50 protein-coding genes (2 of these 50 cut by a window edge) are annotated in these 57,671 nt (G+C 70.5%); 16 read left to right on the top strand and 34 right to left on the bottom strand.

Going from position 1 to position 57,671, the window contains the following annotated elements; genetic code table 11:
• Window positions 1-848, top strand: partial view of a TIGR02680 family protein gene (locus V1457_RS15055; protein ID WP_338604646.1) — the 3' portion only. The gene continues 3,493 nt to the left of window position 1, outside the view; the window shows 848 of its 4,341 coding nt (coding positions 3,494-4,341); its start codon lies beyond the left edge, outside the window; the stop codon is at window positions 846-848.
• A 321-nt stretch (window positions 849-1,169) separates the two neighbouring features.
• The gene (locus V1457_RS15050) at window positions 1,170-2,459 is read left to right on the top strand and encodes a TIGR02679 family protein (RefSeq protein ID WP_307850118.1); all 1,290 of its coding nucleotides are present in this window, start codon (window positions 1,170-1,172) and stop codon (window positions 2,457-2,459) included.
• A 4-nt stretch (window positions 2,460-2,463) separates the two neighbouring features.
• Here the strand turns inward: V1457_RS15050 and V1457_RS15045 are convergent, their stop codons facing one another.
• Both V1457_RS15045 and V1457_RS15040 read right to left on the bottom strand, forming a co-directional pair.
• The gene (locus tag V1457_RS15045; protein ID WP_200071091.1) at window positions 2,464-5,022 is read right to left on the bottom strand and encodes a tetratricopeptide repeat protein; all 2,559 of its coding nucleotides are present in this window, start codon (window positions 5,020-5,022) and stop codon (window positions 2,464-2,466) included.
• Between the two features lie 184 nt (window positions 5,023-5,206).
• A complete protein-coding gene (locus tag V1457_RS15040; RefSeq protein ID WP_338604639.1) occupies window positions 5,207-6,676 on the bottom strand; it encodes an alpha/beta hydrolase in 1,470 nt (489 codons plus the stop codon).
• 211 nt (window positions 6,677-6,887) lie between these two features.
• Here V1457_RS15040 and V1457_RS15035 point away from each other — a divergent pair, with 211 nt between their 5' ends.
• Together V1457_RS15035 and V1457_RS15030 are read left to right on the top strand one after the other, a co-directional pair.
• Window positions 6,888-8,030, top strand: a complete 1,143-nt coding sequence (locus V1457_RS15035; protein ID WP_338604636.1) for a histidine kinase — start codon at window positions 6,888-6,890, stop codon at window positions 8,028-8,030.
• Window positions 8,027-8,629, top strand: coding sequence for a response regulator transcription factor (locus V1457_RS15030; RefSeq protein WP_338604633.1), 603 nt, complete (start codon window positions 8,027-8,029; stop codon window positions 8,627-8,629). The genes V1457_RS15035 and V1457_RS15030 overlap by 4 nt, the downstream gene beginning before the upstream one ends.
• A gap of 130 nt (window positions 8,630-8,759) precedes the next feature.
• Here V1457_RS15030 and V1457_RS15025 read toward each other — a convergent pair whose 3' ends face one another.
• Entirely contained in the window at window positions 8,760-10,016 is a 1,257-nt protein-coding gene (locus tag V1457_RS15025; protein ID WP_338604630.1) for a DegT/DnrJ/EryC1/StrS family aminotransferase, read from the bottom strand.
• Window positions 10,017-10,259: 243 nt separating this feature from the next.
• Between V1457_RS15025 and V1457_RS15020 the strand changes: the two genes are divergently transcribed.
• From V1457_RS15020 to V1457_RS15010, 3 genes are all read left to right on the top strand, one after another.
• Window positions 10,260-11,777 (top strand): peptide deformylase, encoded by a 1,518-nt coding sequence (locus V1457_RS15020; protein WP_338604627.1) that lies wholly within the window; start codon window positions 10,260-10,262, stop codon window positions 11,775-11,777.
• Window positions 11,778-11,952: 175 nt separating this feature from the next.
• Complete coding sequence (locus V1457_RS15015) at window positions 11,953-13,101, top strand: alpha/beta hydrolase (protein ID WP_338604623.1); 1,149 nt, start codon at window positions 11,953-11,955, stop codon at window positions 13,099-13,101.
• A 54-nt stretch (window positions 13,102-13,155) separates the two neighbouring features.
• Window positions 13,156-13,707, top strand: coding sequence for a VOC family protein (locus V1457_RS15010; RefSeq protein WP_338604620.1), 552 nt, complete (start codon window positions 13,156-13,158; stop codon window positions 13,705-13,707).
• A gap of 3 nt (window positions 13,708-13,710) precedes the next feature.
• Here V1457_RS15010 and V1457_RS15005 read toward each other — a convergent pair whose 3' ends face one another.
• From V1457_RS15005 to V1457_RS14965, 9 genes are all read right to left on the bottom strand, one after another.
• On the bottom strand, window positions 13,711-14,748 hold the full coding sequence (locus V1457_RS15005; protein ID WP_233627735.1) for a trans-acting enoyl reductase family protein: 1,038 nt from the start codon (window positions 14,746-14,748) through the stop codon (window positions 13,711-13,713).
• 147 nt (window positions 14,749-14,895) lie between these two features.
• Window positions 14,896-15,474, bottom strand: a complete 579-nt coding sequence (locus V1457_RS15000; RefSeq protein WP_307850115.1) for a TMEM165/GDT1 family protein — start codon at window positions 15,472-15,474, stop codon at window positions 14,896-14,898.
• 324 nt (window positions 15,475-15,798) lie between these two features.
• Window positions 15,799-16,263: a hypothetical protein gene (locus V1457_RS14995; protein ID WP_200071083.1), complete on the bottom strand. Its 465-nt coding sequence runs from the start codon at window positions 16,261-16,263 to the stop codon at window positions 15,799-15,801.
• A gap of 66 nt (window positions 16,264-16,329) precedes the next feature.
• Complete coding sequence (locus V1457_RS14990) at window positions 16,330-17,190, bottom strand: SAM-dependent methyltransferase (RefSeq protein WP_200071082.1); 861 nt, start codon at window positions 17,188-17,190, stop codon at window positions 16,330-16,332.
• A gap of 141 nt (window positions 17,191-17,331) precedes the next feature.
• Window positions 17,332-18,117 carry a putative hydro-lyase gene (locus V1457_RS14985; protein ID WP_295145013.1) on the bottom strand — a complete coding sequence of 262 codons (786 nt, stop codon included), beginning with the start codon at window positions 18,115-18,117 and terminating at the stop codon, window positions 17,332-17,334.
• Between the two features lie 13 nt (window positions 18,118-18,130).
• A complete protein-coding gene (locus V1457_RS14980; RefSeq protein ID WP_338604612.1) occupies window positions 18,131-18,985 on the bottom strand; it encodes a biotin-dependent carboxyltransferase family protein in 855 nt (284 codons plus the stop codon).
• Entirely contained in the window at window positions 18,982-19,590 is a 609-nt protein-coding gene (locus tag V1457_RS14975; RefSeq protein WP_338604609.1) for an allophanate hydrolase subunit 1, read from the bottom strand. The genes V1457_RS14980 and V1457_RS14975 overlap by 4 nt, the downstream gene beginning before the upstream one ends.
• A 4-nt stretch (window positions 19,591-19,594) precedes the next feature.
• Window positions 19,595-20,365: a LamB/YcsF family protein gene (locus tag V1457_RS14970; protein WP_200071079.1), complete on the bottom strand. Its 771-nt coding sequence runs from the start codon at window positions 20,363-20,365 to the stop codon at window positions 19,595-19,597.
• Window positions 20,366-20,391: 26 nt separating this feature from the next.
• Window positions 20,392-21,600, bottom strand: a complete 1,209-nt coding sequence (locus V1457_RS14965; protein ID WP_200071078.1) for an NRAMP family divalent metal transporter — start codon at window positions 21,598-21,600, stop codon at window positions 20,392-20,394.
• Window positions 21,601-21,918: 318 nt separating this feature from the next.
• Here V1457_RS14965 and V1457_RS14960 point away from each other — a divergent pair, with 318 nt between their 5' ends.
• Both V1457_RS14960 and V1457_RS14955 read left to right on the top strand, forming a co-directional pair.
• A complete protein-coding gene (locus V1457_RS14960) occupies window positions 21,919-22,635 on the top strand; it encodes a GntR family transcriptional regulator (RefSeq protein WP_295146124.1) in 717 nt (238 codons plus the stop codon).
• Window positions 22,636-22,704: 69 nt separating this feature from the next.
• Window positions 22,705-23,544 carry an SAM-dependent methyltransferase gene (locus V1457_RS14955; protein ID WP_200071076.1) on the top strand — a complete coding sequence of 280 codons (840 nt, stop codon included), beginning with the start codon at window positions 22,705-22,707 and terminating at the stop codon, window positions 23,542-23,544.
• An 11-nt stretch (window positions 23,545-23,555) separates the two neighbouring features.
• Here V1457_RS14955 and V1457_RS14950 read toward each other — a convergent pair whose 3' ends face one another.
• The 19 genes from V1457_RS14950 to V1457_RS14865 form a co-directional block, all read right to left on the bottom strand.
• Window positions 23,556-23,858, bottom strand: coding sequence for a hypothetical protein (locus tag V1457_RS14950; protein ID WP_338604601.1), 303 nt, complete (start codon window positions 23,856-23,858; stop codon window positions 23,556-23,558).
• A gap of 152 nt (window positions 23,859-24,010) precedes the next feature.
• Window positions 24,011-25,291, bottom strand: coding sequence for an amidohydrolase family protein (locus V1457_RS14945; RefSeq protein ID WP_338604598.1), 1,281 nt, complete (start codon window positions 25,289-25,291; stop codon window positions 24,011-24,013).
• 62 nt (window positions 25,292-25,353) lie between these two features.
• On the bottom strand, window positions 25,354-26,157 hold the full coding sequence (locus V1457_RS14940; RefSeq protein ID WP_200071073.1) for an ABC transporter permease: 804 nt from the start codon (window positions 26,155-26,157) through the stop codon (window positions 25,354-25,356).
• Window positions 26,154-27,107 carry an ABC transporter ATP-binding protein gene (locus V1457_RS14935; RefSeq protein ID WP_338604592.1) on the bottom strand — a complete coding sequence of 318 codons (954 nt, stop codon included), beginning with the start codon at window positions 27,105-27,107 and terminating at the stop codon, window positions 26,154-26,156. The genes V1457_RS14940 and V1457_RS14935 overlap by 4 nt, the downstream gene beginning before the upstream one ends.
• Window positions 27,108-27,213: 106 nt before the next feature.
• On the bottom strand, window positions 27,214-28,035 hold the full coding sequence (gene mshB, locus V1457_RS14930) for an N-acetyl-1-D-myo-inositol-2-amino-2-deoxy-alpha-D-glucopyranoside deacetylase (RefSeq protein ID WP_200071164.1): 822 nt from the start codon (window positions 28,033-28,035) through the stop codon (window positions 27,214-27,216).
• 70 nt (window positions 28,036-28,105) lie between these two features.
• On the bottom strand, window positions 28,106-30,319 hold the full coding sequence (locus tag V1457_RS14925) for a helicase (protein WP_338604589.1): 2,214 nt from the start codon (window positions 30,317-30,319) through the stop codon (window positions 28,106-28,108).
• 143 nt (window positions 30,320-30,462) lie between these two features.
• On the bottom strand, window positions 30,463-31,437 hold the full coding sequence (locus V1457_RS14920; protein WP_338604586.1) for a DUF3048 domain-containing protein: 975 nt from the start codon (window positions 31,435-31,437) through the stop codon (window positions 30,463-30,465).
• A gap of 146 nt (window positions 31,438-31,583) precedes the next feature.
• A complete protein-coding gene (locus V1457_RS14915; protein WP_338604583.1) occupies window positions 31,584-33,662 on the bottom strand; it encodes a xanthine dehydrogenase family protein molybdopterin-binding subunit in 2,079 nt (692 codons plus the stop codon).
• Window positions 33,659-34,639 (bottom strand): xanthine dehydrogenase family protein subunit M, encoded by a 981-nt coding sequence (locus V1457_RS14910; protein ID WP_338604580.1) that lies wholly within the window; start codon window positions 34,637-34,639, stop codon window positions 33,659-33,661. Before V1457_RS14910 ends, V1457_RS14915 begins: the two co-directional genes overlap by 4 nt.
• Window positions 34,636-35,133: a 2Fe-2S iron-sulfur cluster-binding protein gene (locus V1457_RS14905; RefSeq protein ID WP_200071068.1), complete on the bottom strand. Its 498-nt coding sequence runs from the start codon at window positions 35,131-35,133 to the stop codon at window positions 34,636-34,638. Before V1457_RS14905 ends, V1457_RS14910 begins: the two co-directional genes overlap by 4 nt.
• Before the next feature lie 365 nt (window positions 35,134-35,498).
• Window positions 35,499-37,724, bottom strand: coding sequence for an ADP-ribosylglycohydrolase family protein (locus tag V1457_RS14900; protein ID WP_338604577.1), 2,226 nt, complete (start codon window positions 37,722-37,724; stop codon window positions 35,499-35,501).
• A gap of 54 nt (window positions 37,725-37,778) precedes the next feature.
• The gene (locus tag V1457_RS14895; protein ID WP_338604574.1) at window positions 37,779-43,601 is read right to left on the bottom strand and encodes a toxin glutamine deamidase domain-containing protein; all 5,823 of its coding nucleotides are present in this window, start codon (window positions 43,599-43,601) and stop codon (window positions 37,779-37,781) included.
• 3 nt (window positions 43,602-43,604) lie between these two features.
• Window positions 43,605-43,928, bottom strand: a complete 324-nt coding sequence (locus V1457_RS14890) for a WXG100 family type VII secretion target (protein ID WP_295149197.1) — start codon at window positions 43,926-43,928, stop codon at window positions 43,605-43,607.
• Window positions 43,928-44,512, bottom strand: coding sequence for a YbaB/EbfC family nucleoid-associated protein (locus tag V1457_RS14885; protein ID WP_338604570.1), 585 nt, complete (start codon window positions 44,510-44,512; stop codon window positions 43,928-43,930). Before V1457_RS14885 ends, V1457_RS14890 begins: the two co-directional genes overlap by 1 nt.
• A 39-nt stretch (window positions 44,513-44,551) precedes the next feature.
• Entirely contained in the window at window positions 44,552-44,881 is a 330-nt protein-coding gene (locus tag V1457_RS14880; protein WP_374220948.1) for a WhiB family transcriptional regulator, read from the bottom strand.
• Window positions 44,882-45,083: 202 nt separating this feature from the next.
• A complete protein-coding gene (locus tag V1457_RS14875) occupies window positions 45,084-45,233 on the bottom strand; it encodes a DUF397 domain-containing protein (RefSeq protein WP_338604567.1) in 150 nt (49 codons plus the stop codon).
• Entirely contained in the window at window positions 45,230-45,463 is a 234-nt protein-coding gene (locus V1457_RS30615) for a Scr1 family TA system antitoxin-like transcriptional regulator (RefSeq protein ID WP_407074786.1), read from the bottom strand. The genes V1457_RS14875 and V1457_RS30615 overlap by 4 nt, the downstream gene beginning before the upstream one ends.
• A gap of 68 nt (window positions 45,464-45,531) precedes the next feature.
• Entirely contained in the window at window positions 45,532-47,151 is a 1,620-nt protein-coding gene (locus V1457_RS14870; RefSeq protein WP_200071062.1) for a cation acetate symporter, read from the bottom strand.
• Window positions 47,151-47,558, bottom strand: a complete 408-nt coding sequence (locus tag V1457_RS14865) for a DUF485 domain-containing protein (protein WP_200071061.1) — start codon at window positions 47,556-47,558, stop codon at window positions 47,151-47,153. Before V1457_RS14865 ends, V1457_RS14870 begins: the two co-directional genes overlap by 1 nt.
• A gap of 437 nt (window positions 47,559-47,995) precedes the next feature.
• On the opposite strand from V1457_RS14865, the gene V1457_RS14860 reads away from it, so the two are divergent.
• The 3 genes from V1457_RS14860 (at window position 47,996) to V1457_RS14850 (ending at window position 51,110) form a co-directional block, all read left to right on the top strand.
• Complete coding sequence (locus V1457_RS14860; protein ID WP_338604563.1) at window positions 47,996-49,513, top strand: OFA family MFS transporter; 1,518 nt, start codon at window positions 47,996-47,998, stop codon at window positions 49,511-49,513.
• A gap of 16 nt (window positions 49,514-49,529) precedes the next feature.
• Window positions 49,530-49,667: a hypothetical protein gene (locus tag V1457_RS14855; protein ID WP_295149185.1), complete on the top strand. Its 138-nt coding sequence runs from the start codon at window positions 49,530-49,532 to the stop codon at window positions 49,665-49,667.
• Window positions 49,668-49,808: 141 nt separating this feature from the next.
• Entirely contained in the window at window positions 49,809-51,110 is a 1,302-nt protein-coding gene (locus tag V1457_RS14850; protein WP_338604558.1) for an amidohydrolase, read from the top strand.
• Window positions 51,111-51,245: 135 nt separating this feature from the next.
• Here V1457_RS14850 and V1457_RS14845 read toward each other — a convergent pair whose 3' ends face one another.
• Window positions 51,246-52,121, bottom strand: a complete 876-nt coding sequence (locus V1457_RS14845) for an LLM class F420-dependent oxidoreductase (RefSeq protein WP_338604556.1) — start codon at window positions 52,119-52,121, stop codon at window positions 51,246-51,248.
• 131 nt (window positions 52,122-52,252) lie between these two features.
• On the opposite strand from V1457_RS14845, the gene V1457_RS14840 reads away from it, so the two are divergent.
• Window positions 52,253-53,002: a TetR/AcrR family transcriptional regulator gene (locus tag V1457_RS14840; RefSeq protein WP_233627644.1), complete on the top strand. Its 750-nt coding sequence runs from the start codon at window positions 52,253-52,255 to the stop codon at window positions 53,000-53,002.
• Between the two features lie 216 nt (window positions 53,003-53,218).
• Entirely contained in the window at window positions 53,219-53,479 is a 261-nt protein-coding gene (locus V1457_RS14835) for a hypothetical protein (RefSeq protein WP_200071056.1), read from the top strand.
• 232 nt (window positions 53,480-53,711) lie between these two features.
• Here the strand turns inward: V1457_RS14835 and V1457_RS14830 are convergent, their stop codons facing one another.
• Entirely contained in the window at window positions 53,712-54,530 is an 819-nt protein-coding gene (locus V1457_RS14830) for an SAM-dependent methyltransferase (RefSeq protein WP_338604551.1), read from the bottom strand.
• 386 nt (window positions 54,531-54,916) lie between these two features.
• On the opposite strand from V1457_RS14830, the gene V1457_RS14825 reads away from it, so the two are divergent.
• Window positions 54,917-56,233, top strand: a complete 1,317-nt coding sequence (locus V1457_RS14825) for a family 43 glycosylhydrolase (protein WP_200071054.1) — start codon at window positions 54,917-54,919, stop codon at window positions 56,231-56,233.
• Window positions 56,234-56,384: 151 nt separating this feature from the next.
• Here the strand turns inward: V1457_RS14825 and V1457_RS14820 are convergent, their stop codons facing one another.
• The gene (locus V1457_RS14820) at window positions 56,385-57,290 is read right to left on the bottom strand and encodes a LysR family transcriptional regulator (RefSeq protein WP_338604548.1); all 906 of its coding nucleotides are present in this window, start codon (window positions 57,288-57,290) and stop codon (window positions 56,385-56,387) included.
• A gap of 29 nt (window positions 57,291-57,319) precedes the next feature.
• On the opposite strand from V1457_RS14820, the gene V1457_RS14815 reads away from it, so the two are divergent.
• A protein-coding gene (locus V1457_RS14815) for a nitronate monooxygenase (RefSeq protein ID WP_338604545.1) crosses the window boundary here: on the top strand, window positions 57,320-57,671 show its beginning. Its footprint extends 728 nt past the window's final position; only the first 352 of its 1,080 coding nucleotides appear in the window; the start codon lies at window positions 57,320-57,322; the stop codon falls past the right edge of the window.

Here is a 57,671-nt window from a genome sequence, read left to right as displayed (position 1 = left end):
TGACCGGCGAGGAAGGTCCGCAGCCGGTGGCCGACGCCGCCCGCCGGGTCGCCGAGCGGCTCGCCGAGCAGCGCAGCTATCTGGGTGAGCGCTACCGCTCGATCTTCGCCGACTACCTGATCCGCGACCTCGCGGAGCGGCTGCGCGGGCAGATGCGGGTGGCCGAGAACCTGTGCAAGCGGATGAACGAGGTGCTCGACGGCGCCCGCTCCAGCCAAGGCGTGCACGTGCAGCTGGAGTGGGAACCGGCGCCGTCGCTGGGCGACGACATCAAGCAGGCCATCGAGCTGGTGCGCACCCCGTTCGCCAACCGCAGCGAGGAGCAGGACGCGCTGCTGCGGCGCGTGTTCACCGATCTGATCGAGGCCGAGCGGGACAGCGCCACCGGCGGCTACGCGGAGATCCTTGCGCGGGCGCTGGACTACCGCTCGTGGTTCGCGTTCACCGTGCGGGTGCGCGATGTCGGGCCGGAGGGCAAGCCCCGGGTGCGGCGGCTGCGACAGCTCTCCTCCGGCGAGACGCGGCTGATCTCCTACGTCACCCTGTTCGCCGCGGCGGCGGCGTTCTACGACGCGGTCAGCGTCGCCTCCGGTGATCGCGGGCCGCTGCGGCTGGTGCTGCTGGACGAGGCGTTCGAGCGGCTCGACGATCCGACGATCGCGCGGATGCTGGGCCTGCTGGTGGACCTGGACATGGACTGGTTGATCACCTGGCCCAGCGGGTGGGGCGTGTCGCCGAAGATCCCGAAGATGCACATCTACGACGTGCTGCGCCCCCGCAGCGGCCACGGCATCGCCTGCACGCACACCACGTGGGACGGCCGCGACATGGAGCGCGCCGAGACCTGACCCGGCGAACGAAGCGGACGTCCCCGCGGTATGCGGCGGCGCAGCTGCGGGATCTCCGGGCCGCTGCGGGGAAGGCGTGCCTTGTCACGGGTGCTCCGGACTCGGATGCGGCGGACTCGGATGCGCCGGACGTACGTCGTCCGCCGATACCCGCTCCACGCACGTGGGCCGCTGCCCGGTCCGGCCGAACTCGCGGAGCGCTTCCCGAGTGATCGAAACTTCGGCGCCGACTACGCTGGTGCGCTGCGCCGAGAACGGCGGCAGGCCGAGCAGCCCCCGCCGGTGGTGACTTGTACGAACTCGCGGCAGAGGTGGGAAGCAGTGGGCGACGACCCCGGATCGGACGAGGTGCGCGCGGACGTCCGCGCGGTGTGGGGCGGCGAGCAGCTGCGGGATTTCTGGGCGGCTGCGCGGGAAGCGCTGGAGTCACCGCGGAACCCGGACAGGTTCAGCGTCGCGCTGCCGGACGAGCAGACCCGGCAGGCGGTCAGCGAGGTCTACGGCCGGTCGCTGTACCTCGGCCACTCCCGCATCATGGTGTCCAAATTGGACAAGGTGCTGCGCGAGGACACCCGCTTCGGCCTCGGTTTGGCGCAGGTGCTGGAGATCCTGCACGAGCGGCCCGTCGAACCGCGCGAGTCGCCGACCGCGGCGCGCGCCGAGAAGCGGGACCGCACCACCGAAACCGCCCTCGCCGCGCTCGCCGAGCACGGCCTCGCCGAACGCGAGTGGGCGCAGCCGTGGGTGCAGTGGCTGCACCAGTACGGGCGGGTCGCCGAGGAAGAGCTCGACGTGGTGCTGCGGCACGCGGCCGGTGCGCTCTCCGCGATGGTGCTGGATCCGGCGGCCGGTGAACCGGAGTCGTTCACCTCGCGCGCCGACCTCGCGAGCCGCGTCGGTCGCGCGCACGAACTCGACAGCGGAACGACGCTGAGCCGCGTCGTGCTGCGCGCGGCGGCGCTCGCGCACGGCATCGATCCCCCGGCGAACGAACGCGACCGGCGGGCGTTGTGGGAGCGCTGCGGCGTCGCGCTCGACGAGGTTTCCGCCACGGTGCTGTGCTGGGCACTGCCGCTGACCGGTGACGACGAGTGGTCCCGGATGGTGCTGCGGCGCGGTGAGCTGGGTCTGCCGACGCATCTGACGCATCGGGATTTGGCCGCGGCGCCGGGGAATCTGGTCGCGCCGGGCACGGTCGTCGCCGTCTGCGAGAACCCGCGGGTGCTGGAAGCCGCCGCGCAGGAAGAGATCCGGCATCCGGTCGTGTGCGTGTCGGGGCAGCCGACGACGGTGGCGTTGTCGCTGCTCTCGCGGCTGCGCGCGGACGGGGCTGCGCTGCGCTACCACGGGGATTTCGACTGGGCGGGCGTCTCGATCGCCCGGCAGTTGTGGTCCGCGCACGAGGTGGGGCTGTGGCGGATGTCGGCGGCCGACTACCGGGAAGCAGTCAACCTCGCCGCGGCCGACCGCCTCGACCTGCCGCAGCTCGTCGGCTCCCCGGTCGAGACGCCGTGGGACCCGGACCTGGCCGAGCTGATGTCCACGGCCTCCCGCGCGGTCGAGGAGGAGATCGTCCTGTCCACCCTGCTGAACGACCTGCGCCCCGGCTGAACCGTCAGTCCTCGCCCCGCAGCCGGTCGATGTTGAGCCGGGTCGCGCGGGTGTGCGGATGATCCTCGCCCAGCACCTGGAGCATCTCGGGCAGCAGGCTCTCCAACTCGGCCAGCGCCTGCGCGGTGTCGCCTGCCTCCGCCTGCCAGAACGCGAAGTTGTGCCTGGCGGCCAGCGCATTGGGGGCACGTGGATCGAGCACCCGCTGCGTGTCGGGAACGAGATCGGCGAACAACTCGACCGCCCCGTGCGGGTCGCCCGCCTCGCCGCGCCGGATGGCGAGAGCCTGCCGGATGCTCAACGTCGTCGGGTGCAAACGTCCCAATGCCCGCAGCGCATCGGGCAACAGCCCTTCCATCTCCTCCAGCGCGCCCCGCGCATCGCCCGCGGCCGCGCGCTGCGTGGCCAGCTCGTCCCGGGTGGACAGCGTGTCCGGGTGATCGGGTCCCTGCACCCGCAGCCGGTCCTGCACCAGGATCTCCAGCTCCTCCACCGCGTGCTCGGGCTCGCCCGCGCGCGCTCGATAGGTGGCCAGCAACCCGCGGGTCTGCAAGGTGTTCGGGTGGTCCGGTCCGTGCACCTGCAACCGATCCTCGAGCAGCTCGCCGAATTCGGCTGCCGCCTGCTGGACATGCCCGGCCTCACCATGCCGCAGCGCCAGGCTGTGCCGGACGCTCAGCACCCCCGGATCCTGCTTCTCGCGGGTGCGCAGCATGTCGGCCAGCAACACCTCCATCGCGGTCACGGACCCCGCGATATCGCCGAGGGAGGCCTGATCGTTGGCCAGGCACACCCGCGCACTCAGCGTGTCATCGTGATCGGCACCGAGCACCCGGATCAGGACGGGCACCACGCTGTTCAACTCGGCCAGGCCACCGGCCACATCACCGCTTTCGGAACGCAGCCGGGCGAGGTTGACGCGGGCCTCCAACGCCGCAGGGCTGTCCGGCCCGAACGCCTGCGCACGGACGTCGGCCACCTGCTCCGTGTCGGCGACGGCGGCATCGAGGTCGCCCGCCACCCCGCGCCACCACGCGAGTTCCAGGCGAATGGTCAGCACTCCGTGCTGTTCCGGATCGGAGTAGCGCGCCGCGGTCTCGCGCATCCGCTGGAAGTGCTCGACCGCGGCGGTCACCGCTCCGCTGCGGCCCAGGCTCGCCCCGACCAGGAACAGCAAGGGGTGGCAGCAGCACTCGTAGAGATGACCCGGTGCATGCGGGTGCAGCGCTTCGGTGTTCGTGCGCAAGGTAGGGATCAGGTCCCCGGAACGTTCCCGCGGCCACGTCTCGTACAGCCCGTCCGCTGCGGAGTGCACCAGTGCACCGAGCTGGTCTGCTGTGAGCTGGTCCCGAGCCGCGCGCTGCACCAGTGCGTGCACCCGCACTCGCCGCGAGTTCGCGCCGCTGTCCTCGGTGATCAGGTTCAGCCGATGCAGGCACCGCAGCGCGCTGCGCACTGCGTGCTGATCCACGGCGTCACCGGTGACCCGCTCCAGGTACGCGCGGACCGCCGTGCTGGTGAACACTTCAGCGGGGATGCCTTGCGGGTCGAGCATCGCGGCGACTTCCAGCACCTTCGGCGCCAAGCCCACTGGTCGCAGCCGCCCCGCCAGCTCGACCGACAGCGCCAAGGTCGCGGTCACCGGATCGACCTGCTCGTCCGGCAGCGCCTCCTGCTCGGGAAGCACGTCGGCGAGCCTGCGGCTCCGATCGGCCAGCAGCGCCCGGTACTCGTGGCAATCCAGATCCTCATCGAGCAGGTAGGCGGCGGCCTGCGCCAGCGCCAGCGGGAGGTGGCCGAGGTCGGCGGCGAGCTCGGCGGCACCTTCGGCACCGGCGAAGTCGGCGGCGCCTTCGGCACCGGTGAGCTCGGCGGCGCTTTCAGCACCCTGCGGCCGGTTGGCCAGCCGAGCCGTCAGGTAGGCGAGCGACTGTTCCGCGGTGAACACGCCGATGTCGACCAGCTCGCGCCGATCGTGCACCAACGCGGCGTCGCGACGCCGCGTCGTGGCGAGCGTCCGGCCCTGCGGCCGGTCCGGCGGCCACAGACCGGTGGCGTCGCCGGGACTGCGCAGGTCGTCGAGCACCACCAGCCAACGCCACGAGGACGAGGCGAGTCCGGCCAGGAACCGTTCCGGCCCGCGCTCCGGGTTCCCGTCCGGGTCCCAGCCGAGTTCGGCGGCAGCGGCGGCGTAGGCCGAGGTGATCGCCTCTCGGGAGCTCGCCGCGACCCAGACCAGCAGCTCGATCTCGCCTTCGAACCACAAGTGTTCGGCCAGCTCGGCCGCGAGCTGCGTCTTGCCCACCCCGCCGAGGCCGGAGAGCACTCGTCCCGTTCCCGCGGGCACGAACTCGCCCGCGTCGACCGGCCGGCGCTGTTGAAAGCACCCCACGCGAGCAGGCACCGCGCCGATGCGGTGCGGCAGATTCGGCCGCGGACCGGCGTGCTGGTGGATGATCACGTCCCGGATACGGCTCGCCTTAACCACCGGGCCGTTGACTCCGCCACCGACCGAGTTCAGCACGACGTCTTCCGGCTCGTTCCGCGAATCCTCGCTCTCCACCCGCGTCCTCCCGCCGGTGCGTCCTGATCTCGGCATCCACTTCTACACCTGATGCGCGGGCCTATCGAATGCCGATGGTGTGCACGCCCCGCCCGACAGGCTCCGGTTCCGCGTGCGGACTCGCCGCCGAACGCGAACCCGGCCGACCGCGGATGGCGATCGGCCGGGTTTCGTCCGAGCTCGTTCAGCGGGATTCCGCCGCGCAGGAGGAATCCTGCTCGGGTCGCGCACCGGTGACCAGGAAGTCGTTCACCGCGTTGTTCGCGCACTGGTTGGCCCCGAACACGTAGACGCCGTGCCCGCCCTGATCGGCCGTCACCATCCGGGCGCGGTCGCCGAGCGCCGAGCGCAGCTCGCGGGCGCCGGCCAGCGGTGTTCCCGGGTCCCGCTCGTTCTGCACCATGAGGACGTTCGACGGGCCGCGGTCGGTGATCCGCACCTGGGGCTCTGCCGCCGGTTTCGACCAGTACGCGCACGCCGAGATGTTCGCGGCGGCCGCGCCGATCAGCGGGTACCGCTTCCGGTCGACCGCCACGTCCCGCTGGTAGCTCTGCACCGACCGCGGCCAATCCGACTCGCCGCAGACCACGGCGAACCGCGCGGCCATGACGTTGTCCGTCGCGGTCGGGACGCCACCCGGCAGCTTCGGGTCCTCGCCGTGATCGAGGGCGCGCCACCCCTGCGCCAACGTGCCCAGATCGTCGTTGTACAACAAGGTGAACGTCATGCCGCGGAAGATCGATCCGTCGTAGCCCGCGACAGGATTCCGGTCCAGCCGGTCGGCCAGCTCGTGGTACTTGGCGGTCACCTCGGCAGGAGTCGTGCCCAGCCCGTGCTCCGGGTGCGCGGCGGCGAACTCCGCGAAGTCCGGGAACCGGTCCTGCATGCCGCGGCCGAAGCCGCGCATCGCTTCGATGTCGTAGCCGCCCGGGCCGAGGTTGCTGTCCAGCACGAACCGGTCGCTGCGCTGCGGGAACATCGTCGTGTAGACCGCCCCCAGGTACGTCCCGTACGACGCGCCGAGGTAGGACACCTTGGACTCACCGAGCGCCGCGCGGACCCGGTCCATGTCCCGCGCGGTGTTCGCCGTGGTCATGTGCGGCAGCATCGATCCGGTCGCGGAATCCGCGCACTGCCTGGCTTCCGCCTTCGCGACCTCCGCCTGCCGCACGACGTCCGCCGGGCCGTTCGCGTACGGCAGGTTGCCGATCGCCAGCTGCTCCGGTGTCAGGTCGCAGGTCACCGGGTCGCTGTGCCCGACGCCGCGCGGGTCGATGCCGATCACGTCGTACTGCTCGCGCACGCCTTGCGGCAGCGGCGCCGGGAAAGCCGGGTTCGTCAGCAGCTGCGGGTAGTTCAGGCCCGCACCGCCGGGACCGCCCGGATTGGTCAGCAGCACGCCGCGTCGCTTGTCCGGGTTCTTGCTCGGCAGCCGCGAGATCGCGAGGTCGATCTTGCGGCCGTCCGGATCCGCGTAGTCCAGGGGCACTTGCACCGTCGTGCATTCCAGGTCCGGCGTCGGGATGCCGGTGTCCGGGCACGGCCCCCAGTTCAGCTCCTCCGGGGCCGCAGGCGCGGCGGACACCGCCGGGACCAGCACCGCGGTCGCCGCGGCGACGGCGGCGAAGGCCACCGGCAGCGCAAGTTTTCGCATCGGATTTCCTTTCCGCGGTGGGAGAACCACCGCCAGGTCGTCGATCCCGTCGTGCTGCCCGATTCCAGCGAGATCCGCGCCCGCGCAGTAGTGCGGCGGCGTCACCGATGCGCCGTGACGTTCCTGGCCACCGAGACCTGACGTGACGTCACTGGTGGGGACCCGGTGCGGCAGAGATGATCGGCAGGGAACCGCCCGACCTCGGAGGACCATGCCAACCGCGCTGCCGGTGGACCGCCGGACCTGGACCGGCCGTGCCGTGCAGGACCGGGTGCGCTCGCTGAACCTGTTCTCGACGCTCCCGCCGCTGATCGTCGTCGGCGTGTTCCTGGCGTTCACCGCACGCTCGTGGGGACACGTCGTCCTCCAGCTCGTGGGAATGGCGGCCGCGTTGGTGCTGGCCGAGCGCTGGACCGCGGACGATTCCCGCCGCGTCGCCCGGCCTTGCCTGGTCGTGACCGCGGCCACCTGGCTGGCCGGGGCGCTGACGGACAGCTCCGCCGCGGTCTACGGCATCTGCGTCGTGGTGTCGTTGCTGATCCCGCAGCTGCCCCGCCGCCGGCTCGCGACCCTTTCCGGGCTGTGCGTGTTCATCGCCGCGCTGGGCTCGACGAATCTGCTCGTGTTCGGCGACGACCCGGGCGGACGCGTCTTCCAGTACGTCGTGGTCCCGCTGCTCACCGTCCCGGTGGCGACCGTGTTCGCGTTGCTCAACCAGAAGTTCTCCGACCTGATCGTCGAGCGTGAGCAGTCCAGGCAGCGCGAGGCGGAGCTGGCGGTCATGCGGGAGCGGATGCGGTTCGCCAGCGACCTGCACGACATCCAGGGCCACACCCTGCACGTGGTCAAGCTGAAGGTCGCGCTCGCCGAGAAGCTGCTCGACCGCGATCCCGGCCGGGCACGCGAGGAACTGGGCGAGGTGCACGCCCTGGTCGGCGACACCATTGCGCAGACCAAGGAACTCGCCCACGCCCAGCGGCAGCTGAACCTGTCCGCGGAGCTGGAGAACGCGAAGAACCTCTTCGAGGCCGCGGGAATCTTCGTGCACATCGACCGCGAAGCCGACGCCGATCCGCACGCGGGGGAACTGCTCGGCCAGGTCCTGCGCGAGACGACGACCAACATCCTGCGCCACGCCCAAGCGCGCCAGGTGCGGATCACGCTGTCGGCCTCCGGGATCACCATCGTCAACGACGGCGCGCACGAGACCGGGCCGCCGGAACTGAGCGGGCTTTCCACGCTGCGCCAACGCCTCGCGGACAACGGCGGCGAGCTGGAGGTCTCCCGGCGGGACGGCCGGTTCCGGACCACGGCGACCTTCCCCGCCCGGCCTGCTCGGAAGGAGAACCGATGACCACGGTGGTGCTAGCCGACGACGAAGCCTTGCTGCGCAAAGCATTGGCGGCCCTGCTACCGCTGGAGGGCGAGATCACCGTGCTCGCGGAGGCCGAGGACGGCGAATCCGCGGTGGCCGCCGCGCTGCGGCACGAGCCGGACGTGCTGGTGATCGATCTGGAGATGCCGCGGGTGGACGGGCTCGGCGCCGTCGCCGAGATCCGCAGGGCGCGGCCGCAGCAGGTGGTCCTCATGCTCACCCGCCACGCCCGGCCCGGCGTGCTGCGCAAGGCGCTGAAGCTCGGCGTGCAGGGCTTCGTCAGCAAGTCGGCCGAACCCGCGCACATCACCTCGGTGATCAAGACGCTGCACGCGGGCAAGCGCTGGATCGACTCGGAGGTCTCCGCGCTCGCCGTCGTCGACGACTGCCCGCTCACCGACCGCGAGCTCGACGTCCTGCGCGCCACCCGCGACGGGTTCTCCGCCGCCGACACCGCCGCTCGGCTGCACCTCGCGGAGGGAACGGTCCGCAACTACCTCTCGAACGCGATGCAGAAAACCCAGACCCGCACCCGCCACGAAGCCGCCCGCTACGCCCGCGAACACGACTGGCTCTAGCCTCCCGCGCGCCGCTGGGCCGTCGACGAAGCGAACCGGCAGAGCGCGCGACTGTCCTCAGTGGATCCGAGCAGCAGGCATCTCAACAGCAGCGGGTGCCCGCTCGTGGCGGGCGGCTGGGCGATCGAGGCTAGTCCGGGCCGATCAGCGTGCGGTGGTGGGTGATCACCTTGCGGAACGCGCGGATGTAGCCGTCGGCCAGTTCCGGGTCGTTGTGCGGCACCTTCAGCGTGAGCGTGTTGCGATGCCTGCGCTCCGCCCGCGGATACTGCCCCGGCCGGTAGCGCGGCCAGCCCTCCGGGAGGTTCGGGAACAACCGGTTCGGCGCGTCGAACAGCGGGTGCTCGTTCAGCGGCCGCGGTGCCCGCGGATGGTCCACTTCCAAGCAGCCTTCCGCGCGCAACGCGGCGACCAGCGCGTCCACCGGCAATCCGCCCAGTTCCTCCGGCCGGTGCAGCAGCGGCACGGCGTACCAGGACGGCGCGTAGCGGCCGGGCACCTCGGGCACCGAGATCCCGGGCAGTTCGCGCAGCTCGGTGATCACGCGGGCGGCGATCTGCCTGCGGCCGCCGAGCCGCCGGTCCAGTTCGCCGAGCTGGCCGAGCGTCAGCGCCGCGGCCAGCGGATGCATCCGGTGCGCGAGGCCGGTGCCGGTGAGGGCGTACCTGCGCAGCGGGTGGTCGATCGGGATCTCGCTGCGGCAGCGGCTGCCGTCCTGGCCGTGCAACAGCACCCGGTAGTACAAATCATCATCATCGGTGAGCACGAAACCGCCCTCCCCACCGGAAAGCGGTTTCGACCCGCCCGTGCTGAACGCGGCGATGCTGCCGAACGTGCCGATCCGCTGGCCGCCGATCGCCGCACCGTGCGCGTGCGAACCGTCCTCCACGAGCGCGATGCCGTGCTGCCGGGCGAGGTCGGCGAGCGCTTCGATGCGCGCGGGCACGCCCCACATGTGCGTGGCGACGATGGCCTTGGTGAACGGAGTGATCGCCGCTCGCACCCGTTCCGGGTCGAGGTTGCCGAGCTCGTCGCAGTCGACCAGCACCGGTTTCGCCCGCAGGTGCAGCAGTGGCGTGGCGGTGGCGTGCGAGGTGTAGGCGGGCACGATCACCTCGTCACCGTCGGCGAGGCCGAGCGCCGCGTAGGCGGAGTGCAGCGCCGCGGTGCCGGACGAGGTGACGACCGCGTGGCGCACGCCGAAGAACTCCGCGAGTCTGATCTCCAGCTCGGCGACCACACCGGTGCGGCCAGGCAGCGACACCGCGTTGTAGAGCTGGGCGGTGACCGCGACGGCGGTGTTGATGTCGATCGGCGGCCACGGCACCTGCGGCGCCATGGTCCGCAGCACCGGAGGCCCACCGTGGATGGCCAGCGGGCTGCTCACGTGATCAGCCCCTTCCGCGCGGCGCCACCGGGACGCGTCCGATGAACACGCACTCGTTGTGCAAACAAAGACTTCGGTTGACATGGTCCGATCAGCTACCCGCCATCTGCGTGAAATTGCCGCCGACGTTCTGGAACCCGAGTTCGATCGAACCTCGGACCCCTGGTGTGCGCGTAGTCTGAGCAACTGCTCACGGTGCGTTCACGCACACGCACGCCCGGACGCGACGGCGATGGGGTCCTCATGACCGGCCAACCGAAAGCGGACTTCGACGCGGCGCAGCAGCAGGACGTGTTCGTGGCCGAATTCCGCAGGTGGCGGGATGTGCGGGGACTCTCGCGCTCGGCGCTGGCGCGGGAGATGGGCTACAGCCGGTCGTACGTGTCGAAGGTGGAGAGCGGCGGCGAGCACGCTTCCCGGGAGTTCGCCCAGGCCGCCGACGGCGCCCTGAACGCCGGTGGCTCGCTGCGCCGGGCCTGGCGGGAGCAGAACGCGGTTCCGGCGCCGCGCAAGCCGCCACCCGCTCCCCCGGCACCGGTGGAACCCGCCGGCGGTCTGGTGGTCGAGCACGATCACGCCGAACTGTTCTACGACAACGGTTCCTACCGCGCCACCATGCGGCGACTTCTGGTCAACAACGGTCAGCAGCCGATCACCCGCTACCTGATCCGGATCTCGGTGGACCGCTTTCCCGGCGATCCGGAGCGCTCCAACCAGCTCTACCGGGACAACCCGCTGACCTGGGAAGAAGTCGATCTTCAGGCGTGGTACGGGGACCAGCGCCAGGAACCGATGCGCTGGAGCGTGCAGCACGACCGGGACGCCTTCAAGGAGGTGTGGCTGCTGTTCGCCAACGACTCCGGCCGATTTCCGCTGTATCCCGGCGAAAGCGCGTGGATCGAGTACACCTACACGGTCAGCGACGACAAGTGGGGCCACTGGTTCCGGCGCGCGGTGCGACTGCCGACCCGGCGATTATCGGTGACCTTGGACTTCCCGACCGATCTGGACCCGGCGGTGTGGGGGCTGCACACCTCGATGACCGCGGAGTCCATGCCGTTCCAGACCGCGGTCGAGACCCGGTACGACGACGACCGCACGATCTACTCGTGGTCCACCGAAGATCCGCCAATGCACGCCCGCTACCGGCTGGAATGGCATTTCCGCAATCACGTGCGCGCGGCGCGCTCCGGGCCACCGAAACCGAGCGAGACGATGACCGCGCTGGGCATCGTGCAGGAAGGCGATCCGATGCTGCGCAGGCCCTCCCGGCCGTTCACGCTGCCCGCGGAGGCCGAGGACGCCCGCCGGGTGATCAACGAGCTGCACGCGGCGACGCAGCGGATCGCCAAGGCGCACACCTTCGGCAAAGGAATGGGGATCGCCGCGCCGCAGATCGGCATCGAGCGGGCCGCCGCGATCGTGCGCCCGCCCGGCAGCGACGACCTGATCACGCTGCTGAACCCGCGGATCATCGAGTCGAGCGAGCAGGGCGACGAGCAGTACGAGGGCTGCCTGAGCTTCTTCGACGTGCGCTGCCTGGTCCCGCGGCCGCTGGTGGTGCACGTGGAGCACCAGGACATCAGCGGCGAGCGGCGGATCACCATCTTCGAGCGCGGCATCGCGCGGCTGGTCGCGCACGAGGTGGACCACCTCTGCGGCGTGCTGTGCCTGGACCACCTGCTGCCGGAGGTGCACCCGATCCCGGTCGAGCAGTACCGCGGCAGCGGGGCGAACTGGCACTACCCGGCCGAGGGCTGAGCCACCCGCACGGAGGCACCGTGCGAGATCAACGCACGAATGCGCACGTACATTGGGGTTGCGTGCGCGGCTGATCCTTGGCCGGTGCGGCGCGGTGCGTCACCATCGGGCTCACCGCGGGCGGTTTTTCCCTGCGCACGCCGTATCCGCGGCCGAACCAGGGAGGCGAGGCGGCATGTTCACCTTTCCCGTGCAGGCGACGGAGCTGTTCGCCGAACGAGCCCGCCAGTTCCGCGCTTGGGGAGTCCCCGCGCACGTGGTCGCACGCGCGAGCGAGCGGATCGACGACGTGTGGGGCCGCGGACGCAGCGGCTGGGTCCCGGTGTGGGCCTCCGAGGCCAGGCACGCCGAGTCCGCGAAGGAGTGGGCGCGCGCCGCGGCGTGCTGGGGCGCGGCTCGTTTCCCCTGCCTGGCCACCTCGGATCGGCACGACGCCTACCAGCGGCAGTTGGAGTGCTTCCGGCACGCCTCGGCGTGCCTCCCGGTGACGTTCCGCCGCTACGCGGTGGAGGTGCCGTACCGTGGCGAGCCCACCAGCGTGGTCGCGCACGTGTACCGGCGCCCCCGCGCGGTCAGCGACCAGTTGCTGCTGCTGTGCGGCGGGGTGGACACCTGGAAGATCGAGCTGCATCGCATCGCGCTGGCGATCTCGCTGTGCACCGGGTTGACCGTGGCCGCGGTCGACATGCCGGGGACCGGTGAGTCGCGGGTAACGCTGGCCGCGGACTCGGATCTGGTGCTGGCCGGGGCTGCTCGGCGGCTCGCGGAACGCACCGGTTGCGTGCGAACGGCGATGCTCGGGTTGAGCTTCGGCGGGCACTGGGCCGCGAAGCTCGCACTGACCGGGCGGGTGGACGCGGCGATCGAGGTCGGCGGGCCGGTGGGCGCGAACGGTTCGGCGGTGGACGTGCTCGGGTTGCCCGGCGGGATGGCCGGGATCATCGGCAACGCGCTCGGGCTGGACCAGTTGCCGCACCGCGCCGAGTCGAACCGGTTCTCGCAGGAGTTCTCGCTGCGCAGGCAGGGCCTGCTGAGTTCGATCGGGCGCTGCCCGCTGCTGGCGATCAACGGCAGCAACGACCCCTACATCCCGTTGCGGGACACCACGGCGCTGGGCGACCGGCCGGAGGCGGTGGTGTGGCTGGTCGCCGATGCCGGGCATTGCGCTGCGGAACGGTTGCCGCGGGTGCTGCCCGCTGCGGTGGGCTGGCTGCTCGCGGAGCTCTCGCCGCGTTCGGTGCGCCGCCAGCTGGCCGCTCGCGCGCTGCGGAGCGCCCTCGGTGCTGCCGTGACCGGGCCGCGGCAGGTGGCCTCCGCGGCCTGACGACCGGCCTCTCCCGCAAGACAAGTTCAACAGCAGGGCTTAACCTCCGGGCTCATGACCGGCACCGGGTTCACCGTCGAGTTCGCCGCGCCCAAGCCGCAGCGGCTGGCGCACTGGTGGGCGCACGTGCTGCGGTGGACGGTCGGCCCGGACGACGTCGTGCGGCCCACCGGCCCCGGCGTCGAGCTGCGGTTCGCGGCCTCGGAGGCGGACAAGGCGGGCAAGAACGCCGTGCACCTGGAGCTGCGCAGCGAATCCTACGAGCACCAGCGCGACACGCTGCTGCGGTTGTTCAACGCCGGAGCGCGGTTCACCGATGAGGGCGAAGACGTCCCGTACCAGGAGATGACCGACCCGGCGGGCAACGAACTCCGCCTGCTCGAACCCAGGCAGTCCGATGTGGACACCGGGCCGGTGGCTTCGGTGGTGGTGGGTTCGTCCGACCCTTCGGCCGACTCCGCGCGGTGGGTCTCCGCCGGATTGCAGGTCGTCCGGCGCGACCCCGCCCTGATCGCACTGCACTCGACGGCGCGGACGGGCCCGTACCTGGAGTTCAAGCTCGGCGGTCCCACCACCGGAATGCTGCGGGTGCTGCCGGAACTCTGAAGATCAGGGTCCGATGACCCGGATTCCGTGCAGCCGGCGGACGAACTCGGCACCGAACGCGGTCGACGGGGTGTGCGCACCGGCCTCGACGCCGCCCGCGAGCAACCCGTCGACCGTGCGCAGCACCGAGTCCGCGGTGAAGTCGTAGGTGTCCGGCCCGATCAACGCGGCGGACGCGCTGCGCCCCTGCCCGTCGCGGGCCTCCGCGTAGACCTCCACCCAGCTCTTGCTGCGTTGCGCAGTGCCCGGTCCGCGCACCAGCGAACCGATCACGGCCTTGCCGATGCGTTGCGCCACCGGCTTGCCCAGCACGACCCGCCCGAACGCCGAGGCGCGCGGCCCGACCCGGTCCAGCCCCGGCAGGCGCGCGAACGTGGTGATGTCGCCGATCCCCGTGCTGCGGAAAGCGGTGCTCACGTCGCCCCACGGCAGCGAGGTCACCGTGCGGTGCCCGGACGGGAACGGGACTTCGCGGCGCCGCCAGCCCATCGGCACGGTCCGCAGCGAACCGCCCACCCGCGCCCGGCCGCCCATCGCCGCGCCTTCCAGCGCGCTCTTCATGGTGCCGCCGCTGATCCCGCCGCTGGCCTGGAACGCCAGGTCCAGCTCGGTCGCTGCGGGCAGCTCGGCGGCGACCAGCGCGGCCAGGCAATCGGTCGGCACCACGTCGAAACCGGAGCCCGGCAGCAGCACCACGCCCGCCCGCCGCGCCTCGTCGTGACGCGCGAACACCGACTCGAAGACATCGACCTCACCGGTGACGTCCAGGTAGTGCGTCCCGGTGCGCAGGCACCCGTCGACCATCGGCGCCGAGGTCGCCGAGAACGGTCCCGCGCAGTGCGCGACCACGTCGACGTCGCCGAGCGCCTCGGCCACGCCCGCGCCGTCGCGCAAGTCGAACACCCGGTGCGGCAGCCCCAGCGGGGTGGCCACCTTGGCGACCTTCTCGGCGTCCCGCCCGGCCAGCAGCGGCCGCTGCCCGCGCTCGATCGCGCGCTGCGCCACGAGCTGGCCCGTGTAGCCGGTAGCGCCGTAGATCATCCAGGTCACGCAGCCTCCTAGCACCGCTACTGCCCGACCAACGAACACGTCGCGCACCCGTAACGGGTTGCCTGGCTCACCCGCCGCGCTGCGCAGTTCCCGGCGGCGGCCGTCGCAGGCGAACTCACCGGCCGCGCAGCCGGACGGTCACGCCAGCGCGAGCGCGGATTCGACGATGAGCCAGCCGCCGAACAGCACGAACAGCGCCGCCGCGCCGTAGCGGATGACGCGGTCCGGCAGGTGCCTGCCCAGCAGCAGGCCGACGCCGATGGCCAGCGCGTCGGCCAGCACCATGCCGACCGTCGAGCCGATCCAGGTGCCGAGCCAGTCGTGCTGCGAGGCGAGGGTGACCGTGGCGAGCATCGTCTTGTCGCCGAGCTCGGCCAGCAGGAACGCCACGGTGACCGCGACGACCGCGGATCGGGCGGTGCGCGACGCGCGGCTCTTGTCCTGCTCGGTGAGGTGGTCGCCGCGCACCGTCCACGCCGCGAAGCCGAGGAAGGCGACACCGGCGACCAGGCCGATCCACTCGGTCGGCAGCAGTTCGCCCATGCCGAAGCCGAGCCCCACCGAGGCCAGGTGCACGATCGCGGTGGCCAGGCTGATGCCCACCAGCACCTGCCATGCGCGGAACCTGGTGGCGAAGGTCATGGCCATCAGCTGGGACTTGTCCCCGAGTTCGGCGACGAAGATCGCCGCGGAACTCACCGCGAGGCTCGTGAACACGTCGTACCCCTCTTGCTCGGCCGGACCGGAGGCGCGCAGCCTTCGACCCGGCGTGTACCGGATCGAAGGTCTCGCCCGCCCGCCCGAATTCGGCGAGGCTCCGTGCCCGGGCGCGTCTTCGCCGCCAGTGTGTCGACCACGGAATTGAGGGCTACTCCCCTTCTGCCCACAAGGTTACCGGCGCACGCGGAACAATCAAGGCGTGCACCCCAACTCGAGTCGTCGAATCAATTACCACCTCTTCCCCAAACGGCTCTTTCGCCGTGCCGCAACCTGCTTTTTCGGCAATCCCAGACGCAATTTCCAGGCGATCCGAACGACTTGCTACGGGCCGTTCGGCAATTCCCTGCCCGGCACGTCGGGGTCGCAGCCGACGCGCGGCAGCTGGGCGCGCACCGCGCTGCTGGTGCGCCCCAGCTCGGCGGCCAGCTCGGCCAGCACGGTGCTCGCCGGAGTCCCCGCCGCACCGTCCAGCCATCGCGACCGCAACCGCGCACCGTGCTCAGACGACCAAGGCCTGCCCGCGTGCATCGCAGCTCCCCGCGGCTTTCGCGGCCGCCGCCCGTGGAACGCGGCCAACCCGGCCAGCGTCCGCCCCAGGAACGCGCCGGCATCGGCCAGCTCGTCGACCGTGATCGTCAAGTCGCCTTCGGACACGACCACGCCGTCCGCGTCCGATCCCGTGAACCGCATCCGCACCGCCGGAGCACGGCCGCTTTCCGCCGCCACGGTGCCCGCAGTTATCCCGTAGGTGTGCGCACCCACTCGCTGTTCGTCGTGAAAATCCATGCCGACGACGTTAGAAGCGGAACACCGCCGTCAACGGGACAACATTCGTCGGCGTGTCGGCCGGGATCACGGAAGGGTGAGCCGGAGCGGCCCGGTGGATTCCCGGGAAGCGAGCTGCCCCACCGCCGAATAGGTGTCCGCGCCCGCTTCCACCGGAAAACCCGCCGCGTCATCCAATTCGGGACGCCATTTCGTCGTGTGCACCAGCCCCGGTTCCACGATCTCGTATCCGTCCAGCAAGGAGCGGAAATCCTCCGGCGACCGCCACGCCGGGGTGGCCCCGACCCGCGCGGCGACGGGTCCGAACGCGGAGATCTGCGCCGGGGTGGCGGTCACCGGCGAGAGGTGCGAGAGCACCAGCGCGCTGTGCACCGGGCAGGCGTCCCGGTAAGCGGCGACCACCCCGGTCAGCTCGGCGTCGTCGGTGATGAACGGCAGCGCGGCCACCGCGAGCACCCCGACCGGCCGGGTGAAGTCCAGCACCGAGGTCACTCCGGGAGCGGTGAGCACGCTGGCCGGTTGGCGCAGGTCCGCCTCGGTCACGGTCACCCCGCGCACGTCGTGCAGCTGCCGTTCGGCGAGCCGCACGGTCACCGGATCCGCGTCGACGTAGGCCACTCGCGCGCAAGGATCGGCCCGCTGCGCGGCGCCGTGCACGTCCCCGGTCGTCGACAGCCCGGTTCCGAGGTCGAGAAACTGGTCGATACCGCTGGACACCAGGTAGCGCACCGCCCGCCGCAGGAAGCCGTGCACCGCAAGCACGTGCCCGCGCAGGTTCGGCAGCACGGCGGTGAGGTCTTCGGCGGTGCCCCGGTCGACCTCGAAGTGGCTGCTGCCGCCGAGGTAGTAGTCGAAGATCCGCGCGATCGACGGCCGCTGCGGAAGCTCCGCTCCGGCGAGCGCACCGCCCGCGTCGGATCCTTGCATAAACGCCCCCAGAATCGGCGAGCCCCCAGCGTAGATCGGCGCGACGATCGTGGACAGCGAAAACCGGGAAAAACGAGTTCCCGCATCGGGAAGGCGGGCATCCGCGCCGCGATGTCCCGGCCGCGATGTCCCGGCACCGCCTCAAGGCACCAGGTATTCGCCGTCCCGCGCATCGGTGATCGCCATGTGCCCTGGCGCGTGCCCGATCGCCAGCGACGGCTTGGACCGCATCACCGCCGCCTGCGGCGTCACGCCGCACGCCCAGAACACCGGCACCTCGCCGGGCCGGACTTCCACCGGCTCCCCGAAGTCCGGCGCGTCCAAGTCGCGCACGCCGATGTCCGCGGGCGAGCCGATGTGCACCGGCGCGCCGTGCACTGCCGGATAGCGCGACGTGATCCGCACCGCCGTTGCCACTTGATCGGCGGGCATCGGCCGCATCGACACCACCAGCGGCCCGGACAGCGCACCCGCCGGGCGGCATTCCTGATCGGTGCGGTACATCGGCACGTTGCGGTCCTGGTCCAGGTGCCGGACCGGGACGCCCGCCTCGATCAGCGCGGCCTCGAAGGTGAAGCTGCAGCCGACCAGGAACGACACCAGGTCGTCCCGCCACAGCCCGGTGACCTCGTCGCGTTCCTCGACCAGTTCGCCGTCCCGGTAGATCCGGTAGGCGGGCAGGTCGGTGCGCAGGTCGCCGTCGAAGAGCCGCGCCGCGGTCCCGCCCGGCTCGGTCACGTCCAGCACCGGGCACGACTTCGGGTTGCGCTGGGCGAACAGCAGGAAGTCGTAGGCGTGCTCGCGCGGCAGCGTGATCAGGTTCGCCTGCGTCCAGCCCGCGCAGAACCCCGACGTGGGCACCCGCAGGCCGGCGCGGAACTGCGCTCTCGCCTGCTGCGGGCTCAGCTCCTTCGATTCGGTCCGCAACCGTCGTCTCCTCTCAACGAACCCGGCGGAAGCGCAGCTTGCGGCCCGGCCGGGCCTGCGCCGCGCGATCGACCTCGGCCGCGGGCAACACCGCGATCACCGGGTAGCCGCCGGTCACGGGGTGGTCGGCGAGGAACAGCGTGGGCCGCCCGGACGGCGGGACCTGCAACGACCCCACCACCATGCCTTCGCTGGGCAGTTCGTCGGTGCGCGCGCGGGTCAGCTCCGGGCCGTTCAGGCGCATCCCGACCCGGTTGCTCTGCGGGGCCACCTCGAACGGTTCGCCGAGCAGCGCCTCGACCGCGGCGTCGGTGAACCAGTCCGCGCGCGGCCCGAGCGAGACCGCCAGCTCCAGGTCGCCGGCCGGTTCGGCGGGCATCGGCGCCACGTCGACCTGCGGGATCCGGCAGTGCGCGTGCCCGATGGCCAGCGTCGTGCCCTCGGCGAGCCGGGCAGGCCCGAGCCCGGAGAGCAGGTCGGTGGACCGCGACCCCAGCACCGGTTCCACGGCGATCCCGCCGCGCACCGCGAGGTAGCTGCGCAATCCGGCTTCCGGTGCGTCGAGCCGCACGCGCTGCCCGGCGCGCACCCGCAGCACTGCGTTCACCGGTTCGGGCCTGCCGTCCACCACGACCGGACAAGATGCTCCGGTGACCGCCAGCGTCATGGCGTGGTGCGCGCGCAGCTGGAAGCCGCCGAAGGTGATCTCCAGCGCCGCCGCGGCCTCGTCGTTGCCGACCAGCCGGTTCGCCAGCTTCAGCGAACCCCGATCGGCGGCTCCGGAAACGCCGACTCCGATCCCGCCGTGACCGGGCCTGCCCAGGTCCTGCACCGTGGCCAGCGGACCGGTCCGCTCGATCTCGATCATCCGGCCTCCTCGAACCGCACCCGCACACCGGGCCGCAGCAGCGCGGGCGGATCCCGGTCGAGCCGCCAGATCTCCACGTCGGTGCGGCCGATCAGCTGCCAGCCACCGGGGGATTCGCGCGGGTAGATGCCGCTGAACTCGCCCGCGAGCCCGACCGCACCCGCGGGCACGCAGGTGCGCGACTCGGTGCGCCGCGGCACCGCCAGCTTCGGCGAGCCGCCCGTGAGGTAGCCGAACCCCGGGGCGAAGCCGCCGAACGCGACCGTCCACGGGAAGTCGGTGTGCGCCTCGACCACCTCGCGCTCGGTGAGGCCGGTCAGCTTCGCCACCTCGGCCAGGTCTTCGCCGTCGTAGACCACCGGAACGCGCAGCAGGCCGCCGTCGTCGGGCTGGGAATCCGCCGGTCGCGTCTCCCGCACGGCGCGTTCGACCTCGGCGATGTCCGCGCCGGCCTTCAAGTGCAGCAGCAGCGTCCGCGCGGCGGGCACGACGTCGAGCACGCCTTCCGGGGCGGCCCGGGTCAGCGCGCCGTAGAGCGCCTGCACCTCGCGCAGGCCGTCGAGTTCGACGAGCAGACCGGAGTCCGCGCAGCGCATCGTCCGCATCGGCTCACCCGACCCTGGTCGGGGCGAACGGCGCCAGCTCGACGCCTTGGGCCAGCAGCCGGTCCCGCAGGGTTTCGGCGATCACCACCGCGCCGGGGCTGTCGCCGTGCACGCAGATCGACTGCGCGTGCACGGCGACCTCGCTGCCGTCGACCGCCTCGATCGGTTCGCCGTTCGCCAGCCGCAGGCAGCGCTGCGCGATGGCGTCCGGATCGTGCAGCACGGCACCGGGTTCGCGGCGGGACACCAGCGTGGCCTGCGGGGTGTAGGCGCGGTCGGCGAAGGCTTCGCGCACGGTGCGCAGACCCGCCGACTCCGCCAGTTCCAGCCACTTCGAGCCGGGCAGCCCGAGGACGGCGAGGTTCCGGTCGTAGGCGGTCACCGCGTCGACCACCGCGGCGGCCTGCTGCTCGTCCCGCACGATCGCGTTGTAGAGCGCGCCGTGCGGTTTGACGTAGGTGACCTCGGTGCCTTCGACGCGGGCGAGGCCGTCCAGCGCGGCCAGCTGGTAGAGCACCTCGTCGGTGAGTTCCCGCGGCGGCACGTCGATGAACCGCCTGCCGAACCCGGCCAGATCCCGGTAGCCGACCTGCGCCCCCACGGCGACCTCGCGCGCGGCGGCCTCCGCGCACGCCCGCCGGATCACCGAAGGATCCCCGGCGTGGAACCCGCAGGCCACGTTCGCGCTGGTGACCACGGCCAGCAGCGCCGCGTCGTCGCCGAGTTCCCAACGGCCGAAGCCCTCGGCCAGGTCGGAGTTCAAGTCGATCCGCATGTCCGCTCCTCTCCCGGGACGCCCGCTCACTGCCAGAGCCCGGCGATGCCGCTGAGCGAGTTGATGCCCAAGTACAGCGACAGCAGCCAGGCCAGCACCCCGATCACCAGCAGCCAGCGCGGGTAGCGGTACCCGCCGAGCAGGTCGCGGCGCCGCGCGCCCACCCACAGCAGCACGCCGAACCCGACCGGCAGGATCAGCCCGTTCAGCGCACCGGCCAGCACCAGCAGGGTCGTCGGTGCCTGGTTCAGCAGCAGGAACACCGCCGTGGACACCGCGATGAACGCGACGACCAGCCAGGTGCGGCGGCGTTGCAGCGCGGGCGAGAAGGTCACCAGGAACGACACCGAGGTGTAGGCCGCACCGACGACCGAGGTGATCGAGGCCGCCCACAGGATCATGCCGAACATCCGCACGCCGACCTCGCCCGCGGCGTGCCCGAACGCCGCCGCGGTCGGGTTGCCCGCGGCGCTCAACGACACCCCGGAGGCCACGACGCCGAGCACCGCGAGGAACAGCACCGCCCGCATCAGCCCGGTGACCAGCAGCGACCACACCGAACTGCGGCTGACCTCGACGATACGCTCCGGTCCGGTAACCCCGGCGTCGACCAGCCGGTGCGCGCCCGCATAGGTGATGTAGCCGCCGACGGTCCCGCCGATGAGCGTGGTGATGGACAGGAAGTCGACGGTGTCCGGCAGCACCGCCTGCCGCAGCGCCTGCCCCACCGGCGGCCCGGACACGACGGCGACGTAGCTGGTCAGCCCGATCATGACCACGCCGAGCACGACCACGATCCGGTCCATCGCCACACCGGCCCGCTTGCTCAGGAAGATGCCGATGGCGACCAGCGCGGAGAGCGCGCCGCCGATCTTGGCGTCCAGTCCGAACAGCGCATCGAGTCCGAGCGAGGTGCCCGCGACGTTGGCGACGTTGAACACCAGCCCGCCGAAGACCACCAGCGCCGCCATCGCGTAACCGAGCCCGGGCAGCACCCGGTTGCCGAGGTCCTGCGCCCGCATCCCGGAGACCCCGATGACGCGCCACACGTTGAGCTGCACGGCCACGTCGATCAGCACCGACAGCAGGATGGCGAACGCGAACGCGGCGCCGAGCTGCACGGTGAACTCGGTGGTCTGAGTGATGAAACCGGGGCCGATGGCGCTGGTGGCCATCAGGAAGACCGCCCCGATCAGCGCGCCGCGGTTGACGCCGGTCGTCTTGGTGTCGCTCATTGCGCTCCCCTCCCGCTGCACTGCGGGTTCCCTGCCCGGGCGGACCCTGCCCAAATGCCGTGCGCTGGGCTTTCCCCGGCGTGGTGTGCCGCCGTCCCGGCGGTGGGAACACGATAGGGCTCGTTCACCTCGGGATCAATAGGACTTGAGAACATATCCACGTTTCCCATGTAGAACGTTCGATCGTTCAACAATCCCACGGAGGCGGTCGGGGTGCGGCTTGAGCTGCGCGTATCGTTCGGTCGTCGGACGTCCCTACGTTCCGCGGCGCCGTCGTTAAACTTTCGGTTCCCGATCAAGCCCGAGTCTGGAGCGCACATGACCCAGTGGGTCGACCGGTTGGCCGCCGACCGCGTCCTGCTCGAACGCACCAGCACCGTCGAGCGCGTCACCGACCTGCTGCGGCAGCGCATCATCCAGGGCGAGCTGCCGCCGGGCACCCAGCTCTCCGAGGTCAGCGCCAAGGACGCGCTCGGGGTCTCGCGCAACACCCTGCGCGAGGCGTTCCGGCTGCTCGGGCACGAGCGGCTGCTGGTGCACGAGATGCACAAGGGCGTCTCGGTGCGCAAGCCCACCACCGCCGATGTCACCGACCTGTACCGGCTGCGCCGGATCATCGAGGTCGGCGCCGTCCGCTACGCCGAGACCACCAAGAAGTCGCTGGTGGAGGCCGTGGACCGGGCGGTCGCGGCAGGTGAGCGGGCCACCGGCGACGGCGACTGGGTGGAGGTCGGCACCGCGAACATGCGCTTCCACGAAGCACTGGTCGGGCTCGCCGACAGCCCCCGGATCAACGACGCCATGGCCGGGCTGCTGGCCGAGCTGCGGCTGGCGTTCCACGTCATGTCCACCGACGAGGACGGCAACCTCGACCCGGAACGCACCCGCGGCTTCTACGAGAAATACGTGGAACGCAACCGGGTCATCGCCGACAAGGTCGCGCGCGACGAGCTGGAATCCGCCGCCACCGACCTGGCCGGCTACCTCTCCGACGCGGAGGACCACCTGATCCAGGCGTACGAATCCCACCGCTGACAGCCGGTTCTGCTGCTCCGGACGGCTGGTTATGATCACCTGCGTTCGCAGCACACCGGGGAGGTACCTGTGGTCGGGGAGAGTTACCAGGTTCCGCCGCGCGTGGACGTGAGCGTGCCCAGCGTGGCGCGCTGCTACGACTACGCGCTCGGCGGCAAGGACAACTTCGAGGTCGACCGGGCCGCGGTGGCCGCCACCGAAGAGCTGGTGCCGGAAGCCGGGGTGCTGGCGAAGGTGAACCGCTCGTGGCACATCCGGGCCACCCGGTTCCTGTCCGAGCGGGCGGGCATCAAGCAGTACCTGGACCTGGGCGCGGGGCTGCCGACCGCGGAGAACACCCACGAGGTCGTGCACCGGATGGACCGCGAGGCCCGCGTGGTCTACGTGGACAACGATCCGTCGGCGGCCGCGCACGGCCGCGTGCTGCTCGACGACGACGCCTCGGTGCGCTACATCGAAGGCGACCTCACCAAGCCGGAAGAGATCTTCGGCGATCCGGTGGTGCGCGATCATCTGGACCTGTCGCAGCCGATCGCGCTGTACCAGAGCGCGACCCTGCACCACCAGCCCGACGACCTGGACCTGGTCGGGATCATGCGCGACTACGTGGCGGCGTTGGCGCCCGGTTCGTACGTGGCGTTGAGCCACTTCTGGGATCCGGGCGGCGAAGCGGGCGCCATGGTGCGGCGCATCCGCGAGGTCATGCTGGAGCAGGGCCTCGACGGTGAGCACTTCCGCTCCCGCGAGCAGATCTCGGAGATGCTGCCCGGGCTGGAGCTCGTCCCGTCCGGCCCGGCGACCGCCGAGGGTCTGGTGCCGCTGCTGGAGTGGTGGCCGGACGGACCGACGGTCGTCGAACCGGGCGTCGTGCAGCGCTGCATCATGGGCGCCATCGGCCGCAAACCCTGAGCCCGCGTTCACTATCCTTGTCCGCTGCTGCTCGATTTGCGGTTTTCCTCGTTGAAAGGCACCCCGTCCGACCACACGAGGTCCACCTGCTTTGTTTTCCCGTCAGCATCGATCTGCATGATCGGCATGGCCTTGTTGATCGGGTCTCCGTGACTCTCCGGGCTGAACGCGATCATGCCGGTGGCGCCGTAAAACGGCCTGGCGCATGTGGTCGTATGCTTGATCGTGCCCGCCACCTCCTTGAGGTTCCTCGTCACCGATGACGTGTTGCGTGCGGCTTCGGCCGCGAGTTTGACCGCGTCGTAGTTGGACATCGCAAGGTGCCGTTGCAGCATCGACCGGGCAGCGGTAGCGGCGCGGAATCGGAGTACCGCCACTGTCAGCCCTGGTCATCGTTGTCCGGGCAGCCGTCCTCGACGAATTCGGTACGCCGTCCGGCGGTGCAGGTTGCGAATTCGAACACTACCTAGGCGGCTCGATCCACCCGGCGTCCGTTGCGCCAAATGGCGGCTATGTCACGAATGGCATTGATGTCGCTGGTCGGGTCGCCGTCGGCGAGCAACAGGTCGGCTCGGGCGCCGGGTTCGAGCACGCCCCTGCCTTCCAGGCCGAACCGCTGCGCCGGGAGTCCGGTGGCCGAGCGCAGCGCCTCGAGCGGACTCATGCCCGCGTCGACCAGCAACCCGAGTTCGGACAGCACGCTGACACCGCGCGCGGTTCCCGAGTTCGGGACATCGGTTCCGGCGAGTATCGGGACACCTGCCGCATGCAGGGCGCGAACGTTGTCCCGCGCCGCGGCGAATAGGCCCGGCTTGCACCTGTACCGCGCGCTCAGCCCGTCGCGTTGCCGCTGCGACAGGTACGGGGCCAGCGACGGGTCGCGCAGCACCCGGTCCGCTTCGCCCGCGCAGCTCAACGCGTTGAACACGCTCAACGTCGCGGTCACGAACGCCCCGCTGCGGCGCGCCAGCTCGACGACCTCGGGCGGCATCGGGTCCGCCGGCACGTGCGCGAGCCCGTCCGCTCCGGCTTCCAACGCGGTCAGCGCGTCGCGCTGCTGGACCACGTGCACGACGCATCGGGCTCCGCGCGCGTGCGCGGCTTCGATCGCATACCCCACTTGCCGGTCGCTGAGGGTGGGAGTCCGCCCGCCGAACAAGGTGCCGTCGTCCTTGATCACCTTGATGTAGTCCGAACCTTCGGCCAGGCGCGCACCGACGAATCGCGCGATCTCCGCGCGCCCGGCGTCCGGGGCGACCGTGGGGATCGGGCCGTACTCCGTGCCGTGCCCGCCGGGAACGGTCAGCAGCGTGCCCGCCGTCCACAGATCGGAGAACCGGGTCGGTGCCGTGGATTCGCGCTGCTCGCGGTACGGCCCGAGCCGGTCCAGGAACGTGAACATGTCCAGTTCGGTGGTGACGCCGAAGCGGACCGGGTCGGCGTCGAGGCCGAACGCGTGCACGTGCGCATCGATCAGACCCGGCAGCACCGTCTTCCCGCGCCCGTCGACGATGTCGATGCCGCGTGGCAACGAGGTTTCCGGGCCGACCACGAGGATGCGCGCGCCCCGCACGACGACGGCGCCGGGGCCGAGCGATCGCCTGCCGTCGAAGACGGCGGCACCTGCTATCGCGAACGTCGGCCCGGATGCGGCGGCGGGCGCGGTGATCGCGGTGCTGATCGAAGCGCCCACGGCGCCTGCCAGCGCCGTCCGTCTGCCGATCCGCGCCGGTACGGAATCGTGCATCGACTACCCCCAGTGTTCTCCCAGCAACACCAGGAAACCAGCATGGTCAACCATGCCGTCGCTCAGTCGATCAGCCTGCGGCGCATCGCGGTGTAGGCGAGCAACCACATCAGTCCAGCGAACCCGGCCAGCGCCAGCACGTGCAGGACGTCCACCGCGGGCTGCGGCCCGAACGCGGCGTGCCGGACCAGCTCGACGCAGTGGTACAGCGGGTTGAACGCCGCTGCGGTCCCCGCCCAGCCCGGCAACTGCGAGATCGGGAAGAACGTGCCCGCCACCAGGAACAGCGGTGTGATCACCGCGCTGACGATGTAGTTGAACGAGTCGATCGCGGGCACGATCGCCGAGCACCAGATGCCGAACAACGCGAAGCCGAGACCGGTGATCACCCCGGTCGGCGGCACCAGCAGCATGCCCGGCGCCGGATCCAGCCCGAACACCATCGCCACCAGCAGCGGCGCGCAGCCGTACACACCGGCCTTGACCCCCAGCCACAGCGCCTCGGCGGTGACGAGTTCGTGCACGTCCACCGGCGCGGCCAGCATCGCGTCGTAGGAGTGCTGGAACTTGCGCCGCACGAACGTGGTGAACATGCCGCCGAAGGCGCTGGTGAACAGCACCGACGTGGCCACCACACCGGTGCCGAGGAACTCGATGTAGGGCAGTCCGCCGATCGTGGCGATCAGCGTGCCGAAACCGAACCCGAACGCCAGCAGGTAGATCGTCGGCTCCACCACCGAGGAGAACGTGCTGGAGATCCAGTACCGGCGGAACAGGGTCATCTCCCGCTTCCAGACCCCGGCGAACGCGGCGAGTTCGAAACGCCGCAACCGCTGCGGAGCCTGTCCGGGCGCGTGCGCGGTCATTCCACGACCTCCCCGGTCAGCGACACGAACACGTCCTCCAGGTTGCTGACCCTGCGGTGCCCGCCGCCGAGCCGCGCGGCCGTGGCTTCGGGCATGAGCTCGGCGCGCAGCACCGAAACCGAAGGCCCGGTCCGCCGGGTCACCAGGCCCGCGTCCACCGCGATCGTCTCCACCTCGCTGAGCCGGTGCGGCGGGCCGTAGTACTCCAGCACTTCCCGACCGGCGTGCTCATCGCGCAGGTCATCGGGTTTGCCGTGGGCGACGACCCGGCCGCGGGACATCACCGCCACGTCGTCGGCGAGGCGTTCGGCCTCCTCGATGTAGTGCGTGGACATCAGCACGGTCACGCCTTCCGCGCGCAACGCGTCGATCAGCGCCCAGAGCTCCTGCCGCACCTGCGGGTCCAGCCCGACGGTCGGCTCGTCCAGCAGCATCAGCCGCGGCGAGTGCACCAGCCCGCGCGCGATCAGCAGCCTGCGCCGCATCCCGCCGGAGAGTTCGTCGGTCTTGGTCTCGGCGCGCCTGTCGAGCTGGGCCAGCCGCAGCGCCCGGTGCACCGCCTGCGCCCGCCGCCCGCGCGGAATCCGGTAGAGCTGCGCGAACACCTCCAGGTTCTGCCGAGCTGTGAGCTCTTCGTCCAGGTTGTCCAGCTGCGGCACCACGCCCATGACGGCCCGCGCGCGCTTCGACTGCCGCGGCACCGCGAAACCGAGCACGTCGATCTCGCCGGAGTCCGCCCGGGTCTGCGCGGTGATCATCCGCATGGTGGTGGACTTGCCCGCGCCGTTCGGCCCGAGCAGCCCGAGGCAGGTCCCGGCGGGCACGGTCAGGTCCAGCCCGTCCACCGCGGTGATCTCGCCGTATCGCTTGACCACACCGCGCAGCGCGAGCGCGGGGACGGTCGTCGCCTCCGTCCCTGCGCGCCCGGCCGCGCGGTCCCTCGTGGTCATGCGCCCCCCAGCCGGTCTACGGGATTCCGCCGTCAACCGTACGTCTTTTCCCGGGGTTTTCCGCCTGGTGCGCAGCGTCGGTGCTGGTCTTCGTCGGGGCCTGCGCTCACAGCCCCGCGAACAAGTCGGTTTCCTGGTCGTGCTCGCCCGCGCCGGGCCCGCGTTCGCCGCGGACCAGCAGGAAGTGCTCCTGGACGAACTCGGGTTGGCGCACCATCCGGGCGAAGAAGCCGTCGTCATCGACGTCGACCTGGCTGCGGTAGTGCCGCAGCGCGGCGAGTTTGCGCGGGTGCTGCGCGGTGCCGTCGAGCACGGCGGTGATCTTCGCGTCCGGCACGGCGCCCGGGTTGAAGTCGGTGGCCCCGGCGGCGTGCATCCGTTCGACGAACGAGGTGGGCAGCGTGATCCAGTAGACCTTCGGCACCGTCCAAGCTTCGCCGAGCTGCGGCTCCCAGTCCGCGTCCGCTGCCGGGTCCAGCGCGTTCATCACCGCGCGGTTCGCGGCGATGTGGTCGGGGTGGCCGTAGCCGCCGTAGTCGTCGTAGGTGACCACGACGTGCGGGCGTTCGGCGCGCAGCAGCCGAACCACTTCGCGGGTCACCTCGCCCGGGTCGGCGGCGGCGAACACGCCTTCGGCGCTGTTGCTGGTCAGCCCGGCCATGCCGCTGTCGCGCCACCTGCCGGGTCCGCCGAGCCAGTGCTGCCGGATGTCGCCGAACTCGGCGAGCGCGCCGTCGAGTTCCCGGCGGCGGTGCTCGCCGAGCGCCTCCGGGGAGTCCCGCAGGTGCGCGAGCTCCGGCGCCACGACCTCGCCGAGTTCCCCGCTGGTGCAGGTCACGAGCGTGACCGTGGCGCCTTCCGCGGCGTAGCGGGCCATCGTCGCGCCTGTGACCGTGGACTCGTCATCCGGATGGGCGTGCACCAGCAGCAACCGTCGATCGCTCATGCTTTCGAGGATAGAGACCCGGGTGGGGCCGGTGTGCGCGGTTCGAGCACCGTCACACCGGCCGGCTCGGAACAGCTGCGCGCACTCCTTCGACGAGGTCCGCGGACAGCGGTTCGGTGTGCACGATCCCGAGCCGCTGGGTCGCGCGGGTCAGCGCGACGTAGAGCTGCGCCCCGCCGCACGGTCCGCGCCGGATCAGCTCCGGCTCGACCAGCAGCACGGAGTCGAACTCACGGCCCTTGGCCGCGGCCGGGGCGAGGATCGGCACGTCCGGCGGCAGGTCGAGATCGGCTTCGCTCAGCACCGCGAAGGTCCCGGTGCGCGCGGCTTCGTCGGCGGCCACCGCCAGTACCGCCGCGGCCAGCTCGCCCGCTGGAACCCGGCGCGCCCACGGCAGCACTCCGGTGCGGCGCACCGAGGTCGGCGGCCGCAACGCGGGGTCGTGCGCTGCGAGGACTCGTCCGGCAACGTCCATGATCTCGGCAGGCGTGCGGTAGTTCGTGCGCAGCTCGCGGTAGGTCCAGCGGTCCCGCACGTGCGGCTCGAACACCTCGCTCCAGGAGTGCGCACCGGCCGGCGAGCGGCGCTGCGCCAGGTCGCCGACCACGGTGAACTCCTTGCTCGGACAGCGCCGCATCAGCAGCCGCCAGTCCATTGCGGACAGTTCCTGGGCTTCGTCGGCCACGACGTGCCCGTAGGTCCAGTCGCGGTCCGCGGCGGCGCGTTCGGCCAGCGGGCGCTCGTCGCGCTTCTCGTACCGCTCGGCCAGCTCCGCCGCGTCGAGCACGTCCACCGCTCGCAGCGTCTCCCCGTCATCGTCGTCGTAGTCCAAAGTGGACAACACGCGTTCCGCATCGTGCTCCCGGCTGCGCCGCGCCCGTCGCTCCTGCGCATCGCGGGGAAATGTTCCGAGGAATTCCACGGATTCGTCCAGCAACGCGACATCGGCCACCGTCCAGGCAGAACCGTCCGCGCGCAGCAGCGCATCTCGATCCGATGTGGACAGAACACCGCAGGCGGCCGCCAGCCGCTGCGGTGCGCAGAACAGTTCGGCGAGCAACCGCTGCGGAGTCAGCAACGGCCACAACCGATCCAGCGCATCCCGCAAACCGGCGTGCGCGGACAGCTCGTAGCGCACGTCCGCGGCGAAATCCGCCCGCAGCCCGACGTCCCCGGCATCCAGCCACCCTTCCCCGATGAGCTCGACGGCCCGCTCGACCAGTTCGTCGACCAGCTCCTCGCGGAACACCCGCCGGGCCGGGTTGTGCGGCAAGCCGCTCGCCCGCGCCCGCTCCCGCACGCGAGCCGCCATCCCGCGGTCCAGCGGCACCGTGACGTCCGAGAGCTCGATGCCGATCGGCTCGTCCGGCAGCTCCTGCCGGTCCGCGACGGCGGCGGCGAGCACCTGCACCATCTCGGCACCGCCTTTGACCCGTTGCGCCGCAGGCGAATCCTCCATCTCGGTGTACACGCCGGGGAACAGCTCACCGGTGGTGGCGAACACGACGCCGGACTCCCCGAGCGACGGCAGCACCTGACCGATGTAGCTGAGGAACTCCGGGTTCGGGCCGAGCACCAGCGCACCGCGCCGCGACAACCGCTCGCGCCGGGTGTAGAGCAGGTAGGCGACGCGGTGCAGCGCCACGGCCGTCTTGCCGGTGCCGGGTCCGCCCTCGACGACGAGCACGCCCGGCCGCTCCAGCCGGATGATCTCGTCCTGCTCGGCCTGGATGGTCGTGACGATGTCGCGCATCACCGACTCGCGAGGGGCGTTCAGCGCGTCCATCAGCGCGGTGCTCGCGCCGCCGGGCTCCTCCTCGCCGACGCCGTCGAAGACCTCGTCCTGGAAGTCCTCGATCAACCGTCCGGAAGTGCGGAAGTGCCGCCTGCGCAACAGACCCTCCGGATTCGCACCGGTCGCGCAGTAGAACGGGCGGGCCGCGGGCGCGCGCCAATCCAGCAGCAGCGGCTCGTATTCGTTATCGGAGTCGAACAGACCGATCCGGCCGATGTAGCCGGGCCCGTCCGCGTCGTCGATGCGGCCGAAGCACAACCCGGCGTCAGCGATCCGCGTCCGCGCGACCCGCGCTCGGTTGTGCGCGACCTCGACGTCGTGCTGCCAAGCCGTTTCCAGCGTGCTGCTCGCCGGCAGCGAGGCGGTGAGCGCGGCGGACGCCGCCCGCCGCGCGGCGTCGAGCCGCTCGTACAACTCCGCCACGTAGGTGCGTTCGGCGAACAATTCCTCGTTCTTCGGCCGCTTTGACAATTCCGTCCCACCCCTGCTAGAATAAAGAAAAGCGTTCTTCGCGTGCAGTTGAGCGCAATTCTCCATTCTTGCGGGCGTGTCAAGCCGAGGCCGAAATCAGCGATGCGGATCAGCGGTTGCCGCGCGAATTCGACGGCGGACGTTCACAGCTTGCCGGTCAGCGCGACCCACACCGGCCCGGGCGCGAACGGCAGCGGATCTCCCGACTCCGTCGTGTAGGTCGTCCCCACGTCCGGGCTCGGCCGGTTCCACCGCGCATCGAAAGCCATGCCGTCCCGCAGCACCAAGGCGCGCCCGCTGCCCACGGACTCCGCGTACGGCGAGGCGCTGCCGGCGACATCGCTCACGGACGACTGGTGGATGGCCACCTCTTGGAGCACCACCGTTCCCGCACCGAGCCGGCCCGAATCCGCAGCCGCGGCCGGTTTCCCGTCCATCCCGACGAGGTACCGCTGCTGCTGCGGTGACCAGGTGAAGCTCGTCGACGCGGACTTGTAGGCGACCTGCGCGGACTCGCGGGGCTGCCCGCCCGCCGGGGCGGGGCCGAACACCATCGGAGCCTTCGGGGACCACGGCGCGCCTGCCGGCACGGCCGAAGGCCGCACGAACAGGTTGTGCGGAGATTCCCGGTCGGTGCCGCGGAAGAACGCGCTCGGGTCGCGCTCCGGCGGGACCGGGTCCAGCGCAGCACCGGAAAGCCTCGGCAGCAGTTGCGGGGCGGCGCCGGAGAAGACCAGCGTCGGCCTGCCGAACTGCGCCAGCAGCTCCATGTCCGTCTCCCGCGCGCTGCGCACCGGCCCGACCACCGGCGGGCGATCTCCGCCGAACACGGCGACGAGCCTGCTCAGCCCGCCCTCCACCGGTTCGACCACCACGAGATCGGCCGAACCGATGCCCACCGCAGGACGCGCCTCCGGGACGTTGTCGATCTTCACGGCGAGCACCGGCGGGCCGGGCGCGGGCGGCCCCGGCGGCGCGGGCGCGGGCTGTTGCGGCGGGGCAGGCTGCGGAGGCGGCGGCGCGGGCTGGGTGCGGGTCGGCTGGCAGGCCAGACCGACCACGAACACGGCGACCAGCACCGCGAACGCGCGCACGACCGAGCTGAACGTTCTCCGCACCTGGTACCCCCTTGCCTGAACACCCAGCGTGCTCCTCAGCCGGGTGACAAACAAGGCACCAAACCTGCCGAACAGGGGAAATGCGCGCGTCGACCATTACTTTCCGGTGGTAATCGCTCACCCCTGCGCGGGATAACGGTTTCCGGTCATTCGCGGAACAACTTGTCCGGAGTGATCGGCAGGTCGCGTGCGCGGACCCCGGTGGCGTGGTGCACGGCGTTGGCGACCGCCGCAGGCGACCCGACAATGCCGATCTCGCCGATCCCGCGCGCGCCCATCGGATTCGCGTGCGCGTCGTGCTCGTCCAGCCACGTCGCCTGCATGTCGGCGATGTCGGCGTGCACCGGCACGTGGTACTGCGCGAAGTCGCGGTTGATGACGTGGCCGAACCGCGGGTCCAGCACGCTTTCCTCGTGCAGCGCCATCGACAGCCCCATCGTCATACCGCCGAGCAGCTGCGAACGCGCCGTGGTCGGATTGATCACCTGCCCCACCGAGAACACGCCGAGCATTCGCGGCACCCGGACTTCACCGGTGTCGGCGTTGACCCGGGCCTCGGCGAAGATCGCGCCGAACGAATGCATGGAGAACCGGTCGTCATCCGGGTTGTCCGGCGTCATGCCGTCCGCCTCGTCCCCATCGGAAGGGTCGGTGCCGAACTTCTCCCGGAACCGGCGGGCGGCGTCGACGATCGTCGCACCCCAGGACGACAGCCCCGAGGAACCACCTTCCACAGTCGCCACCGGCAGGTCGGTGTCGCCGAGCTGCAACCGCACCGATTCCACCGGGCAGCCGAGCGCGTCCGCTGCGACCTGCGTCAACGCCGTCCAAGTCCCGGTGCCGATGTCCGCGGCGCCGATGCGGACCTCGTAGCGCCCGCCGCTGAACCGGATGTCGGCGACCGAACCGGGGAAGGTGAACCGCGGATACGTCGAACTCGCGACGCCGGTACCGATCAGCCAGTTCCCGTCCCGCCGGGCACGCGGGCGGGGATCCCGGCCGGGCCAGCCGAACCGCTCGGCGCCCTCCCGCAGGCAGCGCGCCAGGTTCCGCGCCGAATACGGCAGGCCGGATTCCGGGTCGACGTCGGGCTCGTTGCGCAGGCGCAGCTCGATCGGATCGAGTCCGCAAGCCTCGGCCAATTCGTCCATCGCGACCTCGGTCGCGAACATGCCCGGAGCCTCCCCGGGAGCGCGCATCCAGAACGGCACCGGCACGTCCAGCGCGGCCAGCCGGTGCGTGGTGCGGCGGTTCGGCGCGGGATACATGGTCCTGGTGGCCACCGCGGTCTGTTCGGCGAACTCCTGCACCGTCGAGGTGTGCTCGACGACGTCGTGGGTCACCAGCGACAGCGTGCCGTCGCGGCCGGCGCCGAGCCGCACGTGCTGGATCGTCGGCGTGCGGTGCCCGACCAGGTCGAACATCTGCTGCCGGGTCAGGGCCAGCTTCACCGGCCTGCCCCCGGCCACGCGGGCCGCCAGCGCGGCGAGGACGTTGTGCGCGTGCGCGGTGCCCTTCGAGCCGAAACCGCCTCCGACGTACGGCGAGATCACGCGCACGCGTTGCTCTTCCAGACCGAGCACGGGTGCGAGCCGGGACCTCGTGGCGAACACGCCCTGCGTGGAGTCGTAGAGCGTCAACGAGCCGTCCCGCCAGATGGCGACGCTGGTGTGCGGCTCCATCGGGTTGTTGTGCTCCATCGGGGTCGTGTAGGTCCGGTCGACCAGCACGTCGGGCTCGACGCTTTCGACCTCGCCCGAGTGCGTGTCGGTGCCGAAGCCCCCGTTGACGATCTCCGGCGCGTAGAGCCGTTCGTAGTTGCTGCGCAGCACCACGTCGTGCTGTTCCTGCTCGTAGTCGATCCGCACCAGACCGGCCGCCTGCCTGGCGACCTCCGGTGCTTCGGCGAGCACCGCGCCGATCAGCTGGCCGCGGAACGCGATGCGATCGGACTGCAGCACCCACATCTCCGGGTCGTCGCCGGTGGCCAGGCGCGGTGCGTTCAGGTGGGTGAGGACAGCGGCGACGCCTTCGAGGTCCTCGGCGGCGTCGGTGTCGATGTGGCGGATGCGCCCGCGCGCGACCGTGGCCTGCACGGGATGCACGTAGAGCGGTTCGCGGACCGGTTGTTCGTAGGCGTAGGCCGCCGTGCCGGTCACCTTGGCGTGGCCGTCGAGGCGTTCCAGTGACGTCCCGATTGCGTTGCGCTCCAGCTGCTCGGTCATCGCTGCTCCCCGGTCAGGTCGCGCAGCGCGGCGACGATCGTGTTCTTGGCCATCGGGACTTTGAAGGCGTTGCCCGCGAGCGGGCTCGCGTCGGCCAGCTCGGCCTCGGCGGCCTCCCGGAACGCTTGCTCGGTGGCGCGGCTTCCGCGCAGCGCGGCTTCGGCGCGCCGCGCCCGCCACGGCTTGTGCGCCAAACCGCCCAGCGCGAGCCGCACGTCCTGCACCACGCCGCCGGCCATGTCGACGACCGCGGCCACCGAAACGAGCGCGAACGCGTACGAAGCGCGGTCCCGCACTTTGCGGTAAGCGGAAATCGGCGCGGCTCCAGGGATATCGACCGCGGTTATGAGCTCGCCGTGCTGCAGCACCGTGTCGCGCTCCGGTGAATCCCCGGGCAACCGGTGGAACTCCGCGACCGGGACGGTTCGTTCGCCATCGACGCCCTGTATCCGCACCACCGCGTCCAGCGCCGTCATCGCCACCGCCATGTCCGACGGGTGCGTGGCCACGCACTGCTCGGACGACCCGAGGATCGCCATGTCGCGGTTGTGCCCGCTGATCGCCGAACATCCGGAGCCGGGTTCCCGCTTGTTGCACGGTGTCGTGACGTCCTGGAAGTACGGGCAGCGGGTGCGCTGCAGCAGGTTCCCGCCGGTCGTGGCGAGGTTGCGCAGCTGCCCGGAGGCGCCGGCCAGCAATGCCTGCGCCAGCACCGGGAACCGCTGCCGGATCAGCGGGTGCGCGGCGAGCTCGCTGTTGCGCACCGACGCGCCCGCCCGGACCACGCCGTCCTGCTCCTGGACCTCGCCGAACGGCAGCCGCGACACGTCGACCAGCAGCTCCGGCTCGCTCACCCCCAGCTTCAAGTGATCCACCAGGTTCGTGCCCCCGGCGAGGAACCGCGCGTTCGGGTTCCGCGCCACCGTCGCAACCGCGCCCGCGGCGTCCGTGGCGCGCTCGTAGTCGAACGGGATCATGTCGCCACCTCGCGGATCGCGGCCAGGATGTTCACGTAAGCCCCGCAGCGGCACAGGTTCCCGCTCATCCGCTCGCGGATCTCGTCGTCGGTGAGCGCGGGTTCGGCGGCCACGTCCGCGGTGGCGTGGCTCGGCCAGCCCTGCTCTGCCTCGTCCAGCATTCCCACCGCGGAACAAACCTGTCCCGGCGTGCAATAACCGCACTGGAACCCGTCGTGCTGCACGAACGCGCGAGCGACCGGGTGCAGCTCACCGTCGTCGGCCAGCCCCGCCGCCGTGGTGATCTCCGCCCCGTCCTGCGCCACGGCGAGCGACAGGCAGGTCGTCACCCGCCACCCGTCCACCAGCACCGTGCAGGCACCGCACTGGCCGTGATCGCACCCCTTCTTCGGCGACACCACCCCCAGCCGGTCCCGCAGCGCGTCGAGCACCGTGACCCGCGGCTCCACGTCCAGCTCACGCTCCGTGCCATCCACTGTCCAAGTGATCCGCATGGCGTACCTCCTTCCGATGCCGCGATCCTTCAGAGTGACGGCCGCGCGCGTCACTCGCTCGACTCGCGGCGTGTACCAGCGGAAACGGAGCGCCCCTCGAATCGCCGCGCACGGGCGGGTGATTCTTCGCCGACTGGCGGCGCGGGTCGTGCGAACCCGAAACGACATGCGACCTGCGCGGTACAACGCAGCACACCGGAAATGGAGATCGGAAAATCAGCAAGACGTGATCTTTTTCCGCGGGTGCAAACGATCACGCAAGTCGCACGCCGCCGCCAAGGCCGGCCACCGGAACATCGCCGGTCACGGCCTGCGAGAAGTGGATCCGGCGAAACGCCGACCGCGAAGCACCGTCGCCGCCGAGCTCACCACCGGGGATAGCGTTCTTTCCAGCGTTGCGGGTCGGCTTGCTCGCGCGGATTGCGGACGGAGAAGTGCCAGTAGGCGTCGTTGGCGACCTCTTGGACGAGGTCGGTGACGCCGAGCGCGTCCACCCATTCCCGCGGCAGCCCCGGCAGACCCGCGCGGGCGCCGACGAGTGCGCCGGTCAGCGCGGCGGTCATGGCGCTGCGACCGGACTGGTTCGCGGCGGCCAGGATCGCCGATCGCGGGTCGTACTCCCGCTTCGCGGCGGCCAGCAGGGCTCGGCCGAGGACCGAAGCGGTGTCCTGCCCGTCGCCTATCGCTTCCACCTCGTCCCGGTCGGGCTCGAGGTAGTTCCGCCAGCGGCCCAACGCGTTCCTCGCGAGGTCGATGGCGGGCTGGTGCGGGCTGTCGGCAGCCGGAAGCCCGTCGAGCTGCTTCTGCAACCGCATCCACACGGGTTCGACGAAGCGCTCTCGACGGAACAGGCCGGTGAACAACTCCGCGAGGATCGCGGACGCTCCGGCGTCGAGCGGATCGCGGTACCAGCCCTGCGCCTGCGGGTCGGTCTTGTGCGCCGCTACCGCATCGGGCAGCGCCCACATCAGCATCAACGGACCGTGCAATCCCGCATTCCGGCCGGGTTCGGCGATCGCCCGCTGCACCGCCTCGGCCAGCCCCTCTGGGACTCCGCGGCGGAATTGCGCTTCGGGCGCATTCAGCAGCCAACCGTCCGGTGCCGGACGTTCGGCCGCCAACGCACCTGCCGCCTGCTGCCACGGCATTCCTTGCGCGACGAGCCATCGCGCGTGCGCCGACCGCATCGCCATCGGCTGCTGGTCGCCGTCCTGGCGCATCCCCGTCCGCAAGCCGCGCACGGTGCCTTCGGTCAGGAACAGCAGAAGCTGAGTCCGCCAGCTCACCTGCCCGGGACGATCGAACACCGCGTCCGGCGCGGTGATCCCGTTCTCGCCGTAGTGCTGCTGGATCTGCGACCACGACATGCCGTCCACCGCGGAACCGAGCGCGTCGCCCACGGCGAAACCGACGTAGGCGCCGATCACGCCGTGCCAGAACCGGTGCAGGTCCTGCGTTCCTTCCAGCGGGATCTTCCCGAACGTCGCGGGAACGGGGTACGCCTGCCCGGACGGCTCATGCCGCACTTCCAGCCCGTTCGCGTGCAGATCGGCCGGCCAGTTCTGCTGCTCACCGGCCGCGCGTCGCTCGGCGTTGGTCTTGACCCAGCAGCTCGCGAGCATGCTCAGCTTGCGTTCGCCGCTGGTCAGGTCGTACCCGGTGAGCCGCGAGAGCTGGATGCGGTGCTTCGAGACGGTCGGCTGCTCGGCCAGCCCGAAGTGCTCCCGCAACTGCGCCGCATAGTCGTCGAACGACCCGTCCAAGCCAGGCTCCACGACGACCTGCGGTTCTTCCGGCTGGTATCGGGGGAAGGAACCGTACTCCGCGGCGACACGCGCCAACTCCTCGGCGCCGAACTCGGTCCGCGGATACGCGGCAGAGTTGATCACGAGACCGCTGCCGGGGTACCGGGAAACCAGCGTCGGCACCGTGATCCGCAGCCACCGGCAGGATTCCGGCATCTTGCGCGGCGAGCTGTAGGCGCTGAGCCGCCGCGGCGGATCGACTTCGTAGGCCGGTTCGTCCGCCGACAACGGGAGCAGCACGACCATGTCGAACAACAGGGCCAACGCGGCCTCGTGGGACAGGACGCCGAGCTGCAGGTAGTTGAGCAGCGTCTCAAGCTGGTTCTGCGCCCTCGGCAGGCCCACCGCTCGCGGGCCGGGAATCCACTTCGGGTTGAGCTGCTCCGTCGTCCGGCCGTCCTCGTGCAGGACTTTCCAGCCGACCAGAGCTTTCCGCGGCACGCCCGCCCGGTAGAAGCCCGCGCGGTCGTACTCCGGATCGACGAACTCCCGGTACCGCGGCTGCCCGGGCCAATCGACCGGGCGCGAGAAACCGGGGTGCGGCGTCGTGTTCGCCTCCCGCAGCTCCCCTTCCGGCTCGGTGACGATCAACCGCTGCGGCGGGAAGATCCGCTGCATGCCGTCCCCGCCGTCGAGGAAGGCGACGTTGTCCCACGGCACGACCCAACCTTCCAGGCCGAGTCGCACGTTGTCGTGATCGACCCGAACCCCGTCGGGCTCGTTCAGCGGGGTGCCCACCGCCCGCAACCACCGCTCGGCGAGTTCGACGGCCTGTGCCTGCTGCACTACTCACCTGGTCCTTCCCACATCGTCACCGGCTGCATCGTCACCGGCTGCGCGTCATTGCGAGTCTTGCAGCCAGCGCCTGCCCGCATCCGTCGGCGTCCAGTTCTGCGAGCCCGCGTCGAAGGTGCCGAGCACCGTTTCCGCGCCCGCGACGTCCTGCACCACGATCTCCGCCTGACCGAAGAAATCGACGTCGTCCGCGATCCCCCGGTCATCCCGGGCGGGGACCGCGAAGCGCATCCTCACCTGCGAGTCCTCGAAGCCTGCATCGCCGGGTATCGATGGCGCGGCGTTGCCGCGGAACATCGATTGCCTGCCGTCACCGGTGATGATCGGCCCGGGCTCGTGGTTCCCCAGGTACTTCGCCGCGAGTTCTCCGGGAATCACCTGTTCGCGGTTGTGCGTGATCTCCCCGGCGGCACCGGCCCGCCAGGAGGAGGAATGTCCACCGGGGGCGCGGGTCGCCGTTCCCGCTCCCGGTGCCGCAGGTCCCATCGCCGGAGGCAGGCCACCGGCGCCACCGCCTGCTGCGCTCGGTTCCCCGGCGGACGGTGCGGGCGCCGCATCGGCCGAACGACCTGCCGGGCCGGGTGCGCTGGGAGCATCGCCCGCCCGCGCATCGACGGCGGAGCTGGTGGACGTACCCGGTGCGGCGCTGCCGGCGGATGCCGGGCCGCCACTTTCGGAACCGGTCTGTTCGGCGGGATCCTGAGCGGCCGTCTCGGGTTCCAGCGTTCCACTCATCGACCTGTTCATTCCGCCGAGACGTGCGGATTCGGAATGCCCAGGCACAGCAGGCACATCCGAGGCTTGCGAAGTCCCTTGTGGACCGTTTGCAGGCGCTGGCTCATGCGGCACGGCAGGTGCCGACGTACCCGGTTCTTCCGCGCCCGGTTCGCCCGCCGATCGCCCGTAATGCGCGGCACCGGTCGGCGGCACGGCCGATGCCGGCTCTTCTTCCTCGATCGTCGGCCGGAACGGGTTGGTGTGCTGCCCGAACCACGGTCCGTCCGGAAGGCGGTGCAGATCGTCGGCAGGCGACTCGCGGACGCCGTCGGTGTCCGACAGCGGGGCAACGGCCGATTCCTGCGGCTCGGCGGATTTTTCGGCAGCGCCACCGGTGTGCTCCCCGGAATGACCGGCCCCGGCATCGGGGAGTTCCGACTCCAGCGATCCGAACGGCAGCAGGTGCAACCCTAGTGGCGGGTGCGGCAGTTGCATCAGCGTGCCGGACTGCGGATCGATGAACGCCACGCCTTCGGGCGTGTTGGTCACCATCGCGACGTGACCGAGCACGCCGTCCGGAGTGGCGAACTGAACACCGATGACGGCGTGCGAGCCGAGCGGCTGCCCGCTCATCCGGCTGATCACGTCGTCGTAGCTGCCGTGGCTTTCCCACGCACCGCCGAGTTGTTGCTGCACCCACGGCAACGTTCCTTTGGCCTTGAGTTCGTTCGGCAGCACCGGCTCGGCTTGCGCGTCGATGCCGATCAACCGCTGCGCGTACGACACGACGCACCGGGTGCAGTTCGTCCTCGTGCCGTTCTCGTAAGCGTTCGGGTGGTCGAAGTTCGGGTTGACCGCGCGAAGCTCCGGGTGGCGCTGGTCGACGTACGCGGCGTGGTGCTCCGGTACCGCGGTGCCGTTGTGGATCGCAGGCAGGTTGGTGACCGGGGGCGTGCTGCGTTCGAGCTGACGCCAATCCGGATTTCCGTCCGCGTCAAGGGGTGGTCCGGTCGCGTCGAAGCCGTCATCCGGGCCGAACGGATCCGCGGGATGCCCGGAGAACGGGGTGTCGTCCGGCGCAAGCATCCGCTCGAGCTTGCTCGGCCCGGGCTCCTCGCCGGGAAGTTCCGTTGCGGAGTCCGTTCGGGGAGCCGGAACGCCATCGAGGTCGGCGGATCGGCCCGGGTCGGCGACTGCGGTCTCGGTCGGAATGTGCAGGCCGCTGGTGGCCCGGCCGTCCGAAGGCTCCCCGTGCGCCGCGTGGTCCTGCGGGCTGCCCGCCGGGTTCAGGACCGAGTCGAAGTCGTTGCTCGCGGCGAATTCGGCCGCCTGCCGCCGCGCGAGGTCCTGACGCTCGACCATCAGCTGTTTCGCCTGGTCCTGGCCCAAGTGCCGCGGGTCGCCCGGCGCGATCTCTTCGGCGTGGATGACCCATTTGTGCTTGGTGGAACCGTCCCCGGCCTCGTACGGCACGAGTTCCTTGCTGTGCACCATCAGCTGCGAGGAAGGCAGCAACACCACTTCGCGCTCGGACGGATTGCTCGCGAGCTCCTGCAACCGGCGCGCCGCGGTGGACTCGACGTGCAGCTCCACGTTGCCCTCGATCGCCGGGCGGTCGTCGCCGTCGGTCTTCATCGACAGGCTGGTGATCGAGGTTTCCACGGTGATCCGGCCCGGCTCGTAGTGCGCCGCCGCACGAGCCGCGGCTTCCGGGTTCAAGAAGTCGATACCGCGGACCACCGACCCCTGGTGCCGCGGCAACTCGTTGAGACCGGAGACGATCGCCTGCACCTGCCCGAGCTGGCTCGCGCTGAGCTGACCGACCCGGCATCCGTGGTTCAGCGCGGGGAACACGTCGTGCGAGGTGTACGAGTGCGCGGCCAACGCACCGCGAGCGGAGATGCCGTCGAGCTCGGCGAGCTTGCCCTGCACCCGGTCGCGCAGGACGTCGAGGCGGGTGCACGCCTCGCGCTCGGCGTCGTTCCAGTCCGGCTTCTCCGCGATCTTGTCTTCCAGGGCTTGGAACGACTCGGCGGGCGCCCGGTAGTCCGGGTCGAAGCAGAAGTCCAGATCGTCCTTGGACAACCACGCAGCGTCGGGCTCGCCGGAGCTGTCCGACGAGTCGTGTTGCTGGTGCTGGGCGTCCGGGCCGGGAGCGCCGTCCCGCGCAGCGTCACCAGGGGAGTCCGATGCGAACTCTTCGGTCCGCGGAGCCTCGGTGCGTGGCTGTTCGGCGGTGTGCGGCGGCTTTTCCGCCGCTGGGGAGTTCTCGGGTCGCGGGTTTCGCTGGTCGGACGGAGTCCGGTCCTGCGCGCCCTCCGGTGGGGACTGGCGAGTTGGCGTCTGCGTCGCGGAGCGTTCCGGGTCGGGTTGCTGCTGACCACGCTGTTGGGGCGGAACGGCCTGCTGCGACGGACCGGGCTGTTGAGGATGGCCGGACTGTTGTGGCCGGCCGGGCTGTTGGGGCTGGCCCGACTGCGGGCCGTGGCTCGGCTGGGATGCGGGCTGTTGAGGATGGCCCTGGCCGAGGTCGTTTCCGCCCTGCTGCGGGCTTTCCGGTCGTCCGCCGTTCGGCCGACCCGGGTGCTGGGGGCGGCCTTGCTGGGGAGGTCCTTGCTGGAAGGCGTTCGGCGGCTGCGGTCCGCCGGGGCGCGCGGGCGGGGCCGGCGGGCCTTGCTGCTGGAACCCTTGCGGCGGGGCGTAACCGCCCTGCGGCGGTCCTTGTCCCGGAGCCGGTTGCGGGCGCTGTGGTGCGTTCGGCTGAGCGAAGTTCTGCGGCGCGTTGTTGGGCGGCGGGCCGAGCGGGGGCCGGGCGGGATGGCCGCCGTGCTGGGCGTGGTTCGGGTTTGCCGCGCCGCGATCCGGCTGACCGCCCTGCGGCGCACCGCGATCGGGTTGAGCGTGCGGCCCAACGGGATTCGGCTGACCGCCCTGCGGCGCACCCGGCTGGCCACCCTGCGGCATACCGCGACCGGGATGGCCGCCCTGCGGCGCGCCGGGGTGCTGACCACCTCCCGGCATTCCCTGGTTGGGGCCTCCCTGCGGCGCTGGCGAGTTCTGCGGCGCTGGGAAACTCTGCGGCGCTGGGAAACTCTGCGGTGCTGGGAAGTTCTGCGGTGCTGGAGAACTCTGCGGTGTCGGGGAGTTCGGGTGGCCGGGAGCTCCCGCCGGGTTCGGGCCTCCGGGCATCCCCGGACGGCCTTGCGGCGCACCAGGATGCGGCGCCCCGGGAGATTGCGCCGGTCCTGCGGGTGCGCCCGGACGGTTCGCAGGACCGTTGAACTGACCGGGATTCGGATGCGCGGGATTGGCGTTGGGATGCGCCGGGTGCTGCCCTTGCGGAAAGCCGGTGGTGCCGCGGAAACCACCTTGCTGCGAAGGAGCACCCCGGCCCGAATGGTCCATTGTGGACTTTTGCGGGTTCGCGGGCGGCTGCTGCGCGTAGGGCCCGCCGCGGCCTCCCGGTGCAGCGAATCCACCGCCTGCCGGTGCCCCGCCCGGCATCCCGCCAGAAGGAGCACCCGGAACGCCCTGACCAGGTGGCCCGCCCGGCCCACCACCTTGGTTGCCGGGATGGTGCGCGGCCGCCGGTGGCATCCCGCCCATACCCGGGGCTCCGCTGCCATAGGCGCCTGCCGGAGCTTCCGGCGGAACGGCCGAAGACGCGGCGGTTGCCGCCGGTGCGTCCGGAACACCGTTGCCCGAACCCGAGGAACCCGCTACCGAACCCCGGCCGCCGGGCTCGCCGCCGCCCGCGCCCGAACCGGACTGCGTCCCGGAATCCGCGGGATTTCCCGTTTCGCCGGAACCGCCCGAGGCAGCGGTGCCGGAACCCGCACCCGCCGAGTCGCCGAAATTCGCCGCGACACCGCCATTTCCAGAACCGCCCGAGCCACCGGACGAACCCGACGAGGCGTCCGCGCCAGCGGCACTGCCCGAGCCGACCGCGCCGCCCGAACCATCCGCACTGTTCGGGCCATCGGCGCCCCCTGGACCACTGGCTCCGCTCGAACTACCAGGTCCGCCGGAGCCATCCGCTCCGCCAGAGCCATCGGTGCCGCCAGAGCCATCGGTGCCGCCAGAGCCATCGGCGCCACCGGAATCACCCGGCCCCGAACCACCGGTGTGCGAACCACCAACGTCCGCACCCGAATCCGCCCCGCGCACCGAATCGGCCGCATCCGCCGCCTGCCGCGCACCCGCCGCATCCGCAGCCCCGCTGAAGCCGTCCTTCGCCCCACCGACACCGCCGTCGACCGACCCACCGAGCGCGCCCGAGAACACGTCCCCGGCGGAAAGACTGCCGAGATCACCGGTAGCCGCCGCCCCGGCGACGCTGCCGAGCGCGCCTTCCGCCCCGCCTTTCGCCGCGTGCCCGAGCACGCTGCCCGCACCGGCGCCGGGACCGTTGACCAAGTGCCCGGCGAGTCCTTCGCCCGCCCCGCTGGCGGCGGCATCGCCGGTCTTGTCCCAGTCCCACGACTTCCGATCCCCCGCGGCGACCTGCGCACCTTGGATCCCGGCGTCCAGCGCCACCTGCGCGCCGGCGTTCTTCGCCGCCATGCCCGCGAGGTTCTTCATCCCCTGCTTGCCGAGCTTCTCCAGCCCCTCTCGGAGAACCTTCTCCAGGGCTTCCTTGGCGACCTGCTTGACACCCTGCTGCATCAGCTTCTGCACGAGCTGGCGGAACGCCATCTGCACGGCCGCCCGGGTCGCGAGCTGCGCGGGCACGATCGCGGCGGTGGAAGCACCGGCGCTGACGAACGCGGCGGCGATCATCGCGGCGATCTGGATCGCCAGCAGCACCAGCGACGCGATGATCATATATTTGGTGTATTCGACGTCCAGCGCGGTCTGGTCGCAGGACTGCGCCAGCTGCTCGCACATCTCCTGGATGTGCTGAAAGGCCGCCTGCTCGCCTTCGGTGAGGTTCTTCCACTGCCGCTCGAAGGCGTCCGCGGACTCCCCCTGCCAGCTGCCCAGCACTTCGCGCGCGGCGGCGTCGCCCGCGTCGACCACGTCGGGGATGGCCTGCCCGGTCTGCGTCCAGGCGTCGCGCAGCGCGCGCAGCTTGTCCTCGTCGCCTTCCGGCCAGCTCTCCCCGACCAGCCAAGTCAGCCACTTGAGCTCGTCGGGAATCTCCAAGCCCATGCGTCAGTTCCCCGCCCCACCGATAACCTCGGCATTGCGCTGGTCGGTGGCCTGCGAGTCGTCGGCCACGCCCTGCACCTGCTCGCGCATCGACCGCAGCGCACCGGTGAGCGACTGCAGCGCCTGCTCCATCCCGTCCGCACCGGGCTCGTAGTCCTTCGCGAACGCCTGACCGGACTCGTCCGCACCCCAGCACGGCCCCTGCTCCTGCAACTGCCGCTGAAGGTCTTGGTGGACCTGTTCGAGCCGGTCGGCGGCCACGTCGAACTTCGTGGCGCCGGCGCGCACCCGGTCCGGGTCGATGTGCGTGCCGCCGGGACCGCTCATCAGCGGCCTCCCGGCAGCAGCCAGCTCTGCTGCATGCCGTCGTCATCGTCGTCGTCCGGACTGCGCCTGGCGCGCGGCCGCGGGTTCGGCGGTGCCGTTTCCGGGCGGGTCGTGTCCGGCCCGGCTTCCCGGGCGGGAGCCTGCTGTTGCGCGGATTCCTCGCCCGGCACCTTCGGCATGAGTCCTTGCAGCGAGGGCGCGCCTTCGACGATGTCGGCCAGGTCCGGCAGGCCCTCGGTGATCGGGGCCATCAGCTCGGTCTTCTGCCGCTGCACCTCCGCGGTGGCGCGGCGCACCGTCTCGGTGGCGGTGCTTGCGAGCCGCTTCGGGTCGCTGCGCTGGAACGACGACGCGGCGAACGCCATGCTCACCAGCGAACCCGCGGAATCGACGGTGGCGGTCACCAAACCGTCGTCCGAAGTGATCGTGGCGCTCACCTGCTCGGCGGCGACCTGCGCCTGCTGCAGCTGCGCGGTCTGCTGGTGGAACTTGTCCAGCAGACCGTCCACCTGTTCGCGCATTGCCGCGTTGCGCGCTTCGAGCGCGGCGCGGTCCTGCCCGGGCTGGGTCACGTTCTCCCCCACTGCGACGGTCTCCCCCTGGCTGAGCCAGGCGCGCAGACCCTACCCCGCCCGGGACCGCCGGTAGACCGCTTCGATCGAATCCGCATCGGACGGACCGCGCCGCGCCGCGGCCGACCGCAGCTCGCGGCGCTCGGTCTCGCTCAACCCGCCCCAGATCCCATGGTGCTCGCCGTGTCCGAGCGCGTGCGCGAGGCAGTCGTCCCGCACCTCGCAGCCACCGCAGATGCGCTTCGCGATGTTCGCGGACTCGCCCTTCTCCGGGAAGAACGCCTCCGGATCCGCCTGAGCGCACAGGGCGGACGCGTACCAATCCGGTACACCGGGCCGCGTTGCGGCCGTACTTCCGAGCCGGATGCTTCGGCCCTCCACTCTCGACTTCCGTCTTGCTCCGCGGGTGCGGATGCGCGGGTCGAGACGCGGCGGGCGGGCCGCCATGACGGAAATGTGCTCAAGCAACGATCACATCGGGCGGTCGCGATTCGCGTGCCGCGCCCGGCCGCCCGGCCAACAGACCGGGCGCTACCGGTCAGCGGTCCTAGCGGCCGGTCTTGAGCGCGGTCATGAACGAGCGTCATGCCTGCGGGGGCACTTCGACATAGCCCGCGGGGCGATTCTTCGAGTCGCGAACCGCGGCACCCGAGCCAAGACGCCCGACTTCGACGCACGCAGTCTGCTGGTGCGTGTAACTGGATTTCCTCCATCGACTGGGCTGCACCGTCATCCCTCGCTCTCCATCTCCTCGACGGCACGAGCGATGAGCCCTACTGACTCTCCCGGGGTCATCGCCAGCGAGCGCAGGGCATCGGTAGCCGACCGATAAGCAGCAGTGTCGGCCGACTCGTGCAGAAATACGACGGAGCTGTAGTGCGCCAGAGGGACGATCGGCGCCCCTTGGAGAACTCGAAAAGCCCGGTCCGGCGCTCCCTCCCCCGTCCCGGCGCCGGACCGCACAGCCGGTCGGTGCGTCACCTCTCCCTGGCGCACCGACCGGCGCGGAACCGATGTTCCGCCGGAGGACGTCAACTGCGCTGCGGTTCCACCAGCCCGGAGCCGATGCCGGTCAGCGAGCGCACCTCCATCTCCGCCTGCTTGGCCGGATCCTGGTCCGCGCGGCCCACGAAGGTCCCGAAGATGCCCGCCAGGAACGCCAGCGGGATCGACACGATGCCCGGGTTCGTCAGCGGGAAGAAGTGGAAGTCCACCTGCGGGAACATCGACGTGGGACGGCCGGAGACCGCGGGCGAGAACGCGATCAGCACGATGCACGAGACCAGTCCGGAATACATCGACCACAACGTCCCCGCCGTGTTGAACCGCCGCCAGAACAGCGTGTACAGCACCGTCGGCAGGTTCGCCGAGGCCGCCAACGCCAAGGCCAGCGAAACCATGAACGCCGCGTTCTGCCCGATCGCGGCGATACCGCCCGCGGTGGAAAGCACTCCGATCACCAACGCGGTGATGCGCGCGACCTTGATCTCCGCTCCCGGTTTCGCCCGGCCGCGTTTGATGACGTTCGCGTACACGTCGTGCGCGAACGCGGCCGAAGACGTCAGGGTCAGACCGGCGACCACCGCGAGGATGGTGGCGAACGCGATCGCCGCGACGATGCCCAGCAGCGGTGAACCACCGACCCGGTGCGCCAGCAGCAGCGCGGCGGAATTCTCCTTGCCCGGCGCTGCGATGATCGCGTCCGAGCCGACCAGCGCGGTCGCACCGAACCCGAGCACCATCGTCGCCAGGTAGAACACGACCATCATCCACGTGATCCAGACGACCGATCGCCGCGCTTCCCGCGCACTCGGCACCGTGTAGAAGCGCATCATGATGTGCGGCAGGCAGGAAATGCCGAACACGATCGCCATCGCCAGCGAGAGGAAATCGATCCGGGAGAGCAGGTCGTGCCCGTACTGCGCGCCCGGTTCGAGCAGGCCCGCGCCCAGCGGGCTGTTCGCGCTGGCCGTGTCCAGCAGCCGCGGCAGGTCGTAGGAGAACCTTCCGATCAGGAACACGGCCATCAGCGACACGCAGACCATCAGCAACGTCGCTTTGATGATCTGCACCCAGGTGGTGCCCTTCATCCCGCCGATGAGCACGTACAGGATCATCACGATGCCGACGAACCCGATGACCAGCGCTTGGCCGAACTTGCTCTGCACGTCCAGCAGCAACGCGACCAGGCCACCGGCGCCCGCCATCTGCGCGACCATGTAGAAGAACGAGATGACCAGCGTGCTGTTGGCCGCGGCGGCCCGGACCGGGCGCGGGCGCATCCGGTAGGCCAGCACATCGCCCATCGTGAACCGCCCGGTGTTGCGCACGAGTTCGGCGATGAGCATCAGCTCGAGCAGCCACGCCACCAGGAATCCCACCGAGTAGAGGAATCCGTCGTAGCCGTGCACCGCGATCGCACCGGCCACCCCGAGGAACGAGGCCGCCGACAGCCAATCGCCCGCGAGCGCGACGCCGTTCTGCGCACCGGTGATGTTGCCGCCCGCGACGTAGTAGTCGGCGGCGGTGGTGTTCCGGGTGGAAACCCGGTAAACGATGTAGAGCGTCAGCAGCACGAACAGCGCGAAAACGCTGATCGTGATCACCGGCTCGCCGACCGGGCCGCTGCCCGCGGCCAACGTCGAGTCCATCAGCGCGCAGCCCTTTCCTGGTTGCGGAGGTCGTCCACGAGCGGATCGATGCGCTTGCGCACGTATCGCCCGTACAACACGGTCAGCACGGCCGTCGAGACGAATTGCAGGAATCCCATCAGGATTCCCACGTTGATCGAGCCGTAAAGCGGCCGGCTCATGAATTCCTCGGCGAACGCGCCCAAGGCGGCGTAGGTGAAGTACCAAGCGAGCGCGAGCAGCGTCATCGGGAACACGAAGCCGCGGAACCGGCGGCGCAGCAACCGGAAGTCGGCGCTGTGCCGGATCTGCTCGTAGTCGGTTTCCACGGGACCGCGAGGCCGCCAGCTGTGCTTGGCGATGTTTCCGAACTGCGGCTCTACCGCGCCGGGGTGCGGGCGGACCCGCGGGTCCGGTGGTCGAGTCATGCTGCGCGCCCTTCTCGCTGCGCCGGTTCGCGGATCGCCCGGCTTGCGGATTGAGGAGTGTAGGGACTCGGTGCGCAGGGAAAACCCGGCTGTTCAACACACTGGTCGATCCACTAAACACCGGCAAAGAATCGGCATCGGCGCGATCACGAAAAGGGTTCACCGCGGCCACCGGAGAACTTGATCAACCGTCGGTTAGCCTGGCGAACTCAGCGTCGTCGCAGCGCAGCGCGAGTCCGCGGAACGATCCGCGCAACCCGCCCGGTACGATCTCGGCCGAACTCCAGGGAATTCCCTCGGAATCGATGCACCAAGATTCCGGCGGTTGCACCGCGATGCCGGATTGACCCCGCCGGTAGCATCCCAGATCCATGCGCGCCGAGGCGCGAACTCATTTCTGGCGGCAGTCTCGGCTGCCGTGAACGAGGAGGTAACTAGTGACCGTGCGTAACGGATTCTCGGTCGTTGCGCCGCCGACCTGGAACCGTTGGCTGGTACCACCCGCCGCGCTGGCCATCCACCTGTCCATCGGCCAGGCGTACGCGTGGAGCGTTTTCAAAAGCCCGCTCGAGTCGAGCCTGCAGATCTCCGGAACCGGCAGCGCGTTGCCGTTCCAGGTGGCGATCTTCTTCCTCGGGTTGTCCGCGGCGTTCGGCGGCAAGTTCGTGGAGGCGCGCGGCCCGCGCTGGGCGATGGCGGTGTCCACCGTCAGCTTCGCGGCCGGATTCCTGATCTCCGCGCTGGGCATGGCGATCGGGCAGTACTGGCTGGTGGTCGTCGGTTACGGCGTGGTCGGCGGCATCGGGCTCGGAATCGGCTACATCGCGCCGGTTTCGACGCTGATGAAGTGGTTCCCGGACCGGCCGGGCCTGGCGACCGGCATCGCCATCATGGGATTCGGCGGCGGTGCGATCATCGCCTCGCCGTGGTCGAGCGCGATGCTGTCCGCGTTCGGCAAGGGCACCGACGGCATCGCCACGACGTTCCTGGTGCACGGCATCGTCTACGCGGTGTTCATGACGCTGGGCGTGCTGCTCGTGCGGGTTCCGCCGCCCGGCTGGGCACCGGCGGGCTGGACGCCGGCCGCGGTCGCCGAGAACACCGGGTCGATCCGCGTGTCGGCGAACAACGCGCTGCGCACCCCGCAGTTCTGGCTGCTGTGGATCGTGCTGTGCCTGAACGTCACCGCGGGCATCGGCATCCTGCAGAAGGCTTCGCCGATGATCCAGGACTTCTTCTCCGGCACCAGCACCCCGGTGGTGGCCGCCGCGGCGACCGGGTTCGTCTCGCTGCTGTCGCTGGCGAACATGCTCGGCCGGTTCGTGTGGTCGGCGCTGTCCGACCGCACCGGGCGCAAGAACATCTACCGGCTCTACCTCGGTGTCGGTGCGGCGGCCTACCTGGTGCTGCTGTTCGCCGGGGACAGCAGCGTGGCGCTGTTCGTGGTCGCCGCGATGCTGCTCATGTCGTTCTACGGCGCGGGTTTCTCCACCATCCCGGCCTATCTCAAGGACCTGTTCGGAACGTTCGAGGTCGGCGCGATCCACGGCAGGCTGCTGACCGCGTGGTCGGTGGCCGGGGTGCTCGGGCCGCTGATCGTCGACGCGCTGGCCGACGCGGGCGAGAGCTCCGGTGCGTCCGGTGCCGCGCTCTACACCACCTCGTTCTACCTGATGACCGGGTTCCTGATCGTCGGTTTCGTGGCCAACGAGCTGATCCGGCCGGTGCACAGCCGGTTCCACGAGCCCGCGGGAGCAGCGGCGCACGCGGGCGCGGACAGCGGCACCGCCCACAGCGCTACGGCGGATGGCGGCGCAGCCGCCGAGACCGAGGAAACCGGTTCCGATGAAAGCGGTTCCGAGAACAGCACCACCGGTGACAGCGCCACCGGCGCCGACCCGACCGGCAACGGCGACGCCGGGCACGACGACGCCTCCGACAAGCAGACCACCTAAGAGGAGCTGGGCGAAGATGACCGAGCAGCACGACGAGCAGGCTCCGGACGCCAAGACCCGGGCCCTGCTGGTCTTTTCCTGGGCGTGGGTGGGGATTCCGTTCGCCATCGGCGTCTACGAGCTGGTGGTGAAGGCGTCCAAGCTGTTCACCTGAGTTCCACCGAGCCGTGCCGCCCGGGCCGCCGCGCAACGCGCTCCGGTTCCGGGCGGCACGGCTCGTTCCGCGGCGAGCTGTCCGCGCGCGGCGTGCTGGCCTAACTTGGTGGCGTGCTCCGCACGGAAAGGACTGATCACAGTGGACGACAGCGGGACGGCGGTGCTCGCCGGACTGGACGGAATCCGCGGCGGCGTCGAAGACTTCTACCGGGACCTGCACGCCAACCCCGAACTCGGCTTCCAAGAACACCGCACCGCGGCGAAGGTCGCCGAGGCGCTGCGCCGGGCCGGCTGCGAGGTCACCGAAGGCATCGGCGGCACCGGAGTCGTCGGCGTCCTCTCCCGCGGCCGGGGCCCGGCGGTGCTGCTGCGCGCGGACATGGACGCCTTGCCGCTGCGTGAGGACACCGGACTGCCCTACAGCTCCGAAGTCACCGCGACCGACGCCGAAGGCGCCGAACAACCGGTCATGCACGCCTGCGGACACGACGTGCACGTCGCCTGCCTGCTCGGGTTCGCGCAGCTCATGGCACGAGCCACCGACGCGTGGTCGGGTACCGTGATCGCGCTGTTCCAGCCGTCCGAGGAGACCGGCGGCGGCGCACGCGCCATGCTCGCCGACGACCTGGCGGGCAAGATCCCGAAACCGGATGTGGCGCTCGCGCAGCACGTGCTGCCCTACCCCGCCGGCTACGTGGGCACCCGCAGCGGATCCTTCCTGTCCGCCGCCGACAGCCTGCGCGTCACCTTCCACGGCCGCGGCGCGCACGGCTCCGCGCCGCAGTCCGGCATCGACCCGGTGATCATGGCGGCGATGACCGCGGTCCGGCTGCAAACCGTCGTGTCGCGGGAGGTCGCGGCCACGACACCGGCGGTGCTCACCGTCGGCAGCATTCAAGCCGGGCAGAGCTCGAACGTCATCCCCGACCGCGCCACGATGCAGCTGAGCGTGCGCACCTACGACCCGGCGGTGCGCGAGCAGGTGCTGGCATCGATCGAGCGGATCGTGCGGGCCGAAGCCGAAGCCTCCGGCGCACCCGCGGAACCGGAGTTCGAGCGGCTCGCCGACTTCCCCGCCACCGTCAACGACGCGGCCACCACCGAAACCGTCGCCCGCGCGTTCGCCGCGCACTTCGGCGACGACGCGCACACCATCGACCTGCAAACCGCCAGCGAGGACATGAGCGAAATCCCGCAGGCGTTCGGCATCCCCTACACCTACTGGGGCATCGGCGGAACGGACCCCGCCGAGTACGCGCGGGCTCAGCGACGGGGCACCGCGGCGCAGGACATCCCGAGCAACCACAGCCCGCACTTCGCTCCCGTGCCGCAGCCGACCCTGGACACCGGCATCCGGGCCCTCACCACCGCCGCGCTCGCCTGGCTCGCGCGCGATCCCGGCACCGGCGAGTCCCGCTCGGCGGAAAGCGCGGCTTCCTGAGCGCTGCTGCGCAACACGTGGTCGCGCAGGTCGGCGATCAGGAAGCCATCGCCCCGGCCGCGCCGATTCCGGATGTCCCGCCGGAACGGGAAATCCCCGCCCGTTGCGAGCACGGGCGGGGTTCGCCCGATGGCCTCAGCCCATTTCGGCCAGGCGCGGCACCACGCGGCCGCCGAACGAGGCGACTTCCCGGGCCGGGTCGTCGCTGCCGGGCACGACCTCGGCCAGCTCGATGCCGAGCTTGGCGTACGGCTCCATCGCGGACAGGAACGCGTCGGGGTCGTTGTTGGCTTCCCAGGAGGGCACGATGATGGTCTTCTCGATCCGGGAGTAGTCCGTGCCCTCGTCGTCGCAGTGCCGCTTGAGCACGTCGAGCTTGCGCGCGACGTCGTCCGGGTCGAAGCCGAACAGGTTGCAGGCGTCCCCGTAGCGGGCGACCAGCTTGAGCGTCTTGCGCTCGCCGCTGCCCGCGATGAGCACCGGCGGGCCGGGCTGCTGGATCGGCCTTGGCCGGCAGATCGTCTCGGCCAGCTGGTAGTGCTCGCCGTGGAACGGCCCGTCGTCGTCGCTCCACATCTGGCGCGCGATCCGGACGGTTTCCTCGAGCCGCTCGAAGCGCTCCTTCAGCGGCGGGAACGGCACGCCCAGCGCCTTGTGCTCGCGCTCGTACCAGGCGGCGCCGACGGCGAACAGCGCCCGGCCGCCGGAGAGCACGTCCAGCGTGGTCGCGATCTTGGCGAGCAGCCCCGGATGCCGGTAGGTGATCCCGGTGGCCAGCAGTCCCAGGTCCATCGTGGACGTCTTGCCCGCCAGGTAGCCCAGCGAGGTGTAGCCCTCCAGCATCGGATCCTGCGCGGTGGCGAGCTGCTCCATCTGGAACCAGTGGTCCATCAGGCTGAACCGGCTGACGCCGACCTCCTCGGCCGCGGCGGCGGTGGCCGACAGGGTCCCGGCGATCGCTTCCGAGCCGCCGGGCAGGGTGAAGTTCGCGAAGTGGATACCTAGGCGCATGGACCGAGCTCCTCTGGATGCGTGGATGGTGTGCTGCTGCCGGTTCGCCCTCGTGGCGATCCTGCCGCCAGAAGTCATCGCCTGCTGCCGGATCTCGACGCGATCGCCGATCACGATGGCCTTCGAGGTCGTTGGCCACGTTGCGCGCGGCGGGCACGACGCGTGCTCCCTTGTCCGCGAACGCACGGGAACGTCGGCAGCAGCGGGCCATTGACCACAAAGTAGCCAGTGACAACAATGTCGTCAACGACAACTCCGCGCGCTATCGTCGGCCCGTGCCAGCCATGACCGACGACGGCCGCTACCACCACGGGAACCTCCGCTGCGCACTGCTCGACGCAGCAGAGCGGGGCCTGCGCGAGCACGGCGCCGACCAGCTGTCGCTGCGCGACCTGGCCAGGGAGATCGGCGTGAGCCATGCCGCGCCGCGACGGCATTTCCCGGATCGTCAGGCGCTGCTCGACGCGCTCGCCGAAACCGGCTTCGCCCGGCTGGACACCGCGCTGCGCACCGCGCTGACGGCCGCCGACGACGACTTCCCGGCGCGCCTGCGGGCCACGATGGTCGCCTACACCCGCTTCGCCACCGAGAACGCCGCACTGCTCGAGCTGATGCACACCAGCAAGCACCGGCCGGGTGCGACGCGGATCCTCGAGGCGGCCGAAGCGCCGTTCGGCCTGATGATCGGCCTGATCGCGGAAGGCCAAGAGCAGGGCGCGCTCGAGGCGGGCGATCCCCAGCAGCTCGGCATGGTGCTGTACGCGACCGTCCAGGGCATCACGACGATCATCAACGGCAACCTCGTCGAAGCGGAACTGCTCGACGGGATCGTCCACACCGCGATCGACCAATTCCTGCGAGGAGCGCGTCCGCTCGATTAGCCGGTCCGTCGCCGCCGACCACATCGCGGTCCCGGTCGTGCGCGCACTCGGATATCGGGCCGGAACGCGGCTGACGGCCGCACGGTTCAGCGTCCGTCGGGCGCCACCGACCTTTAAGTGCAGACGGTGAACCCGGCCTGTCCATCGGTCACTCGTTCGGACCGTCCTGCTCCACGTGTGTTGGGCGGTCTCGGGATCATGGTGTGGGGTGCCGGCATGAGCCTTTGCCAATCCGGACATGAGTCCTCCGCGCCGCTGGAGCTGGTCGATCAGCTGCGCCGGCTCCTCGCGCTGGCCGGCACGGACGAGCACAGCGCGATCGCCGCTTTCGACCGCATCGTGCAACGACAGGGCAAGGACGTCGTACTGGACGCGCTGCTCGTACTGGCTCCCGGACTCCCATCAGAATTCCCGGACGACGCAGCCGCCCGCCCGCACGACCAGGAGGATTCGCAGCGCGGGCTCGCCCGCCGCTGATCCGGCCGAGCCGAACGAGGCACCGGGAGCGCGAACAAGTCCGAAGTGGACGGTCCAGGGCAGGCCGGTCTCACCTACGCGCGAAACGCCTCGTGCCCATTTCATCACCGGCCGAGTCATCAACGTCAACGGCGGCGCCGGAACGACTCGTTGAAAGCCACTCGACAGCCGGGATGGCATCGGGTGCGCGCAGGCGACGAAGTACGCGATCGGCCGAATCGCTCCGACGGCGTCACGGCTTGCGCCCGACCGCCCCGTACATCGCGATGTCCGCGTCCGGAACCGCTTCGTAGGTGTCGCTGTCCGGCTTCCACTTGTGCATCTGCACGATGCCGGGTTCGACCAGTTCCAGGCCTTCCAGGAAACGTGCGGACTGCTCGCGGTCGCGCCAGCGCAGCGTCTCGCCGTGATCGTGGTAGGTCTGGCGCACCTTCGCCAGCATCTCCGGGGCGAAGTCGTCGGTGGCGATCGTGGCGGCCACGTAACTCCCGGACGGCAGCGCATCGATGATCCGCCGGGTGACCGCAAGCGCTTCGTCGTCATCCTCGATGAAGTGCACGACGGCGATGAGCATCAGCCCGATCGGCTTGTCCGGGTCGAGCGTGTCGCGCAGCTCGGGCGCGGACAGGATCGCCTCCGGATCGCGCAGGTCCGCGTCCAGGTAGGCGGTGCGACCGCGCTCGCCGCTGGTCAGCAGCGCGCGGGCGTGCGCGAGCACGATGGGATCGTTGTCGGTGTAGACGACACGGGCCTCTGGGCGCACCTCCTGCACGACCTCGTGCAAGTTCGGCGAGGTGGGGATGCCGGTGCCGATGTCCAGGAACTGGTCCACACCGCACTCGGTTACCAAGTAGCGGGCGGCCCGGTGCAGGAACTCCCGGTTGGCCCGCATGTGCACCGGCAACGCGGGCCAGACCTGCACGGTGGCGTCCGCAGCGGCTCTGTCGACGGCGTAGTTGTCCTTGCCGCCGAGTATGTAGTCGTAGATCCGCGCACCGTGCGCCCGGTCCGTCCGGAGGTCCGCGGCAGGCCGCGGAATCCCATCGCTCATCGTGCTCTCCCCGATCAAAGCACTCGTGCAACCAACTTGATCAGCATCGCACAGCGCACCCCGGACCTACGAACGACCAACCCCGGTGACCACAGTGGACAGAACGCCCGGATCGGTCAGGAGGAATCCGCGGGACGGCCCGCCACCACCTTCGCGAAGGGTTTCCCTGTCGCAGCACCGCGTGCGTCCTCGCAGCAGCAGCCCGCGGACTGCCGCGGACGTGCACCGCCGACGGCGATCATGCCTACACAGCGGCGTTTTGTGGATTCGCGAAGTGGTTTCGTCGTCGATCCCCGCGCAACCGAGCCGATGTAATCTCGATCACGGGACCGAGCGGTTGGCCGGTCTCGACCCGCCATTCGAGTCGACACGATCGGGAGCAACCGATGTCCACCTACGAATCCGGCTCGCCGCTGAACCGGCGGTCCCTGCTGCTGGGTACCGCGGGCACCGTGGGACTGGCGACCGTGCTGCCCGCCGTCGCATCGGCCAAGGGCGCCGCGCCGAAGCAGGAATACCCGCCGAACTGGCCGGAAAAGAAACCCTACGGCACCGCGGACACCCGGAAGGACCTGTGGCCGAGGGACGACAACTCGCGCATTCTCGATCTCGAGCTGCGCCCTCGGGACGAGGAGCTCGGCAGGATCTGGATCCGGGACACCTACGTCAACTGCTTCACGGTCGACGGGAAGGCGCTCTACGTCGCCACGGGCACCACCCGCGCCGGTGATCTCGACGCGGCATCGCCGTGGAACGACGGCATCTTCGTGTGGGTCGCCGACTCCTTGGACGGCCCGTGGAAGCTGGTGGACACGACCGGCATCCGGCCCGATGCGGACAAGGGCAAGGTGTGGTCACCGGAGTTCGTCGGCGAGAACGAGCCCGGACGCACCGTCGTCGCCCCGTGGCAGGAGTACTGGCACGACGAGGAATACGGCAAGCGCGGCAACGTTTGGGCACCGGAGCTGCACTACTTCCGCGGCACCTGGTACCTCGTCGCGTGCATGGGCGATCACTCCAGGAAGGTCGGGTCGTTCATGCTCAAGAGCGAGGGCGGCGTGCAGGGCCCGTACCGGGTCGTCGAGGGCAACCTCGAAAAACCGTTCGGCGACCTGGCCCCCGACGGGCCGGATTTCGTCGACCCGGAGATCTACCACCACATCGACGGCGGGCTCTACACCGAAGACGGCAAAGCGTGGCTCGTGCTGCACAACGACCTGTACGCGGAATTCCGGGACGACATGGAGGACATCGTCCCGAAAACGAACCTCCCGGAGTTCGAGCAGACGCGGTACGCACCGGAGCCGTATCTCGAAGGCGCGTTCGTGCTCAAATACGAAGAGAAGTACTACATGATGCACGCCGCCTGGAATCGGACGTCGACCGAACCCGACGGCAGCAAGCGCTACGCCTACAACACGCCCGAAAACGAGAGCGAGCAGTACCAGTACGACGCGATCATCGCCGTCTCGGACACGTTCGAAGGTCCGTACTCGAAGCGCTGGACCGCGGGTGTCGGCGCCGGCCACAACAACCTCTTCGTGGACGCCGACGGCCGGCTGTGGGCGACGTTCTTCCGCAACCCGGTCGCCGGCTACTGGGCCGACCCGTCACGGGTCGAGGACGCCGCCGTGCCCGGCGTGGTCCGAATGGAGTGGACCGGCCCGGGCCGCGACCGGATCTACGTCCAACGCCGGAAGTGAGGGTGCCTGGCATGACGGCGCTTCGTGGCGGAACCACCGACCGTACGATCACGCTGACCCGGATGATCACGGCAGCCGGGCGAACAGTGCCTGAACAGCGCTGCTGTGGACACGCAGTTCCTGTTGCGGTCGAGTTCACTCGCACCGGACATCAAGTTCGATCCGGCCGGTCGTTCCGGTCGATCTCGGATTCCGCGGCGATCCGGTGGAACGCCTCGACCAACGGCAGCTCCCGCTCCGCCGCGCTCGCGATGGAAAGCCGGACCGGCGGAGCGCCTTCGATCGGGATGTAGCGCACCTGCGGGTGCGGGTGGTGCAGCTTGGCCGAAACCGGAACGACCCCCACCCCTTGCCCGGCGGCCACGGCTTCGAGCCATTCGTCGAAGTTGCCGCACCGCACCGCCACCGCTGGGCCATCTCCCGGCCACAAATCCGGGGTGGTCGTACCGCTCACCGTGTTCATCACCAGTGGATGCGCGGCCAATTCGGCCCATCGGACCGCGGGTTCCGCCGCGAGCGGGTGCGACAGCGCCACCACCGCGACCCGGGTTTCGTGCGTCAACGTGGTCGTGCGCAACCCGAGGTCGTCGACCTCGCCCCGGATCACCGCGACATCGACCCCGCCGTGATCGAGACCAGCGGTGCGATCATCGATGCGAACCAGCTGGACCTGGGCGCTGGTCTCGGCTTCGAAGCGCTGGGTGACCTGCTGTGCCCAGCCGCTCGGGAGCACCCACGCGAACCCGAGGCGCAGCACGGCGCCTTCCATCGTGTGCTGAAGGACACTGTCCAGACTGGGCAGCACCCGGCGCAAACCGCCGTGCAACCGTTGCCCGGCCGGTGTGAGGTGCACGTTCCGCGTAGTGCGATCCACCAGATGCACCCCGAGGGCATCCTCCAGTTTCCGGATCATTCTCGTCAGCGTCGGCTGCGTCACCTCCAACCGGCCTGCCGCGCGGGTGAAGTGCAGGTCTTTGCAGAGCTCTTCGAAAGCCCGCAGCTGCTGCAGGTCGACGTCGTCCATACCGCCAGAGCATAGAGCATTACCGGAACGCATTTGTCTCGTTTAACCTAACCGCCTAGTCTGTGGCCGCGAGCTCACCGAATGAGGAGTCGACATTGTCACGTGCTGAGTTTCCGCTACCGCGGGTTCCGGTGATACTCGGACCAATGGCAGGAGGCGCGGGAACGCCCGCGCTGGCCGCGGCAGTCTCCAATGCGGGCGGACTGGGATTCCTCGCAGCGGGCTACAAGAATGCCGCGAAGCTCGGCGAACAGATCGACCAGTTGCGCCAACTCACCTCGGCCGACTTCGGGGTGAACCTTTTCGTTCCGGAAATCGACGAGCCTGATCCAGCCGGCGTGCGCGCCTATCGGGAACGGATTTCCACCACAGCGCACGAACTGGGCGCCGAACCGGGTGATCCGTTGTGGACCG

The organism is Saccharopolyspora sp. SCSIO 74807, from assembly GCF_037023755.1.
GTDB classification, from domain to species: Bacteria; Actinomycetota; Actinomycetes; order Mycobacteriales; family Pseudonocardiaceae; genus Saccharopolyspora_C; species Saccharopolyspora_C galaxeae.
The sequence above is the reverse complement of the archived record's forward strand: the minus strand, read 5'-3'. Positions and strand labels throughout refer to the sequence as shown.

Coding starts and splice junctions, on each gene's coding strand:
- V1457_RS15040 (WP_338604639.1), bottom strand. CDS start 6,676: ATGCGAAAACTTGCGCTGCCGGTGGCCTTCGCCGCCGTCGCCGCGGCG.
- V1457_RS15035 (WP_338604636.1), top strand. CDS start 6,888: ATGCCAACCGCGCTGCCGGTGGACCGCCGGACCTGGACCGGCCGTGCC.
- V1457_RS15030 (WP_338604633.1), top strand. CDS start 8,027: ATGACCACGGTGGTGCTAGCCGACGACGAAGCCTTGCTGCGCAAAGCA.
- V1457_RS15020 (WP_338604627.1), top strand. CDS start 10,260: ATGACCGGCCAACCGAAAGCGGACTTCGACGCGGCGCAGCAGCAGGAC.
- V1457_RS15015 (WP_338604623.1), top strand. CDS start 11,953: ATGTTCACCTTTCCCGTGCAGGCGACGGAGCTGTTCGCCGAACGAGCC.
- V1457_RS15010 (WP_338604620.1), top strand. CDS start 13,156: ATGACCGGCACCGGGTTCACCGTCGAGTTCGCCGCGCCCAAGCCGCAG.
- V1457_RS15005 (WP_233627735.1), bottom strand. CDS start 14,748: ATGATCTACGGCGCTACCGGCTACACGGGCCAGCTCGTGGCGCAGCGC.
- V1457_RS14995 (WP_200071083.1), bottom strand. CDS start 16,263: ATGGATTTTCACGACGAACAGCGAGTGGGTGCGCACACCTACGGGATA.
- V1457_RS14990 (WP_200071082.1), bottom strand. CDS start 17,190: ATGCAAGGATCCGACGCGGGCGGTGCGCTCGCCGGAGCGGAGCTTCCG.
- V1457_RS14980 (WP_338604612.1), bottom strand. CDS start 18,985: ATGATCGAGATCGAGCGGACCGGTCCGCTGGCCACGGTGCAGGACCTG.
- V1457_RS14975 (WP_338604609.1), bottom strand. CDS start 19,590: ATGCGGACGATGCGCTGCGCGGACTCCGGTCTGCTCGTCGAACTCGAC.
- V1457_RS14970 (WP_200071079.1), bottom strand. CDS start 20,365: ATGCGGATCGACTTGAACTCCGACCTGGCCGAGGGCTTCGGCCGTTGG.
- V1457_RS14965 (WP_200071078.1), bottom strand. CDS start 21,600: ATGAGCGACACCAAGACGACCGGCGTCAACCGCGGCGCGCTGATCGGG.
- V1457_RS14960 (WP_295146124.1), top strand. CDS start 21,919: ATGACCCAGTGGGTCGACCGGTTGGCCGCCGACCGCGTCCTGCTCGAA.
- V1457_RS14950 (WP_338604601.1), bottom strand. CDS start 23,858: ATGTCCAACTACGACGCGGTCAAACTCGCGGCCGAAGCCGCACGCAAC.
- V1457_RS14945 (WP_338604598.1), bottom strand. CDS start 25,291: ATGCACGATTCCGTACCGGCGCGGATCGGCAGACGGACGGCGCTGGCA.
- V1457_RS14940 (WP_200071073.1), bottom strand. CDS start 26,157: ATGACCGCGCACGCGCCCGGACAGGCTCCGCAGCGGTTGCGGCGTTTC.
- V1457_RS14935 (WP_338604592.1), bottom strand. CDS start 27,107: ATGACCACGAGGGACCGCGCGGCCGGGCGCGCAGGGACGGAGGCGACG.
- V1457_RS14915 (WP_338604583.1), bottom strand. CDS start 33,662: ATGACCGAGCAGCTGGAGCGCAACGCAATCGGGACGTCACTGGAACGC.
- V1457_RS14910 (WP_338604580.1), bottom strand. CDS start 34,639: ATGATCCCGTTCGACTACGAGCGCGCCACGGACGCCGCGGGCGCGGTT.
- V1457_RS14905 (WP_200071068.1), bottom strand. CDS start 35,133: ATGCGGATCACTTGGACAGTGGATGGCACGGAGCGTGAGCTGGACGTG.
- V1457_RS14895 (WP_338604574.1), bottom strand. CDS start 43,601: ATGGGCTTGGAGATTCCCGACGAGCTCAAGTGGCTGACTTGGCTGGTC.
- V1457_RS14890 (WP_295149197.1), bottom strand. CDS start 43,928: ATGAGCGGTCCCGGCGGCACGCACATCGACCCGGACCGGGTGCGCGCC.
- V1457_RS14875 (WP_338604567.1), bottom strand. CDS start 45,233: ATGACGGTGCAGCCCAGTCGATGGAGGAAATCCAGTTACACGCACCAG.
- V1457_RS14870 (WP_200071062.1), bottom strand. CDS start 47,151: ATGGACTCGACGTTGGCCGCGGGCAGCGGCCCGGTCGGCGAGCCGGTG.
- V1457_RS14865 (WP_200071061.1), bottom strand. CDS start 47,558: ATGACTCGACCACCGGACCCGCGGGTCCGCCCGCACCCCGGCGCGGTA.
- V1457_RS14855 (WP_295149185.1), top strand. CDS start 49,530: ATGACCGAGCAGCACGACGAGCAGGCTCCGGACGCCAAGACCCGGGCC.
- V1457_RS14845 (WP_338604556.1), bottom strand. CDS start 52,121: ATGCGCCTAGGTATCCACTTCGCGAACTTCACCCTGCCCGGCGGCTCG.
- V1457_RS14835 (WP_200071056.1), top strand. CDS start 53,219: ATGAGCCTTTGCCAATCCGGACATGAGTCCTCCGCGCCGCTGGAGCTG.
- V1457_RS14830 (WP_338604551.1), bottom strand. CDS start 54,530: ATGAGCGATGGGATTCCGCGGCCTGCCGCGGACCTCCGGACGGACCGG.
- V1457_RS14825 (WP_200071054.1), top strand. CDS start 54,917: ATGTCCACCTACGAATCCGGCTCGCCGCTGAACCGGCGGTCCCTGCTG.
- V1457_RS14820 (WP_338604548.1), bottom strand. CDS start 57,290: ATGCGTTCCGGTAATGCTCTATGCTCTGGCGGTATGGACGACGTCGAC.